The organism is Actinoplanes italicus (assembly GCF_003001815.1).
In the GTDB taxonomy this organism is placed as follows: Bacteria; Actinomycetota; Actinomycetes; order Mycobacteriales; family Micromonosporaceae; genus Actinoplanes; species Actinoplanes italicus.
On record NZ_PVMZ01000037.1, the window covers coordinates 1 to 57,671 of the forward strand.

Genomic DNA, 57,671 nt, shown 5'->3' on the forward strand with positions numbered 1-57,671 from the left:
ACCCTGCTCCCGCACCTGCGCACTCATCGCCGCCCGCACCCGAAACCGCGTCCGCAACACCTCCCGCTGCGACTGATGCCCCAACATCAACAACAGCGCCCGATGATCAGCACTGTCCAGATCGACCGGACCCTCCGCCTCCGGCAGCCACACCTGCACCCCACGCGCCTGCAGCTGTTCAATCACCCGGCGGGCCTCACCACCGCCGGCGAACGCCCGCTCGAACTCCGCCACCACCACCGCATCAAACCCGCGATCCGACGCCGCTACCGCAGCCAGCAGAGCAGCGGCCGCAGGCCGCTTGTGCCAGGGCAGGCTCCGCGACGCGCCCGAATCGAAGAACTCCACCACGATCCGACCCCGACCCGCGACCACCCGCTGCGCCGACTCCACCTGCCACGCCCGCGACGACACCGCATCCTGATACTCCGCCGTCGAAATCCGCCCGTAGAACGCGAACCGCAACCCGCCATGAGCCAGCGGTCGCACGCGACCTCGCGCCCGTGGTTTCGACGGGTCGGCCTGTAGCCAAGCGTCGAACGAACCAGCCGATGGAGTCGAAGACAGGGAAGACGGCATCACAGATCACCTCATGCAGAGACGAACCAGCCACTAACTCATCGATACCCGACTCCACCGACCACCGTCGCCGCCCGATCGAGCAACCTCACCCCCACCACGCTCACCACAAACCACGACACCACTCCCCCGAGCCAGCCAACCGCCTCGGGGCACCACCATGAGCCGAATCACGCCAACATGTCCGCCAACCAACCTCGGTCGGGCGGAATGCGGCAAAAGAGGGAGCTTGTATGGGCGGTCCCGATGACGCGAAAGGTGAGCGTATACCCGGGTAAAGTTCGCCAGTCGGAAGCGAACGCCAGCCTCCCGGAAAGACCTTAGTAGCTCGTCGACCCGAGCGAGTGCCCTAGCTCGTGGGTCATCGTCATCCTGGTACAGCGTCCACGCGTTCGGCCCTACCCGGACCTGTCCCCCATGACCTGACCGCTCCCCGCAGTCCTGGCATCATCGACGCTCTGACCAGCGCAGACGTCACGACTTTCGCCGATAAGGGCTACCAAGGCGCCTGCGGCAGCGTGCGCACCCCGTTCAAGCGGCGCCGCTTCCGGCCGACGCTGTCACGCGGGCAGAAGGCGATCAACCGGACGCACGCCAAGATCCGCGCTCGCTGTGAGCGGGCGATCGCAACGCTCAAGACCTGGAGGATCCTGGCCAGGCTGCGTTGCTGCCCCGCCGCGCGACCGCGATCGTGCGGGACATCCTCGTGCTGCACCATGTCGAGACCCAGGGCTGTTGCGTTCTCGGGGGCGGACGCTCTGAGCTGGGATGATGTCGAGTGATCGGCCTATATGGAGGCGGATGGAGCGGGTGAAGCCCTCAAGGTGATCATGGAGTTCTTCACGCTGCACGACCACCGAGGACTCCACCCGCCGATGGCATCATCTCTGATCTGCGTACTGACCGTGACAACCCCTGGCATCGACACGCCACCCCCGTCGGTCACCGACGGTGAACGCGGCGGGCTCCTGGCCGCCGTGAGCCTGGTCCCGGACCCGCGTAACCCTCGCGGGGTGCGATATCCGCTGGCAGCGTTGCTGGCCGTCGCGGTCTGCGCGGTCCTGGCCGGCGCCACCTCCTTCACGGCGATCGCCGACTGGTTGTACGACCTGGACAAGCCGGATCAGCAACGGCTCGGGTTCGACCGGGGCGTGCCGGCCGGCACCACGGTGTGGCGGCTACTGACCCGCCTTGACGACGTCCTGGTCAGCAGGGTGCTGGCCGGCTGGCTCCGGGCCCGCACACCGTCACTCGCCGTTCCTCGGCCGTGCCGCTACCGGACCGTGATCGCCGTCGACGGTAAAACGCTGCGGGGTGCCCGGCTGGCCGACGGCCGTCAGGTGCCCCTGCTGTCCGCGCTGGACACCAGCACCGGCATCGTCCTCGCCCAGGTCACGGTGGACACCAAGAGCAATGAGATCCCGTCGTTCACCCCATTGCTCGACGCCGTGGAGAACCTGCTGGGCGGCCTTGCTGGGGTGCTGTTCGTCGCCGACGCCCTGCACACCCAGACCGGCCATGCCGAGCAGATCACCCGCCGCGGAGCGCACCTGTTGCTGCAGGCCAAAGGTAACCAGCCCACCCTTCACGCCCAGCTCAAGGCCGTTCCCTGGGCGCAGATCCCGGTCGGTGACCGCACCCGCGACCGTGGTCACGGCCGCAAGGAGACCCGCACGGTCAAGGCCGTCACCCTGCACACCCCGGGCGGGATCGCGTTCCCGCACGCCCGGCAAGCCGTCCGGATCACCCGGACCCGCACCGTCGAGGGCAAGACCAGCCGGGAGACCGCCTACCTGGTCACGTCCCTGCCCGCTGCCGACGCTCAGCCCGCTGACCTGCAGAAATGGGCCAGATCGGAGTGGCTGATCGAGAACCAGATCCACCATGTCAGAGATGTCACATTCCGTGAGGATCTTCATCAGGCCCGGACCGGCACCGGACCCGCCGTCATGGCAACCCTACGTAACACCGCGATCGGCTGGCACCGCATCAACGGCGAAACCAACATCGCCCGCGCCAACCGACGCGCCGACCGCCGTTCAAACGACCTCATCACGGCCGTGACCAGCAACTACCCGAACACGCAATAGCCCTGTGTCGAGACCACCCGCTAGGCAGGATGAAAAAGGCTCAGTAAGCGAGGCCCTATTGCGGTCCTAAAACACGGATAGGCTGCTGCAGCGCAAGCAATAGCACCTTGCAACTGAAACGCATGAGCCCATTCTCCGGGTCACCAAGCCGCTGCGCCAAGGCGTTGGCGTCGTTGCTGGACAATAGGTGATGATTGCCGGGAAGTAACGCCCAACGCCGGAGGCGGCCAATCCGGCCGTCGCGCAGTAGTGCCCCGAACGCCACACCAGCAGCCCTCCGATCGATGGCATCAAGCTGGGTAATCGCTTCCATACGGGTGGATGCTTCCGCTGCACTCGTCGCAATCGGTTCGAGGACGGACCGGGCGTCGTCGGCGGGCAGCACCGGTGCGGTCGTGATACGCAGTGCCTCCGGCGTGTTTTTCGCTCGTGCCAGCCCGGCGAGGTCTGCTTGCAGATCCGTTGACATCCACTCGGCCTCCCCGAAATACAAGCCCATCTGGAGGTTAACGAGAGTGCGGCTTGCCTCGACCCTTACCTCAGTAGGCGCCTGTTTGTCTGCCATGAGCTCGCTGAGCAGATCCGTGTTGTTAAGTAGCCTCAGCGCCTCGGTTGCGGCCTCCAACCGCACCCCCGGCGACGTGTCGGCTCGGGCAAGCCGGTAAAGTACCTGGCGCCCTATCGGCGACTCGACGGTGATAAGACCGGACGCGGCTCGAACTCGATGTGACGGATCACATTGTGGGTCATCTGCGATGTGCTGTAGCCATGTCACGCCGCGGGTGTCGGCCATCAGCCCTAGCGCGACCGCCGCATAGATGGATTCGATTGAAGACTTCGCTCGCAGCATGCGCCTATATAGCCATCTCCGGGAAGAGTCGTCCCCGTTAGCGGCAAGCAGGTACCGGTACTCCATTCGCTGACCGAACGACCAACGGCTTCGTCTGATCAAGACGGACAGCCGCTGCATCGCTTCAACTTGTCCAGTGCGGAGCAGGCCGGCTAATGCTTCTGCCTCCAAGACCGGGTCGAGGTGGCCGTCGAGCAGCCAGGTCAGCGCCTCTGGGCGGCCGAGCGCGGCAAGGCGCCGGGCCGCAGCGAGCCGGACATGGGCCTGGCCGGGCTGACGGGACAGGCGGGTAAGTGGCGCCAAGTCGCCGAGGTCGGCACAACGTGCCGCAGCGGTATACGCCATAGGGTACGAGGGGTAGGTGTCAACGATCGCAGTGAGGGCGGTGGCCGCCGCCGGATCGCGTCGGTCGAACAGGGCGACCGCGGCGGCGTATGTCGCCGCTGCGGTACCGGCGCCCGCGGTTCCGAGTTCGCGGAGTCGGCCTGGATCACCCACATCGGCGAGTGCGCTGGCAAGACGTACCCGATGATGAGGATTTACGTCTGTCGCTTCTGCCATCGCGCGCAGCGCGCCGAGATCCCCACCCTCGGCGAGTTGGACGGCCGCTGCCGTCCGATCTGCCTCGCTGGCGCGGGCGTCAGCGAGGCGCTGAATCAGTGCCTGCCGGGCCAGCACGCCTAACGGCTGTCGCGGAATGGAAAGATGAATGTCGAGCAAGTCGGGGGCCTTCAGCCCGGCGCGATCCCGCAACGCGTCGGCGATCCAGGCATGGACAACCTCATCGGAACTCCCCGCAATGGTACGTAGCAGTTCGTGGCCGGTTGTTGGATCGACATCGGCGACTCGGTCGGCGACCAGCGCACGCGCCCAGGCGGACACTGCCGGGTCTGAGGCAAGTCGGCACATCCCTTGAAGCACGTCGGCGTCGAGACTGAGTTCACCGAGGATGCGCAGGGCCTCTGGGGCCTGCTCGGACTCTCGCTCGACGTGTCGAAGCAAGCGCCGGACGATGTGGTCGCGAGTCCGTGAGGAGACAACAACACCGTCGGCGAGTAGGTCGCCGGCGGCGACCGGTTCGTCACGACCGAGCAGATCGTTGACCAAGGCATCGGCGTCAGACCGGCGGGCCAAAGTGAAAGCAGCTCGAGCTCGGGTGACCGGGTTGATCGCCTCATTCATCCACGCTTCCTCATCGAACTCAATGCCCGCAGCGTCATTGTTCTCGGTCGAGAGAAACTCGGCGAAGCTTCGGTGGACGAAGACCACCCGGTCTCGACGCAGTGTGCACACACCCGTCGCCAGGAGCAGGTCCCGCAGCAGGCGGTCGCCGTCCGGGGCGATCCGGGTCAGGTCGTTCGGGCCGTTCGCCCGGATCCAGCCAGCGGCGATCTCGGTCAGGCGTACATTAGGGTCCGCGAGCCAGGCGACGCCGCAGGCGCTCAGCAGGCCACCGACATGTCGGTGAATATCGGAACAGAGCCAGTCGGCCGCCTCCTTGCCCGAGGTTCCTCGCGACAGTAGGTCCGGTTCGATTGCCTCCCGGAAGCGTTCCAGCGACTGCCGTCCGTCAAGGAGATGATCGACAAACCTGCGATACAGGGATGCCCGGCTCGAGGGCAGCTTTCGATCATCGGTGTGCTCATAGACGATGGCTGCGATTGTGGCCAGCAACGGCACACGTACCACCGGGCCAAGCCTGGCTCCAGCCAGGCGAGCGAGGAAGCGGTCCGCAGTTTCATCTGCGCGGCGCCGGTCGTCAGGAAACCGGGCTGTGAACCATCGGTGGGCGAACTCGTCAAGTTCTCGACGATCGAAGTTGCGCAGGTCGTAGGCGCCAACGGTCGACCCGCTGAGCTCGGCAAGCTCTGGCCCAGCTAACGGACGCGAGGTAACCAGAATCCGGTAAGGACCTACGCCGACAAGGAGATCACGAATACGCCAAAGTGCATCGGAGCGTTCTCGTGCGGAGACGACCTCGTCCAGCCCATCAATCAGGACTCGCCAGTAGTGGCCTCGTCGTGGTGGCCGTTCGAAGATCTCGGCAGGAACGTCGACGCCAAGATCACGATACACCACCTCGGAAAGAGCCTTGGACAGCGGGCGCCCGGCCAGGTCTGCTGCGGGAAGTATGACAGCGATGTCACCGTCAGCACGGCTGGCCAGGTCACCAGCTACAGCTGCAAGAAAGGTGGACTTGCCCGCACCCGCGTCACCGAGCAGCACGGCATGCCTGTGCGCGCTGAGAATCTGGCCCGCCTGGATAGTCCGGGTCTTCTCCCGCTCCTCCGGGACTCCACCGGCGGTGGCGCGGGGTCGCACATAGAGGTCGGTCAGCGCGGGCACGTGCTCGCCGAAAAAGCGGTAACGATGCCGACCCGAGTCAGCACGCTGGGCATCCAACAGAGCAACAAGCCGGGGATCACGACGGCGGCGGCGCGCGCCGGTGCGGACGGCGATCCAGAGAGTAAGCAGCGCACAGACGGCACCCACGATGGACGCAATCTTGTCCCCTGTGTCGAGGAAAGAGCCAAGCTGCGCCATCGGCATCGATGTTAGTTTCAGACCGCTGGAGGGTCGAGGTGGTACAGGCGGAACTCTACGCATCAATGTCGGCACTCTGTCCGGCGTCGCCCTGGACACCAACGCCCTATTCGCACGCTTTGATGTCCCGGAGGCATACTCGAGCCGATTCCCCGAGACGAAACGGCACACATTCTGCGCGAAGCCGGACTACAGGCCGCCGCTGATGCCCTGGCCGGCAGCAACGATCTCGGGACGTGGCATCGGCCCGCACTCGGGACGCCGCCGAAAATCGCGTCCAACCTTCTTCGCGCTTCGTGGATGCTGTATCAATACGCGGACCTCCTGCGGCGCCGACATCTCGGGCCCTGGCCAGTGGCGACAGGGCCGTCGGGGGGGGCGGCTGATCAGCTGTTGACCTCCGCGTGTCGCCACTGCGCCATGACGACCAGCACGGACAGCCCCCACTCGGCCTCGTCGAAGCCGTAGTCGACGATCAGGGTCTGCATGACCAGGTCCTCGTGGTCCTCATCGCTTGCCGGTGCGGAGTCGGCTGTCTGCTCGATGACGTCCCAGATCGTCGCATAGTCGTCCGGGTGAACTGTGATGCGTGCGCGACGCGCCTCTTGCAGGATCTGCTCGTCGCGATCACTAATTGCGGCGAACGGTGGAATCCCGAAATCGCTGTCATTGCCCAACGTCGAGCCTCACTTTCATGCTCATCCTGGTCAACGCTAGGACGGCTTCGGCGTGACAAACCATGACGGCGTCGCGGGACTCTCCGACAGCTTGTGGCAGTGTTCTGCCTGGCATCCGCGGGCCGAGATGACCATGTCCTCTTACGCTCATCGCCATGTTGCTCGCGGTCGTCGATCCACTACCGATGTACTGCCGCGGGATCGCCACGGTGCTGTCCGCCGCCGGCCACATCGTGGAGCAGCCAGGTGAGCCGCTGGCCTGGGGCCGGCAGGACGACAGGATGATGCTGCTGACGCTGGACGCGGTACCGAGCTGGGATCTGCTTCACCAGCTGGGTTCGGCAGGCGGCGGATGTCCGGTCATCGCGGTTCTGACCGACGACTCGGTGGCCGCCGGCCTGACGGCGGTGCGCGCCGGCGCGCAGTCCGTGGCCGCCCGGCAGATGGATGAGGCAACGCTGGTCGCCACCGTCGACGCCACACGCGCCGGGCAGGCCGTGGTGCCAGCTGAGGTGCTGGCTGCTCTGATCGGCGGCGCCGATCCGGAGACCCGCCAGCTGACCGCTGACCAGCAACGCTGGTTGCGTCAGCTGGCCGCCGGGATGACGGTGGCGCAGCTCGCGGACCGGGCTGGCTACTCGGAGAGAGCGATGTTCCGGTTGCTGCAGGCGTTGTACCGCCAGCTCGGCGTCCGCACTCGCATCGAGGCGGTCATCCGTGCCCAGCAACAAGGCTGGCTGCTGCCGACCAGTAGGTAACCGGGTCTCACCTGACCGGGGGCAGTACCGAGTCCGGGATCAGCGAGCTGAGTACTGGCTGCAGCCGGGCGCGGTCGGTCCGGGGCCCGGCCATCGTCGCGACCAGAAAGGCGAGGTAGCGGGCATGGCCTTCGGCCGGGACTTGGCCGTTCTGCCGCAGGGCCCCGAACGCTTCCACCGCGGCGTCGATGGACGGGCCGCCGGGCTGCAGCGACAGCCCGCACAGCGCGAGGCCGGCGAGTTCCCAGGCGGCGGCATCGTTGGGATCCTGCTCGATGCGCAGTTTCGCGCTGAAGAAGACTCGGTCGAACGCTTGACGGGCTTCAGTACGCCGTTTCATTCGGTGCAAGGCGACCGCGCGCAGCGCGGTCGCCATCAGTGACCGTTCCGTGTCGCGGTAGCGTTCGGCCAGGGTCGCTTCGCGCCGCGCGCGGTGCCACTGCTGCTTGCGCAGCCGTACGGTGCAGATCGTCAAGCGAGCCTGCAGCGCGGTGAACGCGTCGTGATTGCGCAGCGCCAGCTCCAGGGCCTGCCGGGCGCAGGAGAGCGCGTCGTCGTCACGCCCCTGGGCGAAGCGGACATCGGCGAGAGCGTCGAGGCTGATCGCCCGCAGGGCGTCGTCGCGATGCCGTTCGGCGAGCGCACGGGCCTCGTCGACGACACGCTGAGCGGCGTCGGTCTGCTGCGTGTCGAGGTACAGGCGGGCAAGCCGGCCTGCCACCGAAACCCGTTGCGGAGACAGTTCCTCCGTGGCGTCGTAGGCCATCTGCATCGCGGTGACCGCATCGCCGAATCTGGCCCGCCGGCGGGCGCATCGTGCGAGGCCCTGCCACGCGCTGGCCTGCACGACCGGATCCTCCGGCGCTAGGTCGCGGGCTTGCGTGAACGCCTCACCTGCGCTGTCCGCTGCGCCCCGGGACCAGGAGATCCAGCCGAGGTGCAGCCGGGCCTTGGCCTCGATCGAGGCGATGCCACCGCCCAGTTCCAGGACACTGCGAAAGTGTGTCTCGGCGCGGGAGAGGTCACCGGCTCGGTGGCTCAGATAGCCGAGGACGAGGTAGTTACGGGGCCGCAGGTCGAGGCGGATCCGCTCAGCGACCTGCTCCCGGCGTTCGTGCAGCCGCTGGTCGGGCCGACCAGTGTCGGCGCCACGGTCGATGGCGCGGATGGTGCGATACGCCGTCCCGTACGAGCCGGCACGCAGGTGTGCGTCCACCTCCGGGAAGAAGGCCACCGGGTCGATGTGCGGGGCTTGGCGAAGCCGCTGGCGCCGGTTCTTGAGCTGGTCGGCGGCGTAGAGCAGCAGCCACCTGATCCGGGCGGCCTCGTCCGGGGCGGTGTCGTCACCGCAGCGCAGGGCGCGTAGCGCCTCCTCGTGTGGCAGAAAGTACCGTCCGTCGACGCAGCGCACCACGTGACGGCTCAGCCGGTCGAGCTCGTCCTGGATGTCACCCGGATCGACCTTCTCGGCCTTTACGTTGTTGACCACGGCCGTGATCTCGTCGGCGTCCGCGGGGCAGGCGAAAGCGGCGAGAGCCTCGTACACGCGCTTGCCCGCCGGGTTGAGCGCCGTCAGGAGCTGATCGAGCAAGCGTTCCCGGATGTGCGTGACGGTGTCGTCGTCCTGCACCCAGGCGTGCACCTTCTGCTCAAGCTCCGATGCTGGTACCCCTTTCGCGGGGTCGGCGATCGCGTCGAAGACCTCTGCCAGCCGCAGCTGCCTGCCCAGGTTGCGCCACAACCGGCGCAACTGGTCGTCGCCGAGTGATGCAGCCATCCGGTGCGCGTTGCCCGGCCGTTCCAGCGCGATCGCCTTGAAAAAGTCGAACGGCAGCCCGAGTACCTTGATCGGTTTGCGGGGCAACCACTTCTCGTGCGTGCCGGCACTGCGGGGCTGGACCTTGGTCACCAGAATGATCTTCACGCGATGGCAGCGGGCTGTGGCTACCGCCTGGAACGCCTCGTCCAGCGCGAGATCCACCACATGACAATCCTGGTCGAGCAATTGCTCCGCGTTGTCCAGGACGATGATCGCCCGTTGTCTGCGGTAGCGGGTCAGGGTCTTCTCCAGCCGGCCCAGCGTAGACTCGTCGAAGGGCGGGCCCCAGCTTCCTGAGTCATCGCCACCGGCATCGAGGTCGCGCAGCAGAGTATGCACTGAAGGGTGGTACGTCGTGGTCACCTCGTGTGGGTGAACGGTGAGCCTGAGCTTCGACTCCCACAGCACGCGGTTGACCAGCTGGGTCTTACCGACTCCTTCGTCACCGCTGACCACGATCACCCGGGTCCGCTGGCTGCGCAGAGCCCGGTGCAGCTGGGCGCGATTGTCGGCGCGATCCACCAGGTGCGGGCCGGAATCGGTCGTCGCCCGCACCGAGGTGCCGAGTGCCGGTATGGCGGCGCGAACGGGTTTCACCACGGTGGACACGGCGACCAGCGCTGCCACGATGCTGCCGAGTTTGTCGCCGACGTCCAGAAAGGCGTCCAGGGCGCTCCCGATGGTCTCTGGCAGCAGCTGCGCAACCTTCGACAACACGCCCATCCACAGTGCCATCGCGATGATCAGACAGACGCCGCCGACGGCAAGCCGTATCTTGTATCGCCTGGCCCAACCCACTCCGTCATCATGAGGTCACGGCGAGTCGCGCGGAATGGGCTTACCGGATGATGGCATCGATGGATGCGGTTCGAGCTTGGTGCCCCACCTCGGCCGCATCCCGGCGTTCCCACTGCCCGTCGACACCGACTTGGGACACCGCCGGAGGTCGCGCCCGAGATTCTCCGTGCTTCGTGGCTGCTGTGTCAGCACGGACCTCCTGCGGCGCGCCGCAGTCTCTGAGAGGGCGGTTCGAGATCCTTCGGGTTGATCTATGTGTTGGGTCCGTTTGGAGAGTGTTCCGCGGGTTCGCTGTAGATAGTGATCACTCGATGGCGCGAAGGATGAACCGTGGTCACGACTGGTCGTGGAGCTGCGCCGTTGGCTGGTCATGGAGGATCGCAAGCGGTATCCCAGCGACGTCACCGATGAGCAGTGGGCGTTGATCGGCCCGTTCCTGGACGCCTGGAGATCCCGGCGGATCTCGGTCGCGGGACGCCAGGGCGAACAGGATCTGCGGGAGGTCGTGAACGCGATCCTGTATCAGAACCGGACCGGTTGCCAGTGGGCCTATCTGCCGCACGACCTTCCGCAGAAAGCGGTGACCTACTACTACTTCGCCCTGTGGCGTGACGACGGCACCGACCAGACGATCCATGACCTGCTGCGCTGCCAAGCACGGGAGAAGGCCGGCCGCACCGAGGATCCGACCGCGGTCATCCTGGACACCCAGTCGATCCGGGCCGCGAACCACGTGCCCGCGGCCACCACCGGCAAAGACGCCGGCAAGAAGGTGCCCGGCCGCAAACGCGGCCTGGCCGTGGACGCTCTCGGCCTGATCATCGCCGTGATCGTGACCGCCGCGTCCGTCAGCGACAACCAGATCGGGATCCGCCTGCTGGACGAGGTCGCCGAACACACCCCGACGGTGACCCGCGCCTTCGTCGATGCCGGGTTCAAACAGGACTTCGCCCTGCACGGCGCGGTGCTGGGCATCGACGTCGAGGTCGTCACACGATCCGACATCCGGCCCGGGTTCGTGCCGGTGAAGAAGCGGTGGCTGGTCGAGCAGGTCAACGGCACCCTGATGCTGCACCGCCGGCTGACCCGCGAATACGAAAGCCGACCCGAATCCAGTGTGTCGCGCACGCTCTGGGCCTCGACGGCCAACATCGTGCGCAGGCTGACCGGCGCCGTCACCGCGACCTGGCGGTGAACCGCCGATGCACCTGGCCGCGATCCTCGACCTGATCGCCGAACGAGAGACCACCACAGCTCAGACCGCCGACCGGCTCCGCGAACAGATCACCACGCTCACCACGCAACTCGCCCGCCTCGACAGCGAACTGGCCGATCTGGCAACCACCCGGACCACCCTGCGGGGCCTTGCCGCCGACCAGTTCACCGACGAGGACCCGACCATCGCCAGCGCCCCCTACCAGCAGATCCTCGCCGTCCTCGTCGCGAACCCGGCTGGCATGCGGGCCAGAGACATCTGCCTCGCCGTCGGCGTCGACCCCGCCCCGAAACACGTCGAAGGCGCCCGAGCACGACTCAAACGCATGGTCAGCCGCAAGATCCTGACCGAGAACGAACCCGGAATCTTCGCACTCACCCCGAAACGGACCTAACCTTCCCTACCACCCTCTGACCTAACCAGTGGCGGCAGTCGTACTCGATGTGGCACTCCCTGTTCGACGGCACCCTCACGCCCGACTCCGAACAGTCGCTGCATGTGCTGTGGCACACCTGCGTGACCCGCGGCCATGCCGCGTTGGCACAGCTCGGCGGGCCACGTTCTCATCGGGCCTGCCCTCGACGACGCATCCGCTGTCGGCGACCTCGTTCTCGGGGGAACCCTGGTCGAAGTCAAGGCAACCGGCTGTGGTTCGCATACCGGTAGGGATTGAAGAGCCCTACTCAGTGATCCGGTCGGCGCGTGGGCTCCTGAGCAGCGAAAACGAGTGACCGTGCCCGGAAGGGCGACGATCAGCTGGTCTACACGGTTATACGCACGCTGGTGGTGACGACATCGTCGTTGCGGCGGGTCGCCACCACATACGTCTGGTCGTACTCTTCGGGTCAGATCCGCCGTGACGTCGACTACCTGTAACCCTCGTCCATGGTCACGCACGCGTTCGGCATCAAGGCGCCTTTGCAGTACTAAGCTCTCCCGGTTCGGGCAAGGCGAAGTGGCAGGGGGAGCAAAGGATGCGGGGACGTTTCGGATCTAGAGTCCCACCAAAAGTGACCTCTGCCGGCGGCGGAGTAGCCGGTAAGCTCGGCGACCGCTACGAGGCTTGGTGGACCATCTTCCGAGGTGTGCTTCCGGTCTTGGACGGTGAGTTCACGGCTCTTCGAGTCGAGGAACCAGGTTATGACGCTATCGAGTTCCGGTTGCTCGGTGGCCAGGACGACGCTCGCGATGAAGCGCACCAGTGCAAGAACTCCGACAGTGGCAGTTGGACGGTAGCCCGGTTGAAGACCGCCGGGTTCCTCGATGAGGTTGCGCGACTCACCGACCGTGACACCCTCGTCAAATTTGTCTCACCGTCCTCGTCCCTTCTTTCGCCGATGGCCAAGAAGGCGATCCGGCTGCCGTTTTCGGCATGGCAAGAGGACCTCAGCAAGTCGGAAGAGACCGCACGCGACGACCTCGAGCGGGAATGGGGTGTCACCGCAGACGTCGTTCACCGCCGGTTGCGGCTGCTGGAGTTTCACACGATCGACGAGACCACACTGCGCGACGCTGTTCTCGCCCAGGTCGCCAAGACGATGGAGGGCGATCCCGTTAAGGCGGTGGCGTTCCTCCGCACTGTGGTCGAGGACAACTTGGGTGGGGCGCCTCTCACTGCCCAACTGCTCTGGGCGAAGCTTTGGCAGAAGGGCCACCCGCCACGGCTGGGCACCGACACTGCCATCTCCGAGAAGTTGCGTGGGGTAGTCCGCCACTATTTGGAACAGGTGGATTTCGCCCGGCCGCCCGGAATGCCTTTGATCCCGCGCGCCGAGACCGATCGCATCGTTCAACGGTTGCAGGCCGGCGACGGGCCGACTGTGGTCGCGCTTGTCGGCCGTCCCGGGACCGGGAAGACTTCGGTGCTGGCCGAGGTCTGCCGAAGGCTAGCTCCAGAGGTCCTGGTAGGTGTGCTCCGTTTGGACCTGGCCGAGCCTGTGCCGACCGCGGCCGCGTTGGGCCGACAGGCTGCTATCGGCTTCGGCGAGGCGCCAGCGGTTGCCATGGGTCGGGCGGGGACCGACCGCGGCGCCGTACTAGTCATCGATCAGGTCGACTCGGTCTCCAGCCTTTCGGGACGCGACCCCGCGCTGCTTTCTGCGCTGCGTGAAGTGATGGCTCAGGCGTGGGCATCAGAAGATCTCAAGGTGCTCCTCGCTTGCCGCTCGGAGGACCTGCGGCACGACAGTGCATTACGCCGAGCGTTGCGGCTGTCGCCCTCGGAGTCTCGGGTCGGCGGCGACGAGGCCGACATCGAAACTATCGATCTAGGGGATCTGACCCCCGACCAAGTGCAATCGGTGCTGGACCGATCAGGTTTGAGTTACGGCGAAGCACCACGTGCGCTGCGTGAACTCCTCAGGAACGCCTTCAACCTGGCATTGTTCGCCCGCCTCTACGAACAGGCGGACGAACTGGAGCGGGAACGGCTGTCGGCGTTCCGCACGAAGCTCGACCTCGTGGCGGAGTATCACAATGACCTTGCGCGTCGGCTGGGCAGGTCCCCCGGCGGTGGCGACTATGCTGCCACCGCTGTGCGGCTCGCGCGCTACTTGAGCAACCGAGGAGTGCTGTCCGCCCCGGAGTCGGTCTTGGCCGACGTTCCTATGGCGGTCGACCTGATGGTTCACCACGGTGTCCTCATCAGGGAGGGACGTCGCCTCCGCTTCATTCACGAGACGCTCCTGGAATTCCTGATCGCTCTCGGGCTGCGCCAGTTGGGCACGTCGGTCGCGCAACTACTTGCCGACGGGCCCCAAGAACTTCTGCGGTCAGGTCAGGTCCGCGCGCTGCTGGCACTCGGCAAGGCCGAAGACACGCCCGCCAACCACCTCGCAGACCTGAGGAACGCACTCAACCGTGAAGGTCCTCGCTCGCATATACGTGCAGCCGTCTTCTCGATGCTGGGCGAGTACCGCTCGGTGACCGACAGCGAGTTCGATCTCGTATTCGACAGAGCGTTCGATCCGGTCGACCCGCTCCGCTACCAGGCACGCAGAACGTTAGCGTCTCCTCCCTTCGCCCCGGGCATGGGGAGCAGAGAAGTACCGGACTTCCTTGCATCCCGAATGTCCGGCCAGGCACGGGTACCAGCAAATCGCTACCAGCGAGCGTTGGCGGATCTGCAGGAGAGCGAGATCATCAACCTCCTGCGGCAGTTGACCAGAACCAGTCCCGACACGACCGCCCGAGCGGTCTGGTCTCTGGCCGATGAGCCGGCTGCCCTCGGCAGAACAGTCAGCGTGCTACTCGACATCGTCTTCCTGGCTGGGCCGTCGGACGACGGCAGCAGTGTCCTCGAACTCTTCCGGCGGACGCTCGGCTCGGTCGGCGCGCTAGCCACCTCGGCCCCGCAGGACCAATTGGCCGATCAGGTCATTCCGTTCGTCTTCCACGACCACGGCGTGCACGCACTATCGACGATCGTGCAGCAGTACCCGAATCACGGCGCCGCCGCGATCGCCGCCTGGCTCGAGACGGCCGAACGCATCTGCCTACACCGAGGAACTCGCGGTCTCTTCCAAGATCTGGATGACAAAGCCATCCTCGATCGCCGGCAGACCGGCCTGAACATATTCGCCATGAGTGCCCACCAAGGGCCTGTTTCGTTCGTGAAGGCGGTCCTGCCCATCTTGATTCGGGACTGGCAGCGGACCGCGAAGCCGTCATACGGATGGCGCCCGGCAGCAGCCGCAGCCGACGTCCCAGGCCTGTGGTCGCCGTATATTGGCCTCATACCCACCGCTCATTCGCTTCACGGTGAGATCCGTGAAGCCTTGCACCAGGCCATGCAGCTGGGGGCCCAGACCAATGCCGGCGAACTCGCCCCAGCCATTCGACCGCTGCAAACCAGCGATCTTCTTCCTGTCCACGAAGCACTCAGCCACGCCTACGAGCACGCCACAGGCCCCTTGGTCCAGGATGCGGTGGCCTGGTTGTCAGACCCTCGGCTGACAGGTCTGAATCGCTACCTGACCGCAGGCTGGGCATGGGGAGCGGTCCTTGCACGAGTCGCTGAGCAAGGCGATCCCAACACGGCGATCGACATCTACGAAACGGCATTTCCACCAGCCGCAACACCGGCCGATGCCTTCGAGCGCATGGTGGCGCTCGTACTTATGAAGCGAAGCAACGCCGTGCCCCTGCCAGCCTCACTCAACCATGACGTGGAGGCCTGGGAAAGAGAGATGGGCCCAGTACCAGCCTCACCTGTCCGCGATCTCACCTTTTCGCCACGGGAACGACGGACAACCAGTCTCTTGGACGCCGAAGCCACGGACGAACAGTGGTTGGACTTCATCGGCTCAGCTACCCACTCGGGCGACGAAGAGGGCACCATGGTTCTGCTCGACCAGGCCAGCAAAAGGCCCGAACGCTTCGCGCAGTTGCTAATCAACGCGCCGACGGTTGCACCACAAAGTGGTGGCGTCGTCCTGCGCGGCATCAGCGAAGGCATCGACCGACTTGATGCCTCAGGACGGGAAACGGTCGTCCGGCTCTTGGAGACACCCGGCGTCCGCGGTCTTGCGGACACCCACGGCATGGACGTCCTTCGGCTTATTCAGCACTGTGCATTCTGGCCGTTGCCGCCGAACGTCATCTCCCTAGTCCCCCAGATCTTCGCCGCTGGTGAGAGCACCGAACTCGGCGTGAGCTTTGACGGCAACGCCGGCGACCGACTCCTCTTCCAAGGCTTGAACAGTATCCGGGGCGCTGCCGTAAATACGGCCGGCGCCCTCCTGCACTTCAGCGAGGATCGGACTCAGCGGCTCTCGCTACTCCAAGGCATGATCACCGCTGCCACAGTCGACATTGACGAGTCAGTACGGATCTTCGGTCCGTACCTGCTCCCCGTTCTTCTAGCAGAGGAGCCCATTGAGTACGTCGTGAAGGCCCAAGACTGGTTGGCCAGAGCCACCGACGCGGTTCTGCACAGCCCGAACCTCGGCCGACTGATCTGGGCCACAAGCAAGGACCAGCCAGCGCTCGCGCACGACTTCCTCGTCCGGATGCTCACCTCAGCCGATCCTGCCGTACGCCAACGGGCCGGGAACCTCACCGCACTTCTCGCGGTAAGAACGACTCCACTCGCCGCCGGCAACGACCCGTACTGCCTAGATGCGGCGCTGGCCGATACTGCGGCACGCAGAGGAGTCGCGGATTACCTGGCCCAGCTGATCGACGATCTAACCGACATCGACCTGCTCTGCCGCCTGGCCGACGACGAAGACGACGAAGTCCGCGAGAAGGCGGTCGACTTCCTGCGGTTCACAGGCCTTCCCCTCACTGAACACGCCGCCACGCTGCAACGGATGGCCCAGACGCGGGCCTTCGCCGAACATCCGAGCAGCCTCCTGTACGCCATCAACCAACGTCAGGACGAAATTCCAGAGTCGGTGCTGAAACTGTGCGAGACGTGGGCACAGCACTGGGTCATCTCAGCAGGCGACATCTCCACACAAGCGGCCGCAAGCGGCTACTACGTAGCCGACATCGTATTCTCGATCTATGCACGCGAACTACCCGGGAGTGACGCCCGGCGGCGTTGCCTAAACCTCATCGATACCTTCGTCGAGCTCGGCGTAGGCGACGCCGAAGCCAAGAGCGAGAACATCGCCTACCAGGTCGTAACCGACTCATGAGGTTAGGCAGACACCGATCTGCCCTGCTACACCTGCCCATGCTGGCTGACCTGCTGCGATCTTCAATAAAAAGGAACCCGTCCGGGTTAATTTCTCCCGGACGGGTTCCTCGTGAACTATGTGAGTGGAATAGTGCTAGATAGCAGTATGTTATTGTGGGCATTGGTGCGTGTCGATCCTCGGACACAACCTGATACCCAACAGTGCGCGGCAAGACTTACATCTGCCCGCACCGTTTTTGTTCCGCCAGATAGGTCAGCCGCAGCCTGAGGTTGCGGTACACCTCGAACTTCTCCTCCGGTGTTGCCTTCCTGAGCACGCCCACCATGCCGCCGACCTCGTCGAACAGCTCAGCGATCTCATCGGCAGACAGTTAAGCCGGGCCCTCCGCCCTATCTTGCAGAGGGCCGGTCTGAAGTTGAGCGAGAATCAGCTTCCGCTCGTGCTGAGTCTCGGCGATCCATGTCGTCACCACTGCGGGGTCCGCACCCGCGTCCAATGCCGCCCGGTAGCGGGCGAGCTTCGCATCACAGCCAGCCAATGTCGGTCGTCCAAGGCCGGAACCAGAAGGTCTTCCCGCAGCAATACGGACCGGGGGTGCTCCACTCGGCTGGCGAGGGCGTACTCGAGGGGGTACCGGCAGCGGAAGTAGGCGATGCCGTTGGAGTGCTGGCCTGCATCTTCCGCCCGCAGACACCGCAGCGAACCAGGCTCTTGAACACGTACGGGTGCCGAGACCGGTACGTACGCCTGGGGCTGGTGTTGGTCCGCGCTCGTGTCGTCATCATCTGCTGCGTCTGGTCGAAGGTTCCTGCGAGACGAGGGGCTCGTGGACGATCTTCTCGGGCTTGACCCACTGATCTTTCTCGTTCCACTTCGTGACGGCGGCGTACCCGAGGGCAACGTCATTGACGTCCGGCAGCCACTCCTGTGTGCGCTGTTTGTTCCAGATCTGCCCTCCGGTGTAGCGGACGTTGGTGAGGATCACGCGCACCGCGCTCTTGGCCGAGGCCAGCCCGTCACGATGCTTGTTCCGCGCGCGGTCGTACGCCGAAGGGCACGGGATGTCGTCACGGGTCAGACTCTCGGCGATGGCGAACATCCCGTACCCGCCCAGGTCCATCGCGAAGATCCGCTGCACGATCGGCACGGTCTGGGGACCGGGTCGAGTCCGTGCAAGCGCCTGCCGTCGGCGGCCTCGGCAGGGTAGGGATGCGGGCCCAGGTCCTTGAGCTTGTAGCCGTACGGCGGGCCCGCCGCCTTCCACCCGTTCTGTCGGATCGTCTCTGACCACCGCGCGGGGCCGGTTGCACCTGTGGAAGGCCGTAACCCGCTGAGAAATCTCGGCTCGGCCGGAAACATGGTCGCCGTTATCGACATGCTGTGGTGTGACAGAGATCCGGGACCGGCAACGCTATGAGGCGGTATACGCTCGCACCTACACCGACCTCGTGCGGTTCGTGGTCCGGCGAGGGTGTCCGTCCGACCAGGCGGAGGACGTCGTGGCCGAGGCCTTCGCGGTGGCGTGGCGGCGGCTAGCGGATCTGCCCGGGGACTCCGGCGAGGCCCGCGCCTGGCTCTTCGGCATCGCCCGGCGGCTGCTTGTGGCCAAACAGCGGGCCGACACCCGGGGGCACGAGCTCTCGGTCCGGATCGCCGGACAGGTCGCCGTCGAGGGGCCGGCGCTGGCCCACGACGATCTCGTCGCTACCTCGGTCGATCTGGTGCAAGCCTGGAATCGGCTCACCCCGGCGCATCAGGAGGCGCTCAGCCTGTCGGTCTGGGAAGGGCTGACCGGGGCGCAGGCTGCGCAGGTGCTGGGTATCTCGCCGCTGGCCTTCCGGATACGCCTCAGCCGGGCCCGGCGGGTCCTGATGCGCAACCTCGTGGCAGCCGACAGTGGGCGGCTGCCCATGACCAGTAAAGGAGGTTCGGTGCGATGACTCTTGACGATCAGCTTCGGCGCCACGATTCTGCCCGTGACGTCCCGGAAGACCTGGGCCGGGCGCCTCGCGCAGCGGCCACGCTGGCCCGGGTGACCGCGACGGCGCCCGGGAACGGACCGCGCCCGGTTCACCGCAAGCGGGCTGCCCGGTTCGCGCTGGCCGCGGTCGTGGTGGTGGCGGGTCTCGTCGTCGCCCCGGTCCTGGGCACCGATGAAGCGGCCCTCGGGTCCTGGGAGCCCGACCCGCGCCCGGCCACGGGACGGGAGGGGGCTCACTACGCCGCGGAATGCGCCGAGTGGACCGGGGCGGCCGCCGACTACGAGCCGAAGGTGATCGAGGTGCGCGGCACCTGGGTGATGACCTACCTGGTGTCCGCAAACGGTGAGGCGCAATGCCTGCGGTCGACGGAGCCTGCGTCCGGCTTCGTCGATGGGGCCAACCAGTCGATGTCCGGTCCGCTCCTGCAGACGCCGGCAGCGAACGGACTGGCCACGACCGGTGTGCTGGAGACGTCCGCCGGGCTCTCCAGCACCACCTACTTCATGGTCGCGGGCAAGGTCGGTACGAGAGTCACCGAGGTCGTCTTCGCGTCACAGGGCATGCAGGTGCGGGCGACCGTCCGCAATGGCTATTTCACGGCCTGGTGGCCGCGGCGGAAGCCAGCCAGTATCGCCGGGCGGCTACTCGACAACACCGGCTACAACGGCTCACCCAATCCCGACGTGACCCTTACTCTCAGCGACGGCGAAATCATCACCCGGCCCATCAAGGAGTACGACGCCAACCGCTGACCCACTTGCAGGCTTTCGAGGGTCGGGACGAAGGCCAGCATCCCGAGTCTCTGCTGGAAATCAAGCCGGTGAGCTGGACTCCGAGTCGCCGGTAGACCCCGGCTCTGTCCGTGGGGTCTTCAAGTCGGTTGGCTTTAGGGCCCACCCGGTCGGTGAGTTCCGGTTCCCGGCGCAGGAAGTCGACCGCCACGATGTGCCGCTGCATTGCTGGCGGTCCGGGATTCCTCTGCCGGAAGGGTTCGAAAAGGTGGACGTGACCGGCTCAGGAGCCCGAGCCTCAGAGAGCCGCCTGGTACCAGCCGTTGCGGTGCCTATCCGTCGCGGTACTTCCAGTACAGCAGGAGACATCGATAACCCGTCTAGACACCTTTTACGGTCAGGGTCTGAGGCTGGGTGGGGATAGCCATGTCCCGGACCGCCTGATCTGATCGCCCAGCCGTGGCCGGTGAACCCTTCCCCAGGCCGCCTGATCGCCCAGCCGTGCCCGGCTAACCCTTCCCCGGGTTGTTGATCGCCCAGCCGTGGCCGGTGAACCCTTCCCCAGGCCGCCTGATCGCCCAGCCGTGCCCGGCGAATCCTTTACCGGGCCGGAGGCAGCGATATCCCGGAGCCCGGCTCCGAAAACGGCCCTAGTTGATCGTCCAGCACCGGGTCGCGGCGGTAACCGACCCCGCGAGCCCGGAGACCACGACGGTGACGCCAGGCCATCAGCCGGCCGAGCGCCATCACGGCTCAGACGGATGCGGCTGACGGGCCGGGAACCTCGACCGCGAAAGCTCTTTAGCCACGACGCCGAGTCCCCGCGCCGCTGGCCGATGTACTTGTCGGCAGCATGGTTGGCGAGGGGCCTCGCCGCCATAGGCGAACACCGCGCCGAGTCGCTCCAGGCTCAGGGCAAAGTCAGCGCAGGTGGGGAAGCCATCGGCAAGGCGTCGTCCGGATGAGGGCGTACGTGTTCGCCCCCCTGGGCCGCCGCATCGACGAAGTCGCTCGTGAGGTTGTCCCGTTTCAAGTCGGCGTCAAACGGTGGCCCGCGACGACCGCACGACGGCTACAGGGCAGTTGGCGTGGTGGAGCACGGTCTGGGTGACGGATCCGAGGAGCAGTCCGGCGAAGCTGCCACGCCCCCGGTCGCCGGTCACCAGGAGTTGAGCGTGCTGTGATTGTTCGATCAGCACCGCTGCGGGCCGGCCGCGAACTGCTTCGTGCTGAAAAGGCACCTCAGGATATTGCTGCCCCCAGCCTGCCAGCGATTCGCTCAGGACGCGGTGTTCCTCAGCCTCTAGGTCGCCCGGATCGGATAGTGGCCTTCGACGACATGGGCGAGCACCGTGACGGGGTGCGTCATCTGAGCGGTGACCTCCGCGATGCGGTGGCGGATCATCGCACGATGGCGACGGGGCAAGCGGCGTGATGCAGGACGGTGTGACTGACCGATCCGAGGCGCCGGCCGGGCAGCTGAGCATGTCCGCGGGCGCCGAGGACGACGAGTCGGGCGGGCCGGCCGGCGTCGACGATGGCGTCGGAGGGGCGGCCCGTGGCCAGTTCCCGGTGCATCGTGACGTTGGGGTACTTGCGGGACCAGTCCTGCACGGCGTCGGCCAGAAGTTGGGCGTGTGCGGCGTTTTCAGGCCCGGTGTCGTACTGCAGCAGCAACGCGGGGTTGCTCAGATGGAGCCGGTCCCACGCGTGAAGTGCCCGCAGGGTGGCGCCGCGCAGGGCTGCCTCGTGGAAGGCGAAGCCGATTGGGGCATCGTCGGAGGCGGAACCGTCCACACCGACGAGGATCGGTGGGCCGACCATGGCTGCCTCCTGTGTTCTGTTCACGAAACACGGCCGGGTCGGCCGTGTTTCGTGGTCATGGTGCGGGTGCCGGGCGTTCGGTGGTGTGCAGGCGGCGGTCGAGGCGGATCGCGGCGTAGCCGAGGCTCGCGACGGCGGTGACGATGAGCAGGTCGGTGATGGCCAGCGACTGGGTGCCGAGCAGGGATTGCAGGGGCGGCAGGTAGATACCGGCGAGTTGCAGGGCAAGCGCGGCGGCGACGGCGGCGAGCAGCATCGGGTTCGCCCGAGTGCCGGGCCAGGCCCGCGAGCCCAGTGCGACGGCCAGTTGGGTGACGCCGAGTGCGAGAAAGACGAGGGTCTGCCACGGGCGGTCGGTGGCGTGCGCCCAGACGCCGACACCGACGGTGACTGCGGCGATGACCACGCCGACACGCAGGATGCGCTGCCACAGACCAGCGCCGAGGATCGTCTCGGACGGCGGCCGCGGAGGCTTGTCCATGACATCCCGGTCGACGGGTTCGCTGCCCAGAGCCAGGCCTGGCAGGCCGTGGGTGATCAAGTTGATCCAGAGGATCTGCGCGGGCAGCAGCGGCAGTGCCAAGCCGACGAACGGGCCGGTGAGCATCACAGCGATCTCGGCAGCGCCGCCGGACAGGGCGTAGAGCAGGAAGCGGCGGATGTTGGCATAGACGCGGCGACCTTCCTCGGCGGCGGCGACAACAGTGGCAAGTTCGTCGTCGGCCAGTACCAAGTCGGCGGCCTGCCGGGCGACTTCGGTGCCGCGTCTGCCCATGGCGACGCCGATGTCGGCGCGGTGCAGGGCGGGTCCGTCGTTGACGCCGTCGCCGGTCATCGCGACGACTTGCCCGGCCGTACGCAGGGCGTCGATGATGGCGACCTTCTGCTGCGGGGTCGCCCGGGCGAAAACCCGCGCGCCATCTCCGGCACGTGCGCCGGGTTCGGCGGTACGGCAGTCGACCACCTCGTCACCGGCGCCGATGATGCCGAGCTCGACGGCGATCGCACCGGCGGTGGCCGGGTGATCGCCGGTGATCAGCACCGGGGTGATACCCGCGCGCTGACATGCGGCGATGGTTGCGGCGGCTGACTCCCGGGGTGGGTCGAGGATCGCGACGAGGCCGAGCAGGCTCAGACCCTGCTCCGGGACGCTGGAATCAATGGACGGCGGGTGGTCGGCCTGGGCCACGGCTAGGACCCGGTAACCGTCGCTGGCCAGGGCGTCCGCGCGAGCCGCAGCCATTTCGATCAGCTCTGGCGGGTCTGCGAGAACCGCCGGTTGCAGGACGGCTTCGGGTGCGCCCTTGCAGACGATCCGTGTCGCGCCACCGGGAAGCTGGTGGATGGTCGACATCCGCTTGCGGACGCTGTCGAACGGTTCCTCACCGATGCGGGGGATCTGGGCTTGCAGGGTCTCGCGTTCGATGCCGAGCTTCGCGGCGGCGGTGAGCAGGGCGACCTCAGTGGGGTCACCGACCGGCAGCCAGTCCGGGTTGTCGCCATCAGGCGCACGCAGGGACCCGTCATTGCACAGCACCGCCGCGCGCAGCAGCTGCGACAGGTCGGGGACGTCACCGTCGGTTACCACGGTGTCGCCGCGGCGGATGTCGCCGTGTGGTGCGTAGCCGGATCCTTCGACTTCGGCATCGCCGGTGGGGGTCCATAGGTGTCTCAGGACCATCTGGCCTTCGGTGAGGGTGCCGGTCTTGTCGGTGGCCAGGACGGTGACCGAGCCGAGGGTCTCCACGGCGGGCAGGCGCCGGATGACGGCGTTGCGGGCGGTCATGCGGCGGGCGCCGAGCGCGAGGCTGAGCGTGACGACAGCGGGCAGTGACTCGGGGACGGCGGCGACGACGAGGGTGATCGCGGTGACGATCATCAGCTGTAGCGGCTGGCCGCGGAACACGCCGAGGGCCAGGACGACGGCGCACAGCACGAGGGCGGCAGCGGCGAGGAGCCGGCCGACCCCGGCCAGGCGGCGTTGCAGGGGGGTCATGGCAGGGGCGGTCGTCATCATCGCGGCGATGCGGCCCATGGCGCTGGCCGCGCCGGTGGCGGTGATGATGGCCTGCCCGCGCCCGCGAACGACCACCGTTCCCGCGGACACGTCTGCTGTCGACCCGTCCGGGCCGGCTGACTTGTCGACCGGCGCCGACTCGCCGGTCAGCGCCGCTTCGTCGATCAGCAGGGCGCTGGCCTCGACGACGTGGCCGTCGGCGGGAACGATGTCGCCTTCGGCAAGAACAAGTAGATCGCCGACGACCAGGTCGGCGGCGGGTACTTCACGTTGCCCGCCGTCGCGTACCACCCGGGCGGCGGGTGCGGTCAGCGCGGACAGTGCGGAGATCGCCCGTTCGGCTTTGACCTCTTGGATCACCCCGACCGTGGTGTTGACGACGATGACGAACAGGATGACCGACGCGTCGGTGTAGTCGGCGGTGGCGAGCGTGAAGCCAGCGGCGGCGAGAAGGACCAGGACGAGCGGGTCGCGCAGTTGGGACGCGATGCGGCGCCACAGCGGCGGCGGGCGCCTGGCCGGCAGCACGTTGCCGCCGTCACGGGCCAGCCGGTCCGCAGCCTCAGCCGAGGAGAGTCCGTCGACGGTTCCCGCCGATAGCGGCGGTTCGTCGATGGCGGTGCTGTTCCCGCCCGACCGGCGGGGGCGTACGGGGTCGGTGATCGGAGTCATCCCGCGTTCGCCGCCCGCCTGTACCGGTCGGCGGGCCGGGACGGTCCTTGCGGTGTCACGGCTGCACGGCGATCTGCTCGGCCGGCAGGCGAGGTGTGCGTGACGGGTCTGAGGCAGTGGCGTCGAGTACCCCGAACCTCAGGACGAGGTAAGGATGGCCGGGTCCGGGCAGCAGGTGTTTGACGATCTCACGGGTGGCACCGACCTCGATGGTGGAGCTGAGCGGCTGTACGGAGAGGCCGGATTCGGTGGCCTTTAGACACACCGCGGACAGTGCCTCGCCTGCGCGTAACCAGTCGAGGTCGCTGTCGCCGGGGCCGTAGAGGATCGCGAAGGCCGCGGTCCGGTCTTGAGTGTCCGCGACAGCCATGTCGCCGCAGCGGCCGGAGTTGCGTCCGGGCACCGTGGCGGTCGACGCCTCGGGGAGGACGGCCGTATCGGGGGTGCCGGTCCGAGGGGAACCGGTGCCACCCCAGTCCCGCAGTTCTGCCTGCCACGCCTGGTTGCCGGATTCTATGCGCCGGGCATCGTCCGTTGCGGAGGCCAGGTCGAAGATTTGGCGGGGACGCAGTAGGTGCAGCAGCGTCTGCTGCGACTCGGCAGCGGCGGCGATCGGCCGCAGAGTGTCCGCGTCGACCGCGATGCCGCTCGGCCCCCGGCGGTCGGTGTGCCGTAATGCGATGGTCTGTAGGTGCCGGATCGCTGTCGGCTCGACAGTGACCCGGTCATTGACACGGACGGTCGCGAGGTGACCCGCCTTGGCCCGGTCGGGCAGGCGGGTCACGGTGGTGTGCCGGCCGTCCGCGGCCAGGCTGATCAGGGCGTGGTGCAGTGCGGCACCGCAGCTCAGGATCGCCAGGCGGCGATCCAGGTCGGTGCCGGCCGGGGTACGGCTGCCGTCGACGGACAGGTCGAGGCGATTGCCGTGCGCTCGCCACCGCCACGGTCGAGTGTCGTGGATCGACGGGGCGTGGCTCGCCGCTGTGGTGGCGTTCGTCAGCGCCCGGTTGACGGCCTCGGCGTCGACGGTCTGAGTGGAAGTCATGGTGGATCTCCTCGTGCGGTTCTGTGCGTCAAACTGGTGGTGCCGGGTTATGCCGTGGTCCAGGTCCAGTCGCGGATCTCGGGAAGGTCTTCGCCGGTGCGGCGTACGTAGGCGCGGTGCTCGGCGCGTCTGTCGACCATCTGCTGGCGCAGCACTGCGGCTTTGCGGCCGAGGCCGGGTACCCGGTCGATGACGTCCATGACGAGGTGGAACCGGTCCATGTCGTTGACGACGAGCATGTCGAACGGCGTCGTCGTGGTGCCTTCCTCCTTGTATCCGCGCACGTGCAGGTTGTGGTGGTTGGTGCGCCGGTAGGTCAGGCGGTGGATCAGCCACGGGTAGCCGTGGTACGCCATGACGATCGGCCGGTCGGTGGTGAAGATGGCGTCGAACTCGGGATCCGGCAGGCCATGCGGATGTTCGGAGACCGGTTGCAGGCGCATCAGGTCGACGACGTTGACCACCCGCACCTTGAGGCCGGGCAGGTGCCGGCGCAGCAGGTCGGTCGCGGCAAGAACCTCCATGGTCGGTACGTCACCGGCAGCGGCCAGCACGACGTCGGGGTCGCCGTCGTCGTTGCTCGCCCAGTCCCAGATGCCCAGGCCACGGGCGCAGTGCAGGACGGCGTCGTCCATGTCGAGCCACGTCGGTGCGGGTTGCTTGCCTGCGACGATGACGTTGACGTAGTCGCGGCTGCGCAGGCAGTGGTCGGCCACCGACAGCAGGGTGTTGGCGTCAGGCGGCAGGTAGACCCGGACGACCTCGGCCTTCTTGTTGACGACGTGGTCGATGAAACCGGGGTCCTGGTGGGAGGTGCCGTTGTGATCCTGGCGCCACACGTGCGAGGTGAGCAGGTAGTTCAGCGACGGAACGGGTTTACGCCAGCCAAGGTGCCGTGTCGTCTTCAACCACTTGGCGTGCTGGTTGAACATCGAGTCGACGATGTGGATGAACGCCTCGTAGCAGGAGAACAGGCCGTGCCGGCCGGTCAGCAGGTATCCCTCGAGCCAGCCCTGACAGGTGGTCTCGGACAGGATCTCCATGACCCGGCCGTGCCGGTCCAGGTGCTGATCCACCTCGTCGACGCGGGCCTGCCACGCCTTGCCGGTGGTGTCCAGGACCGCGCCGAGCCGGTTCGACTCGGTCTCGTCCGGACCGACCAGCCGGAAGTTGCGGTAGGCGACGTTCGCCGCCATCACGTCACGCAGCCAGCCACCCAGCACCCGCGTCGCCTCCGCGGTCTCGCCGGCCTTGACCGCGTAGTCACGGAAGGCGGGCAACTCCAGATCACGGGGATACCGGCCGCCGTTGGTGTGCGGGTTCGCCGACATGCGCAGGTCACCGCGCGGCAGCCAGTCGACGATCCAGGACTGCGGGGCACCGCCGTCGTCGAACAGCTCTTCGGGCCGGTACGAGGTCATCCAGGTATGCAGGGCGTCGAGATGTGCGGCGTCGTCGCGGGCAGCGGTCAGCGGCACCTGGTGGGCCCGCCAGGTCCCCTCCACCTGCAGACCGTCGACAACCTTCGGGCCGGTCCAGCCCTTCGGGGTACGCAGCACGATCATCGGCCAGCGCGGACGGTCGGTGACACCCTCCTCGCGGGCGGTCCGCTGGATCTCGGTGATCTCATCGAACACCGTGTCGAGGGTGGCGGCGAGCAGCTGGTGGACGGTGTCCGGGTCGTCGCCGGCAACCAGGTAGGGCCGGTGGCCGTACCCCTCCAGAAGTGCTTTGAGTTCGTCGTCGCCGATGCGCGCCAGGACCGTCGGGTTGGCGATCTTGTATCCGTTGAGGTGCAGGATCGGCAGGACCGCGCCGTCGCTGACAGGGTCGAGGAACTTGTTGGAGTGCCACGACGCGGCGAGGGGGCCGGTCTCGGCCTCGCCGTCGCCGATCACGCAGGCGACGACCAGGCCGGGGTTGTCCAGGGCAGCGCCGTAGGCGTGTGACAGAGAGTATCCGAGTTCGCCGCCCTCGTGGATCGACCCGGGGGTCTCCGGAGCGACGTGGGACGGGACGCCGCCGGGGAACGAGAACTGGGTGAAGAGCCGCTGCATGCCGGTGAGGTCCTGCGAGATCCGCGGGTAGATCTCGGAGTAGGTACCTTCCAGCCAGGTGTTCGCGACCAGACCGGGACCACCGTGGCCCGGTCCGGTCACGTAGATGACCTCGCGGCCGCGGGCCGCGATGATCCGCGACAGGTGGGCGTAGAGCAGGTTCAGGCCGGGAGTGGTGCCCCAGTGCCCGAGCAACCGCGGCTTGACCTGAGCCGGTTGCAGCGGTTCCCGTAACAACGGGTTGCCCATCAGATAGATCTGTCCGACGGACAGATAGTTCGCGGCCCGCCAGTACGCGTCGATCCGGCGGAGCTCATCAGCGCTCAGTGGCTCACCCACCGCAGTGGAGAGGGGGCGGGTGTCGTCCGAGAGTGTGGTGCGGGTCGTTGTCATCGGGAACCCGCCGCCTTCCTACTGGTGCCGGCATAGAACGGCACGGCCGGATTGTGTGCACGAATCTCAGGGGGTTGTCGGCGCCAGCGGGGTGCCGTTGACCATCGGTGCGGCGCCTCGGCCGGACGGGGACGGAGCGGCCGCGGACGCGGCGTTGTTCTCTCGGGCCAGGAAGGTGCCGAGTTCGCCGATGGTGCTCATCAGCGGGGCGGGGAACACGACGGTGCTGTTCTTGTCGACACCCAGCTCGACCAGGGTCTGCAGGTTGCGCAGCTGCAATGCGAGGGGGTGGGCCATCATGATGTCCGCGGCGGTGCCGAGCGCGTCGGCGGCCAGGGCCTCACCTTCGGCAGCGATGATCTTCGCGCGCTTCTCCCGCTCGGCCTCGGCCTGCCGCGCCATGGCCCGTTTCATACTCTCGGGCAGCTGGATGTCCTTGAGTTCGACCAGGGTGACCTGCACTCCCCAGTCCTCGGTGGCGACGTCCAGGATGGTCTTGATGTCAATGTTGATCCGGTCGGTCTCGGACAGGGTCTCGTCGAGGGTGTGCTGGCCGACGACCTTGCGCAGGGTGGTCTGGGCGATCTGGTTGATCGCGGCGCCGACGTTCTCGATCGCGACGACGGACTTCTCGGCGTCGACGATCCGGTAGTAGGCGACGGCCGACACGTCGACGCTGACGTTGTCGCGAGTGATGATGCCCTGCGACTGGATCGGCATGGTGACGATCCGCAGGCTCACCCGGTTCAGGACGTCGACGAACGGGATGATCACGGTGAGGCCGGCCTTGCGGACGGCGATGACCTTGCCGAGCCGGAACAGGACTCCCTGCTCGTACTGCTTGACGACCTTCACGGCGAGGAACGCCAGAGCGAGCAGCACCAGGACGATGAGAGCGATCCACAGGGACCACATGAGGAGATCCTGACTTCGGCCGCAGCCGGATATTCGTACCCGAGAACAGTTGGCGTAGCGAGCGCACCTGATCGCTGCGGCGGGCGAAGAAACCCAGGACACCCACAGCGGTTCAAATACCAGTCCGCCGGGGTCCGGGGCGACGCCTTGACCCTACCCCTGATCGCGCCATCCGGCAGCGGCCACCAGTCGGCTCGCGCTGCAGGCTCGGCGAAATGCGCGTACGGTCGAACTGTCGCCCGGGACCCCGGTGGCCGTTGAGCCTGCCGTCGCCGTCGACAATCTCCCGCCCTTGGCGGATCTTGCTGTGGTTGACGCGTCCTCGACCGGTCTCGAAATCTGCAAATAGCACGGTCTCCCACCGCGAGCAGGTGCTGCCGCTGTCCGATCGATCCGTGGCGCGCTGAACGCTTTGCGGAACATGCGTCATGAACAACGTGAAGGAATGTGAGTGCGATGGTCCACATCGCCAACGATCACGAATCCTCCCCCGTGACCGCCTCCGAACCGCCGAAACAGCGCACACGTCACCATTCCGGTGACGCCGCCGTCGCAGGCACGGCGCCTTCGGTGAACGGGCGTACGGGCACTGCTGTCCCGTACCTGCTGGCCGGCATCAGACTCACGCTGGGCTGGGTCTTCCTGTGGGCTTTCCTGGACAAGCTGTTCGGTCTCGGCCGCGGCACTCCCGCCGCCAACGCCTGGCTGGACGGCGGCAGCCCCACCGCGGGGTTCCTCGGCAAAGCCGCCACCGGTCCGTTCGCAGGCCTCTACCACTCGATGGCCGGCAACGCCGTCGTCGACGTGTTGTTCATGATGGCGCTTCTCGGCATCGGCACCGCGCTGATCCTCGGCATCGGCATGCGTATCGCCGCAGCCGCGGGCGCACTGCTGACCGTCCTGATGTGGACCGCCGTACTGCCGCCGGCCACCAACCCGTTCATGGACGACCACCTCATCTACGCCGCCGTCCTCATTCTGCTGGCCCTGCTCGGCGCCGGAAACACCTGGGGCCTCGGCCGCCGGTGGACGGCGACCCCGCTCGTGCGACGCAACACCTGGCTCACGTAGAACCACGAGGCGTGCGCGATCCGGCCACCGGACCGCGCCGTCACCTCAGCGGTCCCGTCCTCACACCCGCCGGTTCGAAGCGGGTTCCTCACCTCAGGAGATCGCCATGATCGACCAGGAACAGGTACCGGACCGTCGCATCATTGTGGGTGTCGACAATTCCGCCGGCTCAGCCGAAGCGCTGCGCTGGGCACTCGCCTACGCCCGGCTGACCGGTGCCACTGTCGAGGCCGTCTCCGCCTGGCAGGTGCCTCCCATGTACGTCTACGCCTACGGCTGGACACCCATAGGCATCGACGACGCCGGCATCGTCAGGTACGCCGAGAAGACTCTGGCGGAGACCGTGGCACAGGTGCAGGGTGAGGACGAGCACCCTGTGCCCGTCACCACCTGGGTCATGGAGGGCCCTGCAGCGCAGGTTCTGCTGAACGCAGGCAAGGGCGCGGAACTGATGGTCCTCGGCAGTCGTGGCCACGGCGCCTTCTCCGGGATGTTGCTCGGCTCGGTCAGCCAGCACTGCGTCCAGCACGCCACCTGCCCCACGGTCGTCATCCCGAAATAGATCCGCTCATACCGGCGAGATGTGGAACTCCAACTCACTGACCGCCTGGCTCCTCGCCAGCAGGGGCAACCGGATGGAAACCATCGGCCCACCCGCCCACGGCCGCGCACCCGGATGGCACGCCGGCCTGACCATGGCAGCCCGACGCCGCAGTCAGCCCGTATCGCGGGAGGCGGCCGTAGACTCTCCCGAGCTGTGAAGATCGTGAGGGGCGTCCATGCTGCATGTTCGGGTCATCGCGCCGCCATCGGTGAGCGCACGCGTGCAGCAACTACTGGCGGACGACGGCGCCGTCACCCACCTCGTCGTGCTCCCCGGTGCGGCGACGTCCCCGGCAGGTGACGTGGTGGAGTGCGATGTCGTCCGGGAGGGCGCCAGTCACGTGCTCGACTGCCTGCGTGGTCTGGGCGTCGACCGCGACGGTGCCATCATCGTCGAGAACGTCGACGCCACGATGTCCGCCTCCGCCGACCGGGCCGCCCGCCACACTCCTGGGCTCGGTGTCGATGCGGTGGTGTGGAACGAGATCGAGCAGCAGACCGGCGAGGAGACGGCCCTGTCGGCCTCGTTCCTGACCTTCATGAGCGTGGCCACGGTCATCGCGGCTGTCGGGGTCCTGCTGGACCAGCCCATCCTCATCGTCGGGTCGATGGTTGTCGGCCCCGAGTTCGGGCCTCTCGCCGCACTCTGTATCGGTCTGGTGCAACGCAAGTTCGCGCTGGTCCGCCGGTCCGCGGTGGCGCTGGTGGTCGGCTTTCCGATCGGCATGCTCGTCACCGTCATCGCGGTGTGGCTGCTCACCGCAGCCGGGCTGGTGGACAAGTCGATGCTGCTGGCCGACCGGCCGCTGACCGAATTCATCTGGCGACCCGACGCCCTGTCCTGGGTGATCGGGTTCCTCGGCGGCATCGCCGGCATCCTGTCGCTGACCTCTGCCAAGGCCGGCACCCTGGTCGGTGTGCTGATCTCGGTCACCACGGTGCCCGCCGCGGCCAACGCCGCCGTCGCCCTGGCCTACGGGGTGAGTAACGAGGCGTACGGGTCAGCGGTGCAACTGGCCGTCAACCTCGCCTCGATCGTCATCGGGGGTGTGCTGACCCTGCTGGTCCAGCATCTGGCCTGGAAACGGCCGCGCCGCACCGCGAATCACGCCGGAGCTCAAGGCCGATAAAGCCCATCGATGTCAGAGTGGGGCATCGGGCCGGGAACTGACGGCGCAGAGGTGCGTCATGCCGTACCAGCATGCCGGGACGACATTGCCGCGCCGATCTACCCCACCCTCGTCACATAGGCAGCACAGGGCACATGGTGTCGGCCAGCGTGCCGCCCCACCGGCGGGCCCGATCGAACTCGCCGTCGACAAGGGGTCCAGTGATTCCCACCAGATGGAAGGACTGCGCGGCAGCCACCATGCTGCAACCCAGCACCCGTAACCGCCGGTCCGCCATCCGGGCGGCGGACCCGGGCAAGGAGGGCTTGTCCAAGTTTGTGTCGAACGCCGCGGCACGCACCTGCGGCAGCCAGGGTGAGCAGCCGAGATACTCGCGGAGCCCGACCTCGCGAACACGTAACTCGGCCATGCCGTGCCAAGTCGCGACCGCGCGGGTCCGGTAGGGGCCCACGCTGAATGCGTGCGCCGGAGCGCCGACCACGAGCAGATCCGTGTCGCCGACCACCGGCATGGCGCGTACGTCGGCGACGGTCACCTCGAAGCCGATTGCCAGACCTTCGGCGACGGCGCGGGCGATCGCCTCCGTGTTGCCGTGCATCGATTCGTACACGACGAATGCTTTCATGGCAGTCTCCTCACGGCGTCGGACACTTCTCGAAGACCTGCCGCAGGTAAAAGACGAACCGCAGCGACTCGCCGCGCACGTTACGGCCGAAGATCAGCCCGGTCGCGCCGACCGGCATGGATTCCGGTGCCTTCTCGAGCATACGCTCGTCGCTGGTTTGGGCACCGTCGCAGAACGGCACCATGGCGCCGTTCATGGCACGGAACACCACTCTGATGTGTCCGACTGGGCCTGCGCCCAGCCGTACCGCCACCTCACCGAGTACGACGGGCCGGACCTTCGTTTTTCGGGGCCCTTCCCCATGTTGATAGACCCGCGCCCGGCTCACCCCGTAGGGCCGAACGTCCCTGCCCACCCCGGTGGTCGGAGGACCGTTCGCCGATCTGTCCATCTACAAACCGTCGTCGTGGTCGGCGCCGGCCCGATCGGGCTCGCCGCCGTCGTCAGCGCACGGCTCGACTCACCCGCACACCTCGTCGTGATCGACAAGGCCGACAGCCGGCTGCAGGCGGCGAAGATGTTCGGCGCCGACACACCCGTGCTGGCCGGCGGTTTCCGGCTGCGGCTCCATCCCGCGCCCTCAGCGGCAGCGCCGGGCATCGTGGTGGTCGTCATGTCCGGCGCCCACGGTGTGCCGCCGGTAGGGTTGGCGGTAGGTGCGCCGGGAAGTCTGGTCGGCAACGTCCGACCCGACCCCAGAACCGGAGCAGCCATGACGGCGACATCCCCACGAAGCCCGAGCCTGTTCGACCGCGGGTCGTGGCCAGAGGCCCGCCGAATCGGCGACATCCTCCGTAAAGAGACCATCGGTGGCATCCTGCTGCTGGCCGGCACGGTCATCGCACTGATCTGGGCGAACTCGCCATGGGCCGGCAGTTACGAGGCGCTGCGGGAGTTCACGGTCGGCCCTGCGTCGCTGCATCTGAACCTGTCCCTGGGAACGTGGGCCGCCGACGGCCTGCTCGCCATCTTCTTCTTCGTCGCCGGCCTCGAACTGAAACGCGAGTTCGTTGCAGGCGATCTTCGTGATCCACGCCGGGCGGCGGTTCCGATCGCTGCGGCGATCGGAGGCGTGCTCGTACCCGCCGTGCTGTATCTGGCGATCAACGTCACCGCCGACGGCGGGGCGGCCAAGGGCTGGGCGATCCCGACCGCCACCGACATCGCGTTCGCCTTGGCGGTGCTCGCGGTGATCGGCCGGTTCCTGCCGCACGCCATGCGCACGTTCCTGCTGACCCTGGCCGTGGTCGACGACCTCCTCGCGATTGCCATCATCGCGGTCTTCTACACCTCCGACCTGTCGGTGCCGCCGTTGCTGGCCGCATTGGTGCCGCTGGCGGTGTTCGCGGTGCTGGTTCAGCGCCGGATCCGGTCGTGGTGGCTGCTGTTGCCGCTGGCCTTCGCCGCGTGGACGCTGATGCACGCCTCCGGCGTCCACGCCACCGTCGCCGGTGTCCTGCTGGGCTTCGCCGTACCGGTGTTGCGCAGCCGCAAGGCGGGCGGCCCCGAGGCCGGCCCGGGGCTGGCGGAGCATTTCGAGCACCGGTTCCGGCCGATCTCTGCGGGTGTTGCGGTGCCGGTGTTCGCGTTCATGTCGGCCGGGGTGGCCGTCGGCGGCGTGGACGGGTTGGCTTCGGCGCTGACGGATCCGGTGGCGATCGGCATCATGGTCGGGTTGATCGTCGGCAAGCCGATCGGCATCACCGCCGCGACGTGGCTGGTCACTCGCTTCACCCGGGCGAAGATGGACACCGGTTTCGCCTGGATCGACGTGTTCGGGCTGGCGGTGCTCGCCGGTATCGGGTTCACGGTGTCGTTGCTGATTGGGGAGCTGGCGTTCGGGATCGGCAGTGACCGCGACGACCATGTGAAGGTCGCCGTACTGACCGGCTCACTGGGTGCCGCGCTGCTCGCGGCGGTGGTCCTGCGGCTGCGTAACCGTACCTACCGGCGTATCCACGACGTCGAGAACACCGACGCCGACCGTGACGACATTCCGGACGTCTACCAGCAGCCCACCGTGCCTCGGCCGGAGAACAGGTGAGCATCGCCGAGCCGGGCAGCCTGAAGGTCACGCCGGTGGCCAGCCGTTTCCGCAGAGGCCACAACCGGCGCCGAACGGTGGCGGCTGACGTCAGCGGCATCCGGGACTTCCGGGAGGACGACATCGAGCGGTGCTGACAGCCGTGGGGTCTTTTGCCGCTGGCCAGGATCTTGCCCCACGGGTCGCACCTCACCGAGCCGGTCAACGTGGTGCCGGTGGCCCCGAACTCGCCGACCACGGCGCGGCGTGTACCGGTAGACGGTTACGGACGAGTCGTCAACGAGCTGGTTACGCTCGTCGTACGTGAACGTCTTGGTTCCACCGCCGAGAACGACGAGCGCCACCGTCGACACCGGCGCTGATCTCCCGTCCCACGCACCGGGATCAGGAAACGGCGACCGGCGACCGTCCGTCCTGAGGAAGTCATCCCAGGTGGTGCCCTAGATCAACTGATTACCGTTGTTTCGGTCTGGAAACTACGTCTCAAGGGCCGGGCCGGGTAAGGGCTGACAGGCGGGCGGCGGCCGACGGCGTACCGGCGTGCATCTCGGCGCGCAGCGCCTCGAGTTCGCGGTGCCGGGCCAGCCCGTCGACCAGATGACGGGCCGCGCCGGGAAACCCGGCGTCGGAACGTTCCCGCAGCTCAGCCCAATGGCCGAGGGCTGCCAGCGTGGCATTGACCTGTTCGTCGGCGCCGCCCTGGCCGTCCCGGACCATCGCGGCGGCCAGGGCACGTTGACATTCCTGGTTCAGGTAGACCCGCAGCCGCTCCGCGGGTGGAAGCCGGGCGTGCAGCTGCCGCGCCGTCTCCGGGCGGCCCCGGCGGGTGGCGCTGTCGGCCAGGTCGAGCGTGTCGCCCGGATGGTGCTCGATCAGGGCCTGCCACACCGCGTCCGGCAGCGGCTCGGCCCGCCGTAACCGGCGGGCGTGCTGGTGCAGGTAGTCGGCGGTCAGGAAGCCGGCCGTGACGCCCATCCCGGCACCCATCGGGGTGAGACAGGCGGAGGCGCCGCGCAGAGGGGTGGTGGCGTAGCCGAGAGCGCCGTCCAGCCAATCAGGTGCGGCCGCCGCCTGCTGCACCGGTGTCAGGTAGGCCGGTGCGGCGGCGGCCAGGAAGTCCAGGGTCAGCGGCGTGCGCGCGCCGACCCGCCGGGCGTCCAGCGCGGCTGTGACGATCGCCCGGCCGGCACACTGCCGTGGATCGGCGAGGTCCGGATGCGTCCACCGCCGGATCAGTTCGGGTCCGGCCGCGAGCACCTGGGTGACGCCGGCGTCGGTGCTGTTCAACGCGATCCGCAGCCGCTGGTCGTCGGCGGCCAGCTCCTCCGCCCGGCGGCGTTCGGCGGGGCTGAAGACGGCCGGCACGTCGATGACATGGGCCAGACCCAGAAGTTCCCGCTGCTCGGCGTACGGGTCGGGCTGCCCCGGGATGCGCGGCGCGATCCGGCAGTCGTACTCATCCGGCCACAGTGTCCCGACCGCGATCGCCCCGGCCGCCAGGGCCGAGCGCATCCGCCCGGCCGGCACCGGGCATCGCTGGAGCTCGTCGAGCCACAGCACGGTCCGCGGCCCCGGCGTGCCGTCGCCGTCGCCGTGCGACAGCCACCAGTCCGGCAGGGTCTCCCGTACCGCCTCGAACAGCGCCCGCGTCTTCCCGGTCGACGAGCCCCCGCGCAACAGGACGAATCCGCCCGGCCTCAACATCTCCCGAAGACCGAGATCAAAGTCTCTCTCGATGTACGCCGGAAGCTCGTTCCCGCTCTCCGCGGTCTGGATCGAGGGGTGCACACCGAACCGCCGGGCCACCGCCGTCCGTACCCGGACCGCTCCCACCGGACGATGCAGATGCGCCGCGGCGGCCCGGTCCTGCGCCGCGAGCCACGGCAGTTGCGCCACCTCGTCGAGCCCGCAGGCAGTCAGGAACGCCACGACCGTCGCCCGGACCGGCACGGTCCTACCGGTGAGCAGATCGCCGATGGTGCTCTTCGGCAACGCCCGATGCGCCTTGTTCAGCGCTTTGTACGAGAGGCCGCCGCGCAACGCGTTCAACGCCGTCACCAGCTGTTCGGGAGAGTGCACGTGGTCGGGGTCCGGAGCGGGCACCGGACCACGGTAGGGGTGCCCGCACTCCGCCCGGAATCCCCAGGCCACCGAATTCACCCGGTCCGGGCCGGTCCGGACCGGTGGCCGGACCGGGCAGCCGGCTGCAAACCTCGTGCCATCGACCTCCCGGAAGGACCCGGAATGCACGACTACCTCGAGATCTGCACCGACCTCGTCTCGCTGGCGGCCGGCCTGTTGTCCCTGGCCATAATCCGCCGCCCGGACAAACGGTCCCGGCCACGACGTCCCGCCCGGCGGCCTCGACGCGGGCCGAGGACCTGAGCCCGGATCGTCCTTGGCCCGGCCACCGGCGAAACTGTCAGGACCCGGCCGCCTGGCGGGCGTGAAACGGCGCCGGGGCGGACGCCCTCCAGTGGCCGTGATCAACGCCGTTGGCGGCTGGTGACACTACATCGACGATCGCGCAGGGGCGCGGTCCGCCGGTTTCCTTCAGGTTGGCATCCGGTTGCCGATGCGGTGGCCCGTGACCGAACCACCCAAGTTCTCCCTGCCCCGATGGTTGCCGCTCGTTGCTGCCACCGCCGTGGGCGTCGCTGGGATCGCCGCGGCCGCCGCTGTCGCCTGCCGCAGGCAGCCCGCCACCGTCGTCGAGGACGTGCCCGAACTGCCACCACCGGTTCCGGTGCCGCCCGTGGAGAGCAACAGACCGCCGCGGTCCCGTGGGATCGGGTTCATGATCGTGGCCGTCGTCGCCGCGGTGTGGGCGCTGGTGGTCATCTGCGATGACCTGAACGAGGTGGAGTGCGCGAGGGCCCGCAGCTCCTCCTACAGCGTGGGGTCCGGCCGGCCTCTCGGCGAAGTCCACAGTGTTTCCGGCGACTGTGCCGAGCGTTGATCACCGGCCGGATGCCGGGGATGGTTTCCTTCAGGTTGGCGTCCGGTTGCCGATGCGGTGGCCCGTGACCGAACCGTCCAAGTTCCGCCTGGCCCGATGGGTGCCGTTGGCCGCGGCGGCCGCTGTGGGGGCCGCCGGCCTCGCGGCCGTGGCCGTGGCCCGCCGCCGCGAGCCGGCCGTTGCCGAGGCGCCGCTGACACCGTCACCGCCGCCACCGCGGCCGGGCACGGAGACACCAAGTCCCTTCCGTTTCCGGGCGATCGTCGTGGCGATGGCGCTCGGGGTACTCGCGGTGTGGACGTTCGCGATCCACACCAATGCCATGGCCGAGGTGGCCTGCGTGGAGGCCCGCGAGCACGCCGACTCCTGGGACAACGGCTGGCAGACGGCCTATCGTTACGGCGGTGGCCTCAGCTCCACCATCGAGGCCACCGGCTCCTACGAGGCCGCCACCGCCTGCCCCTACCGTCGCTGAGTGGGGTCTCCCGAAGTGGTTTCCTTCAGGTTGGCGTTCGGTTGCCGATGCGGTGGCCCGTGACCGAACCGTCCAAGCCCTCCCTGCCCCCATGGTTGCCGTTGGCTGCCGCCACCGCCGTGGGGGTCGCCGGTCTCGCGGCGGTGGCCGCCGTCGCCTGCCGCCGCAAGGTCGTCGAGGAGCCCGCACTCCCGCCGCCACCACCGGCGCCGGATTGTCCGCGTCTTATCGAGAGTCTCGTGGGCGTTCTGTCGGCCGAGAAGCCCGCCGCCTCGCGGCAGCCGCCGCCTCGAGTGGCGTCGCCGCTCGCGCCGGTGGACCCGAGTGCCCGGCGGACCTACGTGATCCTGCTGGTGATCGCCGCCGTCGTCGTCTGGGCATGGGTGGTCGGGTACATCGTCCACGCGTCGGCCGGCCCCGCCTACGATCCCCGTCCCGCGTCGACCACCGACTTCGACCCCGGGTACTTAGGCGATCTTCGGGGCATCCCTGTGGACCGTAAGTGAGCCAGGTTCGCGGTAGCCGTGACGGAAGCCTTCCATCATTCACCAGTGGGCAGACGGGCGGGATCGACTCCGTCCACGCCGGTCCAGAACCGCACAGGGTACGCCCATTCCTTCTTGTAGAACTGGCTGGGCATTCGCGTGTTTGCGTCGTCGAACGATACGAACTCTGTCGCATAGCTCGGGTATCCGCCCGCGGGCAGGGCGCCGGCGTAGCCAAGAGCTTCGAGCAGAACTGTCCGCTCCAGCTTGTTCGACTTGAGTTTGCCGATCAGGGCTGCGTTCAGCTCCGTCAACTGTGCGGACTCGGGCAGCGACCGGATCGCGTCAACGATATCTTCCAGCACTGCGCGGCCCCGGTGGACATCGTGGTCATCGTCTGCTCCGTCGAACCGCTCCACCGCGGCGCTGGCCCACGGAAGATTTATCGGCCGCAACCAGAAGGCATCGCTGGCGAGGCACTCGGATGTGACAGCGTCTTCGCTCTCGCGCATACCGCACACCCCACAATTCGTGGGGTGGAAATGCTGCGACGGCACGAAGCCATGCTGGGGCAAGTGCCGCAGGAACGTTAGCCGCGGCCAAACACTCCGCCGACTCTGGTCCCTCGTAACCAGGCTCGCAAGCCACGCCTGCTCGATCGCGCGCCGGTCAGCGGCAGCGGCCACCGCGACCGCTGTTCGGACAAGGTCATCATGATCCACGCTCGCCAATCTAGGCTACTCGGCTCAACGCGCGGGGCCTCATAGTCACGGGAGCCGCTACGGCCGTATCCGGCCAGAATTGCAGTAACCATTGAGAGCGGAACCCGGGGTGTTCCCCGAGGTCTTCTCGTCGGCAGCCGATCCGATCCCGCCGGCTGGGCTGGCCCTGCTCGAGGGTGGCGCCGATCTGATGATCGTCGTGATCGTGGCGTACTCGGTCGTCAACTTCGTCATCCAGTCGATCATCCAGCCGAAGCTCGTGGCCGACGCCGTCAACATCTCCTTGTCGGTCACGTTCCTCTCCCTGGTCTTCTGGACGTTCGTCATCGGCCCCGTCGGCGCGATCCTCGCCGTTCCCCTGACTCTGCTGGGGAAGTCGCTGCTGTTCGACGTCGACCAGGACACGCGCTGGATGTCCGGCCTGCTCGAGGGCGGTTCCGCGCCGCCGGAGGTCGAACCCGAGACATCCCCCGGCGATGCCCCGGCTGCCGCGGGCTGACGGGTGATTGCGTGCTGCGGACCGCAACGGTCCTGGCCGTTGCGCTCGTGCCCGCTGGTGGTCATCCGGGCCGGAGGATGCCGAACCGGCCCGCGACGCCCAGGCTGTGCCGCAGAACCGAAGGGAAGGAAGGTGGCTGGTGATGTCGCTGAAACGGCGAGAGATCGAGATGGAAGTGGCCGCGCGCCGGGCGCTCGCAGCGCTGCTGGAGGCGGGACGGCACTCCCGTGACGGCCTGAACACGGCGGGCACACGGTTGAACCGGCGCGCTGTCGTGGTCGGAGCGGAGGGGCGCCGCCGGGGCGGTGCTGTGTGGCTGGCGCTTCGGGGCAGGACGTCACCACCGCGGCGGCCGGCCGGGATCGTCATCGCCGCTGTGGCAGGGGGTGTCGCAGCCTTGGGTGCACGTAGAGCGATCGTGGCCTGGCGTGCCGCTCACCCGGAGAGCGACGTGGCCGGAAGCGTGCGTCGCGTGCTGCACCTCGAGCAGCCGTCGCCGGCGCCCGATCCGGACGTCGCGACGGACACCATCGTGGCGGTGCCGTCCGGCCACGAGCCCGTCCGGCCGCCCGACAGTCAGTGAACGCGCACCCCGTACCCAATGATGATCTTGGATTGAATTGACGGCGGGCCGAGGTGGCCGCAGATCACGGAGGCACCGGTTGCCGATCGCGGTGATCGTGCGGAGGAGGCGCAGACATGGCTGAGCGGATACCGCCGACGTGGCGCGACGGCCCCAGCCGGCAGGCGATCATCGATTTCGTACGCGGGGCGTGCGGCGAGGACGGATCGGCGGCGGTTCCCGTCGAGGAACGGGTCGCCGTGTTCGACAACGACGCCACCCTGTGGGGCGAGAAACCGATGCCGATCCAGGTCGACTTCATTCTCCGGCGGCTGGCCGAGATGGTGGCGGCGCAACCCGAGCTGAGTGATCGGCAGCGCGACAAACCGACGTTGAGGCTGCTCATACTGCATGACGACGCCGGCCGCGAGTTCGCCTGCACGGCGGGTGCGGAAGAGGCGCTGAAACGCGCCGAGACCCATGGGTGGACCGTGGTCAGCGTCACCAACGACTGGACCACGGTCTTCTGACGGCGGCGATCCTCATCGCCCGACGGGAGGAAACATGGACGCCGCAGCCCTGGCCCTGGTGGCGCTGGTCGTATTCGGCTGGGGGCTGTTCTCGGTCCGGCTCGGCCGGGCGGATCTGAGCGCGCCCATCGTCTTCGTTTCGGTCGGGCTGTTTTTCGCTGAAGCCTCTCACGTCCTGGAGGTGGCGCCCTCACACGAGGCGGTCAAGGTTCTCGCCGAGCTCACCCTGGTGTGGGTGTTGTTCGCCGACGCTTCCCGGGTCGGCCTGCGGGAGCTTCGCGCCGACCTGGGCCTGTACACCCGGCTGCTCGCGATGGGGCTCCCACTCACCATCGTGGCGGGGACGCTGCTGGCCGCGTGGTTCTTCGACGGCCAGAGCGTATGGCTGGTCCTGCTGATCGGAGCCGCGCTGGCGCCGACCGATGCGGCCCTGGGCGCCGCCGTGATGACCGATCCGAAGGTTCCGGAACGTGTGCGGCGTGTCCTGAATGTGGAGAGTGGCCTCAACGACGGCATCGCCACCCCGGTCGTGATGGTCGCGATCGCGGGTGCCGCGGCCGCGGAGAGCTCCTACGGCGCGGGCCTGGGCCCGGCCCTGATCGACCTGGCGATCGGTGTGGCGGACGGGGTCGTGATCGGGCTGGCGGGCGGCGCGGCGATGCGTCAGGCCCGGCGCCGGGGCTGGGCGTCGGAGGACTTCGCCGGGCCGGGTGTGCTGGCGCTCGCGGTGGTCGCGTACACGGCCACACTGTGGCTCGACGGCAACGGATTCGTCGCCGCGTTCGTGGCCGGGCTCGCGTTCGGCCATGCGGCCGGCCGGGGCGGAGTCAGGGAGGTCTTCTACGTCGAGCAGACCGCCGGGCTGGTGTCGTTGCTGACGTGGCTGCTGTTCGGTGCGGTCGCCGTCCCGCTGGTATTGGCCAATGCCGACTGGCAGATCGTCGTCTACGCGGTGCTGAGCCTCACCGTGGTGCGCATGGCACCGGTGGCGCTGGTGCTGCTCGGAACGGGGTTGCCAATGCGGACCGTGGCGTTCATCGGCTGGTTCGGGCCCCGCGGCCTGGCTTCGATCATCTTCGCGTTGATCGCCCTGGAGGATCTGCACGAGGACGCCGATGCCGAGCGAGCGGTGGCGGTGATCGGCATGACCGTCCTGCTGAGCGTCTTCACTCACGGCCTGAGCGCGAAACCACTGGCGAACCGGTACGCCGCCACGCCCGCACCGGACGACCGGCCGCAACTCGAACTACCGGTCCGCGGCCTCCTGCACCGCCACCCGGCCGCTGCGAGGAAGCCTCCAGACGAGGAACACGACCGATGAGCGCACCCCTGGGGCGGGAGCACCCGTCTCGTCGCCCGCGCACCTCGACCGCCTCGCCCGGACCGTGCCGACCGTGGTCATCGGCCGGCACAGCCGCTCGTCGCGCTTCGACAGCGTCACCGACGACGACATCGCCGGAGCCGCCCTGGTCGTGGAGCACCTCGTCGAGCTGGGCCACCGCCGGATCGCGCACATCGAACACCACGAGACCGATCGGGTACGCCTCGCCGAGATGCCCAACGCGCAACGCGCCCACGGCTATCGCGAGGCGATGACCGCCCACGGACTCGAAGCCGAGATGGACATCGTGTCGACCACCTACACCCAGGACGGCGGATACCTGGGCGCCAAACAACTGCTCGACCGCCCCCGTCGGCCCACCGCGATCTTCGCCGGTGCCGACGTCGTCGCGCTCGGAGCGCTGGAGGCGATCGCCGAAGCGGGCTTGTCGGTGCCCGGCGACATCTCCGTGGCCGGCTACGACAACAGCGCCCTCGCCGCGTTCGGCCCGATCTCCCTGACCAGCGTCGACCAGGACGGCCGGCAGATGGGCGCCAACGCCGCCCGCCTCCTGATCGACCGCATCGGCCAGCGCGACCGCCGTACCGCCCAGGTCAAGCTGTCACCCACCCTGGTCGTCCGGCGCACCACCGCAGCCATATGAGCATCACGGTCGAGAACCGGTGGATCACGGTGGACTACCGGCTCGCGCCGATCATGGACTGGACGACCGGCGAACAGGCACCGGCCCAGCCCGGCGAGCGCTTGCACTACCCGGTCGCTTCTGAGGACCTCACCGCGGCTCTCTCCAAGGCAGCGGCGTGAGACATCCGCGTACCGGACTGGGCCATCGGTGGAGCCGGCGCCGGCGCCGAACTCGCCGCCGCGGGGCCGGACTCCTCATGATCCGCGAGGTCGGTGCCCGCCATGGCCACAACGCGATGGTCACCGCACCGGATGCGCTGACGGCCCTGCTCATCGAGGCGCTCGCTACCGGGTAGGCCGCCGACCGGGCGAGGCCATGACGTGCCGACCGTCCCGGAAGAGCCTCTCTGCCCGGTTCAGTCCTTCTTCACAGCGGACGCGTCGACGCAGACGGTTCCTTTGTTGCCGTCCTGGTCGGCGATCACGGTGAGTGAGGGCGCGTTGCTGTCATCGACGACGGTCCCACCCGCGGCGACGGCGGCGGCGATCCGCTGCCCGGCCACCTCAGGCGCCACATAGACCTCGAGGTGGAACCGCTGACCGGAGGCCTCGCCGGCGTCTGAGAACCATAGGTTCGGCACCCGGCCCGTGGCATCGCGGATCTCGTCACCGGGATTCCCGTGGCCCTGGGCCTCGGCGTTCCCGGTCAGCAGGGCGGCCCACACCGGGGCGATGGTGGCGGAGCGCGCCGTGTCGAGGCCGAGCTCGATCACGCTGACCGAGGCGGGGTCGGCGTCAACCCGGTGGTCGGCGGCGATCTCGGTGATCCGTCGTGCGAGGTCGATGTCCTGCCGGGTCACCCATTCGAGGATGTGCTCGGTGCCCTCACCGTCGCGGTAGACGGCATCGTCGGTGCTCAGCTTCAGGTCGACGTACCCCTTGCCGATCGACACGCGCGGGTGGTGCCCCAGCGCGTCGCCCGCCTCGCCCACCGCGGCGACGAATCGTACAGCGGCGCCGAATTCCCCGATCACGTAGCGGGCATGAAGTCCCTGAGCCAGCTTCCGCCAATCGGTGAGGTCGGCCTCGGCGATCTGCTCGCCCATCAGCATGTCCATGGATCGTCACCCTAACCCTGATCCAGCCCGCAGCCCCGGCACTGCGACCACCGGACCTGCCGCAGTCGAGATAAGCAGGCATAACCCATCCACGCGCGATGTCACGTGATCACACTGCTGGTCAGCTGCGGCGACTCGACGTCCGGGACCTCGACTTCGATGTAGCCACGGATGCGGCGGCGGCGCAACTGCCGGAAACGGTGCTCCAGCTCCGCCGGGTCGGACCGCACCGGTGCCGGGCGGAAACGGCGCGATCCCAGCTCCGTCGCGGACCAGACCACATCCATCACCGAAGTTTAGAGGCTGCGTCCCGGACATCGCCGGGGGCAGCTGCGGTCTGGGAATACCGTTCCGTCGCATCGACAGCTGGAAATATTTACGTAATAATGTTTACAGAACCGCAATCTCATGCCGCCCGTCGCAGCAGATCGAACCACTCCGTACGAGAGGACGTTCGCCGTGACAATGAATGCAGGTTTCGCGGACCGAGCGCTGTCACGCAGCTGCCGGCGCCTCATGGTCCTCCTCACCGTGGCTGTCACCGCACTCGTCGGCAGCGCGGTCGTCCAGCAGCAACCCGCGCACGCCGCGTGGAACCTCGTGTGGGCCGACGAGTTCAACGGGTCCGGCGCGCCCAGCAGCGCCAACTGGAACTACAACGTCGGCAACGGCCTCAACCCCGGCCTCAACGCTTTCGACGGCTGGGGCAACGGCGAGTGGGAGTGGTACCGCCCCGAGAACTGCACCCAGTCCGGCGGCAACCTCGTGATGCGTGCCAACTGGCTCACGACGCCCATCACGGTCAACGGCCGCAACTTCTATCAGACGTCGTGCCGGATGACGACGGACACGAAGAGGTCCTTCCAGTACGGCCGCATCGAGGCGCGCATGGCGCTCCCGACCGCCGCCGGCTCGTGGCCGGCTTTCTGGATGCTCGGTGACTCGTGCGACGAGACGTCCACGAGCGCCTACAACCCGGCACAGACCTACTACGACCGCCTGCCCACCAACTGGGCCAGTTGCGGCGAGGTCGACATCATGGAACACGCGAACGCGAACGCGACCGTGACGAACAACATCTTCTGGGATCTCCGGACCGGCGTGTTCCCGTGGACAGCGGGTCAGAACGCCAACTACGTCGCGAACCCCGCCGTCAACAACCCCGCGGCCTTCCACGTCTATGCGATCGAATGGACGGCCGCGCAGATCCGCTGGTACGTCGACGGTGTGCAAACGCACGTGATCGACACGACACCAGCGACCTTGGAGGAGTTCCGCAAACCGTTCCACATCATCTTCAACCTGGCGCTGGGCGGCACTTACCCCGGACAGAACCCCGTGCAGAGCCAGTTCCCGCTCACCGCATCGATCGACTACGTGCGCTACTACCAGGACGGCGGGGGCACGACACCGCCTCCCACGGGCGGACCCGCGACGCAGATCAACGGGCCGGGCGGCAAATGCGTGGACGTGACCGGAACCGACACGGGCGGCAATGGCGCGGCCGTGCAGCTGTGGACGTGCCAGGGGCCCTCCCTTTCGAAGGACCAGCAGTGGAGCTGGGACGGCCAGACCCTGCGGACGCTGGGCCGGTGCCTCGACGTCGCCGGCGCGGGTACGGCCAATGGCACGAAGGTACAGCTCTGGGACTGCAACGGCAGTGGCGCACAGAACTGGGTTCAGGAAGGTAACCGGTTGCGCAACCCGAACTCCAACAGGTGCCTGGACTCCCCGTCAGGCTCGACAGCGGACGGCGCGCGACTGCAGATCTGGGACTGCAACGGATCGGCCGCACAATACTTCGTGAAGGCCGCGTGACGGCCGGCCGAGGGACGCGCTGACGGTCAGGGCGCGGGCCGTGCGTCTGTATCGCCAGTCGGACCCGAAGCCGACGATGCGGCGGCTGGCCGAGCAGTTGAACGTGCATCACGAGGCGCTGCGCAACTGAATCCGGCGGGCGGAGGCCCGACGGTCATGAGGTTCGTCGACGAACACCGTGACCGCTCCGCGGTCGGGCTCCTGCTACGGGTCCTGAACATCGCCGAGTCGATCTACCACCAGTGGCTGAAACAGGTTGAGCAGCCCAGTGACCGGAAACCGGCCGGCCTCGGGCTGCCGTCGAACATTCACGAGATCCGGGAAGCGTCCGGCTTCACCTACGGCGCTGACCGCGTGCATCGGCAACTACGCCGCGACGGCATCCGCGTAGGCCGCGAACGAGTGGAACGGCTGATGAATACCTGCCTGTTCCCCCGCCGCGGCCGGCGGATCTGTCGGGCGCCGATGTCCGCCTGCGGTCCCGCGTAGGCCTTGACCAGGGCGGGCACGTTCGCCGCCGGGTCGAGGGTGTAGCTGTCGAAGCTGCTCGGTGTGAACGCCGAGCCCGATGCGGCGGCCTTGCCGGTGCAACTGACGAGGATGCTGCCGCTCTGTCTCAACTGGGCGGTGGCATCGGCGAGCACGGCCACGGTGCCGGCGCTGGTGGCCCACGCCAAGCGATCACGTCTCATTCGAAGTCGTCCTTGAGGTGTCGAACCTGTGGGCGAGGATCGGGCCGACTCACCGCAGACCGGTGGTGGCGATGCCTCTGACCAGGTATTTCTGTCCGGCGATGAAGAAGCCGATGACGGGGGCGAGGGAGACGAACGACATCGCGAACATCTCGCCCCACATGCTCTGGCCCTCGGAGTCCATGAACTGGCGTACGGCCAGCGGGACGGTGTAGAGCTGCGGGTCGGTGAGGTAGAGCAGCGGGCTGAAGAACTCGTTCCACACCGAGATGAAGGTGAAGATCGCGGTGGTGGCGAAGGCCGGCACGCACAGCGGCATGATGACCTTCCAGAACGTACGGAACGGTCCGCAGCCGTCGATGCGGGCGGCGTCGTCGAGCTCCTGCGGCAGGGATCGCATGAACTGGACCATCAGGAAGATGTAGAAGCCGTTGGTGGCCAGGAAGTGCGGCACGAGCAGCGGGTAGTACGTGTTGAGCCAGCCGATCTTGTCGAACATGACGTACTGCGGGACGACGAGCACGTGGCCGGGCAGCATCATGGTGCCGAGCATCATGGCGAAGAACAGTCTGCGGCCGGTGAACCTGAGCCGGGCGAAGGCGTAGGCGGCCAGGGAGCAGGACAGCAGGTTGCCGATGATGCTGAGGGTGACGATGACCAGCGAGTTGACCAGGTAGATCTCGAACGGCTCGGCGAGCGCGGTCCAGCCGCGGGCGTAGTTGCCGAAGTCGAACACGGCCGGCCACAGGCCTTCGTCGGTGAAGACGCTGTTGCTGGGCTTCACCGAGGCGGACACCATCCACAGCAGCGGATACATCATGATCACGCCGACCCCGGTGAGCAGGACGTGCCGCAGGTAGCGCGGGCGCCGTTTCCGGCCGGAGGGTGCCTGCTGCGGAGCGTCCGGTGGCGTGGAGACGCGCGTCAGGGTGAGCGACATGAGGGCCCCGTCAGTTGTCGTAGAAGACCCAGTAGCGGGCCGCGAGGAAGTTGATCGCGGTGAACCCCGCGATGATCATCAGCAGGAGCCAGGCCATCGAGGAGGCGTAGCCCATGTCGAACTCGGCGAAGCCCTTCTGGTACAGGTAGAGGTTGTAGAAGAGGGTGGAGCCGGCCGGGCCGCCGCTGCCGTTGCTGATCACGTAGCTCTGGGTGAAGGTCTGGAACGACGCGATCAGCGCCTGCACCAGGTTGAAGAAGATGATCGGGCTCAGCAGCGGCAGGGTGATCGAGCGGAACTGCCGCCACTTCGACGCGCCGTCCATCTGGGCGGCCTCGTAGTACATGGCGGGGATCTGCCGCAGCCCGGCCAGGAAGATCACCATCGGGGCGCCGAACGTCCACACGTGCAGCAGGATCAGGGTGCTCAGCGCGTAGTCGGGGTCGGTCGTCCAGGCCGGGCCGGTGATGCCGATCGTGGCGAGCAGGTCGTTGACGATGCCGTCGTAGCCGAACAGATAGCGCCACAGCATGACGATCGCGACACTGCCGCCGAGCAGCGACGGCAGGTAGTAGACGCTGCGGTAGATCGCGAGTCCGCGTACGCCCCGGTCCAGCACCATGGCGACGCCGAGCGCGACCGCCAGCGACAGCGGGACCGACACCAGGGTGTAGACGAAGGTGACCTTCAGCGACTGGTGCAGGGTGGCGTCGCCGAGCATCTCCCGGAAGTTCGCCAGCCCGGCCCAGCGTGGTGGGGTGAGCAGGTCGTAGTCGGTGAACGCCAGGTACAGCGAGGCGACGAACGGGACGATCATGAAGATCAGCCCGCCGAACCAGGGCAGCAGGAAGACGTAGCCGGCCCAGTCCTGCCGCTTGCGCCGGCGCACCCGCGGCAGAACCTCGGTCATGGCGCGATCGCCTTGCGGGCCTCGGTGATGAACTGGTTGCCGGCCTCGGTGGGGCTCATCCGGCCGAATTCGGCCTCGGTACTGATCGTCTTGAGGATGTTGGTGAGCTTGCTGGCGCCGACCGGGTACGGGTACGACGCGGGCAGCTTCTCGTTCTGCAGTTTGTTGAGGAACTCGGTGGAGCGCCGGTTGTCGGGCTCGAGCCCGGATCCGATCGCCTCGGCGATGGTCCGGTTGGCCGGGACGCCACGGGTGACTCCAGCCGCCTTGGCCGCCTCGGTGTCGTTGATCAGGAAGTTGAGCAGCTTGACGGTCTCGGCGGGGTGCTTGGAGCCCGCCGCGATCGACCACAGCGCGGGCGTGTCGACGGACTGGCCGCGGCGGGGGCCACGGGTCTCCCCCGGGATCCGCAGCAGTTGCAGGTTGCCGCCGCAGGCTTGGTTGAAGCCGAGCAGGCCGTTGGTGGGGATGATCTGCGACGCGATCGCCTTCTTGGCCAGGTAGGACTGAGCGGGCGAGGCGCCGTTGTTCTGGTCGATGAATCCGGCCGGCGGGATGCCGCCGGCTTTGCGCAGGTCCGCGACGAGTTGGTACCAGGCGGTGACGGTCGCCTCGGTGGCGCCGAGCCTGCCGTCAGGGGTGAAGAAGTCCTCGCCGCGCTGGCGGGCGAAGACGAGCAGGTTCGCGACCGTCCACGGCTCGAAGTTGGTGCCGTACACCTTGCCGCCGCTGGCCTTGGTGACCTGCTTCGCGAACGCGGCGAGGTCGTCCCAGCCCCAGGTGTCGCCGTCGGGGATGCTCACGCCGTACTTGTCGGTCAGGGTCTTGTCGACGATGTAGCCGATGGTGTTGAGCCCGGACGGGACGCCGAAGCTCCTGGCGCCGACCTGGCCGAGGGCGCGGGCGGAGTCGGTCAGGGCGGACTGGTCGAGTCCGGCGTGCTGGGACAGGTCGAGCAGGGTGCCGCGGTCGGCGTACTCGCGCAGGCTGTCGAAGCGCATCGCCATCAGGTCCGGGGGGTTGCCGGCCGCGAACCGGGCGGCGAGTTTGTCCTTGTACGGGCTGCTGTCCTGGTACTCGGTGCTGACCTTGATGCCGGGGTTGGCCTTCTGGAACAGGTCGAGGGCCTTGGCGGTTAGTTCGGCGCGCTGGGCGTCACCCCACCAGACCATGTTCAGCTCGATCTTGCCGTCGTCGCCGCCACCGCCGCCGAAGCCACGCCCGCAGGCGGGCAGGGTGGCGGCGAGCCCGGTCAGGCCGGCCAGCCCGAGCAGCCGGCGCCGGTCGAGCCGAGGGCCGTCATGAGGTGCGTTCACGAGCCTTCCTTCCAGCCGAAGATTTGTTTCAGTGTTTTATCTATCTAGGGGCATGTATGTCAACAGCGCTCCCACCTCGACATTCAGGAAGAGTCGTAATTTGTTACAGTGATTGACCTAAATGCGCGACGGGCGGTAGCTTGCCGCCCATGCCGACAGTCCAGGCGCATGACCTGTCCTGCTCCGGGAAGGTGGTGGCCCGGTACGTGTGGGACCCACACCTGCCCGCCACCGTCTCGCCCCGGCCCTACCTGCACCCCGTGACCACCCTGGGAGGCACCACCGTCACCGGGTTCATGCCCCCCGACCACGCCCACCACCTCGGCGCGAGCATCGCCGTCCCGGTGCTCAACGACGCCAACTTCTGGGGCGGCCGCACCTACCTGGCCGACCATGGCTCGATCCATCTCGACAACCACGGCAGACAGCGGCACGTCCGCTGGCTGCACCGCTCCGGCGACGGCGTGGTGCAGCAGCTCGATTGGCTGGACCGCGACGGCCGGGCACTGGCCCGGGAGCGGCGCGAGCTGTCCGTGCACCACATCGACAGCACCGCCTGGCTGCTGCGCGTCGCGTTCACTCTGAGCAGCGCCGACGGGGAGACTCTCACCATCGACAGCCCGGCGGCACGCGGCCGGGCCGGAGCCGGCTACGGCGGATTCTTCTGGCGCGCGCCCACCGGCGACTACCGGATCACCGCCGAGACCGGCAACGGCACCGAAGCCGTCCACGGCCGCGCGGCCCGCTGGCTCTCCCTCGAGGGCCGGGACTGGACACTGGTCTTCCTCACCGACACGGTCTCCTCCGACCCGTGGTTCGTACGGTGCGACGACTACGCCGGAGTCTGCTCCGCCATCGCCTGGGACCGGCTGATCGTCCCGGCCGGCGGCACCCTGACCCGCACCCTGTCGGTGCTGGTCGCCGACGGCTCCCCCACCGGCGAGTTGCTGGCCGCCGCCCAGGAGGCGCACCGATGACCGGTCCGTGGATCGCCGACACCGGCGACGGCCACTACCGCAACCCGATCCTGTTCGCCGACTGGTCGGATCCCGACGCGGTCCGCGTCGGCGACGACTTCTACCTCACCGCATCCAGCTTCAACCGGGTCCCCGGCCTGCCCCTGCTGCACTCCCCGGATCTGGTCAGCTGGCGCCTGATCGGCCACGCGCTGGACCGGCTCGTCCCCGAGGACGCCTACCGCGCTCCCCGCCACGGCTGCGGCGTCTGGGCGCCCGCGCTACGCCACCACGACGGCCGGTTCTGGATCGTCTACCCCGACCCGGACCACGGCATCTACGTCACCACCAGCGACGATCCGGCCGGCAAGTGGACCGAGCCGCACCTGATCGTGCCGGGCCAGGGGTTGATCGATCCTTGCCCGCTCTGGGACGACGACGGCAACGCCTACCTCGTGCACGGCTGGGCCAAGAGCCGCTGCGGCTTCAACAACCGGCTCACCGCCCACCGGATGACCGCCGACCTGGCCCGGCCGCTCGACGGCGGCACCGTGATCGTCGACGGGGACGCCATCGAAGGCTGCCGCACCCTCGAAGGTCCCAAGTGGTACCGGCGCGACGGCTGGTACTGGATCTTCGCGCCGGCCGGCGGCGTCACGAACGGCTGGCAGTACGCGATGCGCTCCCGGCACGTCCTCGGACCCTACGAGCCTCGCGTCGTGCTGGCCCAGGGCGACACCGCCGTCAACGGCCCGCATCAGGGCGCCTGGGTGCAGACGCCCGCCGGCGAGTCCTGGTTCCTGCATTTCCAGGACCTCTCGGCGTACGGCAGAGTCGTGCACCTGCAGCCGATGACATGGGACGCCGACGGCTGGCCGGTGATCGGCGACCACGGCACCCCGCTGGCCCGGCACCGCAAACCTGTCCCGGACCCGGCCCCGCCACGGGTGCACGACGAGATCCCGGAATGGACCCGGCCCGCCAACCCGGCACCCACCACGCCCGGCGCCGAGGCGCACCGACTGCTCTGCGAACCCGGCGACGACCTCCGGGCCTTCCCGGCCGTGCTGGGCCGGCGGCTGCCCGGGCCACGGTTCCGCGCCGAAACCGAGGTCCGCCTGGACGCACCCGCCGGGGCACGCGCCGGGATGACGGTACTCGGTCACACGTACAGCTGGATCGGTCTGGAACAGCAGCCCGACGGACCGCGACTCGTCCGCCGGACCGCCGAAGCCGGAGGCGAGGCGGAACGAGACGTCACCGAACCGCTGCCGGTCGGCGGCCCGGTCCGGCTGGCCGTCACGGTCACCGACGGCGCGGTCGCCCGCTTCGCCGCCGACACCGGAACGGGCTGGAAGGAACACGGGCCGCCGTTCACCGCCACGCCCGGCCTCTGGATCGGCGCGACCCTCGGACTGTTCGCCACCGGCTCCGACGGTCATGCCGACTTCGAACCACTGCTCATCACGGCTCTGGAGGAATCGTGAAACGCCCGATCGCCGCATTCGTCCTGGGAGCAGCCCTGCTCACCGCGCCCTCCGCACCCGCCGCCGCCACCGCCGACCCGTCCTGGACCGACCGGCCGACCGGTTTCGCCGCCGGCACCACCGGGGGCGCGGCCGGCCGGACCGTGCAGGCCGCCACCCTCGCCGACCTGCGCGCCTACGCCACCGCGGCGGAACCACTGACCGTGCAACTCGTCGGCAGCGTCCGCGTCGACCCGTTCGGCGACATGATCAGCGTCGGTTCCGACAAGACGATCATCGGTGCCGGGCCCGGCGCGGAGATCGTCGGCGGCGGCCTGTTCCTCGACGCCGCCCACAACGTGATCATCCGGAACCTGACCATCCGGGACTCGTACATCCCCGGCGATTTCGACGGCAAGAGCGCCGAGAACGACAACGACGGCATCCGCCTCGACACCGCCGACCACGTGTGGATCGACCACGTCAGGATCGAACGCGTCGGGGACGGCGGCATCGACATCCGCAAGGACAGCGACCACGTCACCCTCACCTGGAACGTGATCAGCGACATCAACAAGGCGCTCGGCGTCGGCTGGACCTCCAACGTGGTCACCCACCTGACCGCGCACCACAACTGGATCCGCAACACCGTCCAGCGCAACTGGAGCATCGACAACGCGGCCGCCGCGCACCTCTACAACAACTACCTGACCGACATCACCCAGTACGGCACCATGAGCCGCAACAACGCCCGCGTGGTCGTCGAGGACAGCGTGTTCGACCAGGTCAACGACCCACTCGTCGTACACGGCGCCACCGCGCAACTCGTCCAGCGGCGCAACCTGTTCACCGGCACCGACGGGCGCACCGACACCAGCGGTACCGCCTTCGAACCGTCGGCGTTCTACGCCTACTCCCCCGATCCGGCATCCCGCGTCAGAGACCTGGTCCGGAAGTACGCGGGACCACGTCACCAGCCGGAACGGACCCCGCGGACGGTGACCGTGGCCCTCGACGGCACCGGCGACTACGGCAGCCTGCTCGCCGCACTCGGCGCCACCCGCGACGCCCGCGGCCGCGTGGAGATCGTCGTCAAGGCCGGCCACTACCGCGAGCAGGTACGCATCTGGCCGAACCAGTCCGACGTCACCATCCGCGGCGACGGCGACGTGGTGATCTCCTACGACATCGCGGCGACCGCCACCAAGTTCTACGGTGGTGCCCAGGGCAACGCCGGAGCGGCCACCCTCGCCCTGCTCGGCAGCGGAACCGTGCTGCAGAACCTGACCGTGCAAGCCACCGGCGCCCCCGCGGTGCGGGCGGCCGGTGACCGTGTCCTGCTGGTCGGTGTGACGCTGGTCGGCGGGTATGACGCGGCCACCGGACGCGGACATCTGCGCGACAGCATCGTCCAGGGCACTGTCGACGGCCCCGGAATCACCGTCGTCGAAGCAACCGCGATCACCCCGGCAGCGTCGTGACACTATCCTGCTTCCGTGACCGGTGACGTCCCAGCGACCCTGCGTCTCGGCGACCGGCCCGTCGCCGAGTACGCATGGCGCCCCCATCTCCCGGCATCGCTGGCCCCGCGGCCGTACCTGCATCCGGTCCGCACCCTGGGCGGCACCGTGGTGACCGAGTTGATGCCCGCCTCCCATCGCCACCACCTCGGCGTCAGCGTCGCCGTCGCCGAGGTGGACAGCGCCAACTTCTGGGGCGGGCGCACCTTCATCCCCGGCCACGGGCCCACCTGGCTCGACAACCAGGGGCACCAGGAACACCTGCGCTGGTTACGGCGAAAGCCCGACGAGCTCATCCACACGCTGCGCTGGAAGACCATCGACGGCGCCCCGCTGCTGTACGAACGCCGTACGCTGTCCTGCCGGCCGGCCGGGCCGGACGCGTGGGCGCTCGAATTCGGCTTCCAGCTGACCAACATCGCCGAACGTGAGCTGCCGATCCGCAGCCCGGCCGCACACGGGCGGGCCGGGGCCGGCTACGGCGGTTTCTTCTGGCGCGCGCCGTCGGGTGACTGCCGGGTCACCGCCTCCGGCGACGGCGACGCCCACGGCCGGCCCGCCCGCTGGCTGTCGGTCGCCGGACCCGGCTGGACACTGGTCTTCCTCGGCGGCGACGAGGCCACCCGCGCCGACCCGTGGTTCGTCCGCACCCGTGACTACCTGGGCATCGGCTCTTCACTGGCGTGGGACCAGCCGCTCGTGCTGGCGCCGCACGCATCCCTGAGCCGCCGCATCGTCACCGTGATCGCCGACGGCGGCCTACCACCGGGACAGGCCGCCACCTACGCCGCCGATCTCGCCTCATGAGCCGACCGGTGCACCGGGTGGCGCCCAACACCGACACCCCGATCCGGCAGGACAGTCTCCGGGCCCACAACCTCGACCTGACGTTCCGGCAGATCGCCGGTGCCCGCGGCACGCCCGTCTCCCGCAGCGAGCTCGCCGCCACCACCGGCCTCACCCGCCCGACCATCTCCCGGATCATCGACGAACTCCTCGCCGCCGAACTGATCATCGAGGCCGAACCCACCCGCTCCGGCAACAGCGGCCGCCCTCGCGTCGGCCTGACCCTGGCCCGCACCGGCCCCGCCGGCCTCGGCCTGGACATCCGCGCCGACGTGCTCTCGGCCTGCGTCGTCGACCTCACCGGCACGGTCCGGCACCTCGACTTCCTGCCCCATGACGGGCTCGACCCCGACAAGGTCGTGCGCGGACTGAGCACGATGGCCAACCGTGCCGTCCAGGCGGCCGCCGCCGAACGTCTCACCGTGGTCGGTGCGACGCTCGCCGCGCCCGGACCTGTGCAGGACAGCTCCGTGGTGCGTTTCGCGCCCACCCTCGGCTGGCGCGACGTCGATGCCGGCGCTGCCCTGTCCGACGGGCTCGAACCGGCCGGACTGCCGGTGCTGGTCGACAACGACGCCCGGCTGGCCGCGCTCGCCGAGTGGTACGCGGCCGGCCAGGAGCTGAACAACTTCGTCTGCGTCAGCGGCGAGTTCGACATCGGCGCCGGCCTGGTCCTCGACGGCGTCCAGCTGCGCGGATGGGCCGGCGAACTCGGCCACGTGATGGTCGACAGCGACGGTGCGCCGTGCGCCTGCGGAGCCACCGGATGCCTGCAACGCTACGCCGGACTGCAGGCGATCCTCGGCACCGCCGCCGAGCCGGGAACCGCACCCGCCGTCGCCATCGACGCCCTGACATCCGCCGGGAATCCCCGGATCGCCACCGCTCTCGACGAGGCCGGCACCGCACTCGGCGTGGCCATCGCCGGCCTGATCAACCTGGTGCGGGTCGACACCGTCCTGCTCGGCGGCAGCTACTCGCTGCTGGCGTCCTGGCTCATCGACGGCATCAACCGCGAGCTGCACCGTCGCGTGCTCACCACGGCCTGGTCCCCGGTCGAGGTCCGTCCCGCCATCCTCGGCCCGGACGCCGCCGTCATCGGTGCCGCACTCAGCACGGTCGACCTGGTCCGCCGCGACCCCAACGGCTGGCTGGCCACCGCCCAGGGCTGACCGGCGCCCTGGGCTGCGCGTCGCCGTCGCAGCGGCAAGGGTCACGCCGGGCGGGCATGTGTCAGCGGACCAGGCGGCGCAGCGCCAGGCGGGCCACCGGAAGGTAGAGCAGGACCGCGGGCGCCGGGCCGTGCACGGTCAGCGCGGTGCGGGTTCCGGCAGGCGTCGCTTCCACGGTGTGCCGCAGGTGGAGCCGTATGCCGGCGGCCGTGACGGTCCACGACCAGGCGCGTACCGGGCCGGTCGCCTCGACGTCAAGGATGCGGAAGTGGACCCGCAGACCGCCGAGACCGTGGACGACTCCGGCGGTCTGCGGCCGCAGTCTCTCGGCGGGATAGGCCACCGACCGGATCTGCGGGGACCATTGCGGCCAGCGCTGTGGCCGGACGTAGCGGTCCCACACCTCGTCGGCCGGGCACGGCCCGCACACCGTGGTGACTCTGGTCAGCCGTGGCCGGTCGGGCATCACGCCGACCAGTCTTGCAGGCCGGGACCGGCGTTCGGCGCTCCTGTGGGATCACCAGCCGATAGCGGCACACGGCACCTCGGCGCCGTGGTGGTGGCACCGGATGCGGCGGCGGCCGTTCGGCTTCACGGTGAGCCATGCGGGCAGCGGCGCGATCAGCAGGTCGCGGGCGAGGGCGTACGGCAGGCCGTCGACGATCGAGCCGGGGCCCACCGGGTAGCCGCCGAGCCGCTGTCCGTCGTAGTCCTCCGCGAAGGGGTGCCTCGCCCACCTTCGTGGGCGAGGCGCCCGAACAGCGACCGACGCGTCACGCCACCGTCACACCAGGAAGCTGGTCTGGTACGAGCCTGGATGGAAGACGTCAACGCCTCCCCGGGCCGCGCGCGTGCCAGAGGGGCATGAAGAGTAGGAGCCTCGGCGGTCGCCGGCCGAGGGTGGGGCCGCTATTGATGTACCCGGGTTGTTCCCGCACCTGACCGTGCCCTGGTATGTCCGGTCCGGGCCGTCCCGTCGCACCAGCCGCCGGCGTACGTGCTGCGGGAGCCCTACCAGCCTGCCTCTGAGCGGCCACGACGCCTATGTGCTTCTTGCTGGCATCCCCGGTGTCGGCTTCTCGAGGGATGGATCGGCGACGGCGACCTTGCCAAGCGAGACGTAGCTCGAGCGGCTGGTAGCCGAGCCCGCTGGGTGCATTCCCGGCCTTGGTGCTGCCCAGCGAAGCGGCGTGTGCGGCTGGGTACCGGGGCCGGAGAAAGTTTCTGGTGGTCAGACCCATCCGGTGATGCTTCGGCTCCGAATCTTCGCGAAGGCATCGGGCGCGACGAGGGATGGTTTGTCGATGGCGGAACGCGGCATGAGCCGCCGGGCGGAGCACCTGACCCCGGTTCCTGGCCCGGGTTCAGATGTTCCGGTGGGTGCGAACGACCTGTTGCTGGCGGTCGGTCGTGGCGACGAGGAGGCGTTTGCCCGGCTCTACGATCTGGTGGCGCCTCGGGTGTACGGGCTGATCCGGCGGGTGTTGCGGGATCCTGCACAGGCTGAGGAGGTGGCCCAGGAGGTGCTGGTCGAGGTGTGGCGTACCGCGGCCCGGTTCGATCAGGCCAGTGGGTCGGCGACATCGTGGGTGTTCACGATCGCGCATCGGCGGGCGGTCGACCGGGTCCGTGCCGAGCAGGCGTCGGCGGAGCGGGCGGTTCGGGCCGGGGTGGCGGCCATCGAGACCCCGTATGACGAGGTCGCTGACGAGGTGGCCGGCCGGTTGGAGCGCCAGCAGGTGCGGCACTGCCTGGATGACCTGACCGATCTGCAGCGGCAGGTGGTCATCATGGCGTACTACCAGGGGCACTCGTATCCGCAGGTCGCGGAGCTGTTGAAGACGCCCCTGGGCACGGTGAAGACGCGGATGCGCGATGGTTTGATCCGGTTGCGTGACTGCCTGGGTGTGGAGGTGACGGCGTGACCGCGGACATTCACTCGCTGGTCGGCGCGTATGTGCTGGACGCGGTGGACGATCTGGAACGGGCTGCTGTTGATCGTCATCTGCGGGAGTGTGACGCCTGCCGGACGGATGCCGCCGAGTTGCGGGAGGCGGCGGCGCGGCTGGCCGACGGCGCCTGGTCGGTGCCGCCGCCACGGCTGCGTGACAACGTCCTGGCCGCGGTCGCGACGACCCGCCAGCTGCCGGTGGAGACCCTCCGCCGGTCACGGCGGCCGTATCGGGCGCGGTGGCTTGCCGCGGCCGCCGCGGTGGTCGCCGCGGTCGGGGCGGGTACGGCTGTCTTCACTGTTCAGGAGCAGCGGGTACGCGAGGAGCGTTCGGTGGCCGAGGCCGTGCGGACGCGTGAGTCCGAGGTCCGTGACATCCTGGCGGCGCCTGATGTGGTGCTGCGGGATCAGCCGTTGACCGGCGGCGGCAAGGTCACCGTGGCGTATTCCCGGTTGCGTGACTCCGGGGTGATCATGATGGCCGCGGATGCGGCGCCGGACGGCGGCCGGGTGTTCCAGCTGTGGACGGTCCGCTCCGGAACCCCGGTTTCGGAGGGTGTCCTCGCGGTCGGTCAGACCTCGATCGTGAAGGTTGTCGCGGGCATGTCGTCGGCGTCCGCGGTCGGTGTCTCGGTGGAGCCGCCCGGAGGGTCGCCGGCGCCGACGGTGACGGTGGCGGGTGT

At 68.2% G+C, this 57,671-nt stretch carries 50 protein-coding genes and 2 pseudogenes (1 of these 52 running past the window's edge); 31 read left to right on the forward strand and 21 right to left on the reverse strand.

The window, feature by feature from the left end; all coding sequences use genetic code 11:
- Positions 1 to 465, reverse strand: a 465-nt coding sequence (locus tag CLV67_RS47690; protein WP_211304174.1) for a recombinase family protein, incomplete at its 3' end; no start/stop codon positions are given.
- 509 nt (positions 466 to 974) lie between these two features.
- Here CLV67_RS47690 and CLV67_RS47695 point away from each other — a divergent pair.
- Both CLV67_RS47695 and CLV67_RS47700 read left to right on the forward strand, forming a co-directional pair.
- Positions 975 to 1,351: pseudogene (locus CLV67_RS47695) on the forward strand (transposase family protein); the annotation flags it as partial.
- Between the two features lie 103 nt (positions 1,352 to 1,454).
- A complete protein-coding gene (locus CLV67_RS47700) occupies positions 1,455 to 2,669 on the forward strand; it encodes an ISAs1 family transposase (protein WP_239166788.1) in 1,215 nt (404 codons plus the stop codon).
- A 55-nt stretch (positions 2,670 to 2,724) separates the two neighbouring features.
- Here CLV67_RS47700 and CLV67_RS47705 read toward each other — a convergent pair whose 3' ends face one another.
- Positions 2,725 to 6,069, reverse strand: coding sequence for an NACHT domain-containing protein (locus CLV67_RS47705; protein ID WP_170154275.1), 3,345 nt, complete (start codon positions 6,067 to 6,069; stop codon positions 2,725 to 2,727).
- 380 nt (positions 6,070 to 6,449) lie between these two features.
- Positions 6,450 to 6,740 carry a hypothetical protein gene (locus CLV67_RS47710; RefSeq protein WP_106330622.1) on the reverse strand — a complete coding sequence of 97 codons (291 nt, stop codon included), beginning with the start codon at positions 6,738 to 6,740 and terminating at the stop codon, positions 6,450 to 6,452.
- Positions 6,741 to 6,895: 155 nt separating this feature from the next.
- On the opposite strand from CLV67_RS47710, the gene CLV67_RS47715 reads away from it, so the two are divergent.
- Positions 6,896 to 7,498, forward strand: coding sequence for a response regulator transcription factor (locus CLV67_RS47715; RefSeq protein WP_106330623.1), 603 nt, complete (start codon positions 6,896 to 6,898; stop codon positions 7,496 to 7,498).
- Positions 7,499 to 7,505: 7 nt separating this feature from the next.
- On the opposite strand, the gene CLV67_RS47720 is transcribed toward CLV67_RS47715, so the two are convergent.
- Positions 7,506 to 10,052 carry a tetratricopeptide repeat protein gene (locus CLV67_RS47720; RefSeq protein WP_146169605.1) on the reverse strand — a complete coding sequence of 849 codons (2,547 nt, stop codon included), beginning with the start codon at positions 10,050 to 10,052 and terminating at the stop codon, positions 7,506 to 7,508.
- 433 nt (positions 10,053 to 10,485) lie between these two features.
- Here CLV67_RS47720 and CLV67_RS47725 point away from each other — a divergent pair, with 433 nt between their 5' ends.
- The 3 genes from CLV67_RS47725 (at position 10,486) to CLV67_RS47735 (ending at position 16,973) form a co-directional block, all read left to right on the forward strand.
- Positions 10,486 to 11,310: an IS5 family transposase gene (locus CLV67_RS47725; RefSeq protein ID WP_106330677.1), complete on the forward strand. Its 825-nt coding sequence runs from the start codon at positions 10,486 to 10,488 to the stop codon at positions 11,308 to 11,310.
- 7 nt (positions 11,311 to 11,317) lie between these two features.
- Positions 11,318 to 11,725, forward strand: a complete 408-nt coding sequence (locus CLV67_RS47730; RefSeq protein WP_106330625.1) for a hypothetical protein — start codon at positions 11,318 to 11,320, stop codon at positions 11,723 to 11,725.
- A 616-nt stretch (positions 11,726 to 12,341) separates the two neighbouring features.
- Complete coding sequence (locus CLV67_RS47735) at positions 12,342 to 16,973, forward strand: ATP-binding protein (RefSeq protein ID WP_170154276.1); 4,632 nt, start codon at positions 12,342 to 12,344, stop codon at positions 16,971 to 16,973.
- 784 nt (positions 16,974 to 17,757) lie between these two features.
- Here CLV67_RS47735 and CLV67_RS47740 read toward each other — a convergent pair.
- Positions 17,758 to 18,267, reverse strand: a complete 510-nt coding sequence (locus CLV67_RS47740; protein ID WP_346265178.1) for a recombinase family protein — start codon at positions 18,265 to 18,267, stop codon at positions 17,758 to 17,760.
- Between the two features lie 94 nt (positions 18,268 to 18,361).
- Here CLV67_RS47740 and CLV67_RS47745 point away from each other — a divergent pair, with 94 nt between their 5' ends.
- Positions 18,362 to 18,916 carry an RNA polymerase sigma factor gene (locus CLV67_RS47745; RefSeq protein WP_106330628.1) on the forward strand — a complete coding sequence of 185 codons (555 nt, stop codon included), beginning with the start codon at positions 18,362 to 18,364 and terminating at the stop codon, positions 18,914 to 18,916.
- Positions 18,913 to 19,710, forward strand: coding sequence for a hypothetical protein (locus CLV67_RS47750; protein ID WP_146169607.1), 798 nt, complete (start codon positions 18,913 to 18,915; stop codon positions 19,708 to 19,710). Before CLV67_RS47745 ends, CLV67_RS47750 begins: the two co-directional genes overlap by 4 nt.
- A gap of 1,019 nt (positions 19,711 to 20,729) precedes the next feature.
- On the opposite strand, the pseudogene CLV67_RS54920 reads toward CLV67_RS47750, so the two are convergent.
- The 6 genes and pseudogenes from CLV67_RS54920 to CLV67_RS47780 all read right to left on the reverse strand — a co-directional run.
- Positions 20,730 to 20,981, reverse strand: a pseudogene (locus tag CLV67_RS54920) (universal stress protein); the annotation flags it as partial.
- Between the two features lie 109 nt (positions 20,982 to 21,090).
- Positions 21,091 to 21,513 (reverse strand): universal stress protein, encoded by a 423-nt coding sequence (locus CLV67_RS47760; RefSeq protein ID WP_106330631.1) that lies wholly within the window; start codon positions 21,511 to 21,513, stop codon positions 21,091 to 21,093.
- A 55-nt stretch (positions 21,514 to 21,568) separates the two neighbouring features.
- Positions 21,569 to 24,202, reverse strand: a complete 2,634-nt coding sequence (locus tag CLV67_RS47765; RefSeq protein ID WP_106330632.1) for a cation-translocating P-type ATPase — start codon at positions 24,200 to 24,202, stop codon at positions 21,569 to 21,571.
- Between the two features lie 55 nt (positions 24,203 to 24,257).
- The gene (locus CLV67_RS47770) at positions 24,258 to 25,247 is read right to left on the reverse strand and encodes an Acg family FMN-binding oxidoreductase (RefSeq protein WP_106330633.1); all 990 of its coding nucleotides are present in this window, start codon (positions 25,245 to 25,247) and stop codon (positions 24,258 to 24,260) included.
- 47 nt (positions 25,248 to 25,294) lie between these two features.
- Positions 25,295 to 27,697, reverse strand: a complete 2,403-nt coding sequence (locus CLV67_RS47775) for a phosphoketolase family protein (protein ID WP_106330634.1) — start codon at positions 27,695 to 27,697, stop codon at positions 25,295 to 25,297.
- A gap of 66 nt (positions 27,698 to 27,763) precedes the next feature.
- A complete protein-coding gene (locus CLV67_RS47780; protein ID WP_106330635.1) occupies positions 27,764 to 28,612 on the reverse strand; it encodes a slipin family protein in 849 nt (282 codons plus the stop codon).
- Positions 28,613 to 29,182: 570 nt separating this feature from the next.
- Here CLV67_RS47780 and CLV67_RS47785 point away from each other — a divergent pair.
- The 3 genes from CLV67_RS47785 to CLV67_RS47795 all read left to right on the forward strand — a co-directional run bounded on the left by CLV67_RS47785 (position 29,183) and on the right by CLV67_RS47795 (position 31,416).
- Entirely contained in the window at positions 29,183 to 29,683 is a 501-nt protein-coding gene (locus tag CLV67_RS47785; protein ID WP_373873197.1) for a hypothetical protein, read from the forward strand.
- 106 nt (positions 29,684 to 29,789) lie between these two features.
- On the forward strand, positions 29,790 to 30,245 hold the full coding sequence (locus CLV67_RS47790; protein ID WP_106330637.1) for a universal stress protein: 456 nt from the start codon (positions 29,790 to 29,792) through the stop codon (positions 30,243 to 30,245).
- 217 nt (positions 30,246 to 30,462) lie between these two features.
- On the forward strand, positions 30,463 to 31,416 hold the full coding sequence (locus tag CLV67_RS47795) for a DUF389 domain-containing protein (protein WP_106330638.1): 954 nt from the start codon (positions 30,463 to 30,465) through the stop codon (positions 31,414 to 31,416).
- 112 nt (positions 31,417 to 31,528) lie between these two features.
- On the opposite strand, the gene CLV67_RS47800 is transcribed toward CLV67_RS47795, so the two are convergent.
- Positions 31,529 to 32,041 carry a flavodoxin family protein gene (locus tag CLV67_RS47800; RefSeq protein WP_106330639.1) on the reverse strand — a complete coding sequence of 171 codons (513 nt, stop codon included), beginning with the start codon at positions 32,039 to 32,041 and terminating at the stop codon, positions 31,529 to 31,531.
- A 712-nt stretch (positions 32,042 to 32,753) separates the two neighbouring features.
- Here CLV67_RS47800 and nhaA point away from each other — a divergent pair.
- On the forward strand, positions 32,754 to 34,085 hold the full coding sequence (gene nhaA / locus CLV67_RS47810; protein ID WP_106330678.1) for a Na+/H+ antiporter NhaA: 1,332 nt from the start codon (positions 32,754 to 32,756) through the stop codon (positions 34,083 to 34,085).
- A complete protein-coding gene (locus tag CLV67_RS52480; RefSeq protein ID WP_170154277.1) occupies positions 34,082 to 34,222 on the forward strand; it encodes a hypothetical protein in 141 nt (46 codons plus the stop codon). The genes nhaA and CLV67_RS52480 overlap by 4 nt, the downstream gene beginning before the upstream one ends.
- A gap of 346 nt (positions 34,223 to 34,568) precedes the next feature.
- On the opposite strand, the gene CLV67_RS47820 is transcribed toward CLV67_RS52480, so the two are convergent.
- Positions 34,569 to 36,188 (reverse strand): hypothetical protein, encoded by a 1,620-nt coding sequence (locus CLV67_RS47820; RefSeq protein WP_146169608.1) that lies wholly within the window; start codon positions 36,186 to 36,188, stop codon positions 34,569 to 34,571.
- Positions 36,189 to 36,672: 484 nt separating this feature from the next.
- On the opposite strand from CLV67_RS47820, the gene CLV67_RS47825 reads away from it, so the two are divergent.
- From CLV67_RS47825 to CLV67_RS51550, 3 genes are all read left to right on the forward strand, one after another.
- The gene (locus CLV67_RS47825; RefSeq protein WP_146169609.1) at positions 36,673 to 37,044 is read left to right on the forward strand and encodes a hypothetical protein; all 372 of its coding nucleotides are present in this window, start codon (positions 36,673 to 36,675) and stop codon (positions 37,042 to 37,044) included.
- A gap of 64 nt (positions 37,045 to 37,108) precedes the next feature.
- Positions 37,109 to 37,519, forward strand: a complete 411-nt coding sequence (locus tag CLV67_RS47830) for a hypothetical protein (RefSeq protein ID WP_146169610.1) — start codon at positions 37,109 to 37,111, stop codon at positions 37,517 to 37,519.
- A gap of 59 nt (positions 37,520 to 37,578) precedes the next feature.
- A complete protein-coding gene (locus CLV67_RS51550; protein ID WP_146169611.1) occupies positions 37,579 to 38,025 on the forward strand; it encodes a hypothetical protein in 447 nt (148 codons plus the stop codon).
- A 35-nt stretch (positions 38,026 to 38,060) separates the two neighbouring features.
- Here CLV67_RS51550 and CLV67_RS47840 read toward each other — a convergent pair whose 3' ends face one another.
- Entirely contained in the window at positions 38,061 to 38,516 is a 456-nt protein-coding gene (locus tag CLV67_RS47840) for a hypothetical protein (RefSeq protein WP_146169612.1), read from the reverse strand.
- A gap of 301 nt (positions 38,517 to 38,817) precedes the next feature.
- Between CLV67_RS47840 and CLV67_RS47845 the strand changes: the two genes are divergently transcribed.
- The 6 genes from CLV67_RS47845 to CLV67_RS52485 all read left to right on the forward strand — a co-directional run bounded on the left by CLV67_RS47845 (position 38,818) and on the right by CLV67_RS52485 (position 42,463).
- Entirely contained in the window at positions 38,818 to 39,225 is a 408-nt protein-coding gene (locus CLV67_RS47845; protein ID WP_239166786.1) for an AI-2E family transporter, read from the forward strand.
- A gap of 397 nt (positions 39,226 to 39,622) precedes the next feature.
- The gene (locus CLV67_RS51555; RefSeq protein ID WP_146169613.1) at positions 39,623 to 39,808 is read left to right on the forward strand and encodes a hypothetical protein; all 186 of its coding nucleotides are present in this window, start codon (positions 39,623 to 39,625) and stop codon (positions 39,806 to 39,808) included.
- A 116-nt stretch (positions 39,809 to 39,924) separates the two neighbouring features.
- Positions 39,925 to 40,317, forward strand: coding sequence for a hypothetical protein (locus tag CLV67_RS47855; protein WP_203737601.1), 393 nt, complete (start codon positions 39,925 to 39,927; stop codon positions 40,315 to 40,317).
- A gap of 34 nt (positions 40,318 to 40,351) precedes the next feature.
- A complete protein-coding gene (locus CLV67_RS47860; RefSeq protein ID WP_170154278.1) occupies positions 40,352 to 41,638 on the forward strand; it encodes a cation:proton antiporter in 1,287 nt (428 codons plus the stop codon).
- Positions 41,601 to 42,302 carry a substrate-binding domain-containing protein gene (locus CLV67_RS47865; RefSeq protein ID WP_275414950.1) on the forward strand — a complete coding sequence of 234 codons (702 nt, stop codon included), beginning with the start codon at positions 41,601 to 41,603 and terminating at the stop codon, positions 42,300 to 42,302. The genes CLV67_RS47860 and CLV67_RS47865 overlap by 38 nt, the downstream gene beginning before the upstream one ends.
- The gene (locus CLV67_RS52485; protein ID WP_170154279.1) at positions 42,299 to 42,463 is read left to right on the forward strand and encodes a hypothetical protein; all 165 of its coding nucleotides are present in this window, start codon (positions 42,299 to 42,301) and stop codon (positions 42,461 to 42,463) included. The genes CLV67_RS47865 and CLV67_RS52485 overlap by 4 nt, the downstream gene beginning before the upstream one ends.
- Positions 42,464 to 42,699: 236 nt before the next feature.
- Here the strand turns inward: CLV67_RS52485 and CLV67_RS47870 are convergent, their stop codons facing one another.
- Both CLV67_RS47870 and CLV67_RS47875 read right to left on the reverse strand, forming a co-directional pair.
- The gene (locus tag CLV67_RS47870; protein ID WP_106330649.1) at positions 42,700 to 43,401 is read right to left on the reverse strand and encodes a 4a-hydroxytetrahydrobiopterin dehydratase; all 702 of its coding nucleotides are present in this window, start codon (positions 43,399 to 43,401) and stop codon (positions 42,700 to 42,702) included.
- A gap of 101 nt (positions 43,402 to 43,502) precedes the next feature.
- A complete protein-coding gene (locus CLV67_RS47875; protein WP_146169614.1) occupies positions 43,503 to 43,688 on the reverse strand; it encodes a hypothetical protein in 186 nt (61 codons plus the stop codon).
- Positions 43,689 to 43,932: 244 nt separating this feature from the next.
- Here CLV67_RS47875 and CLV67_RS54075 point away from each other — a divergent pair, with 244 nt between their 5' ends.
- On the forward strand, positions 43,933 to 45,219 hold the full coding sequence (locus CLV67_RS54075; protein WP_170154280.1) for a ricin-type beta-trefoil lectin domain protein: 1,287 nt from the start codon (positions 43,933 to 43,935) through the stop codon (positions 45,217 to 45,219).
- A 156-nt stretch (positions 45,220 to 45,375) separates the two neighbouring features.
- On the forward strand, positions 45,376 to 45,708 hold the full coding sequence (locus tag CLV67_RS47885; RefSeq protein WP_106330652.1) for an IS3 family transposase: 333 nt from the start codon (positions 45,376 to 45,378) through the stop codon (positions 45,706 to 45,708).
- Between the two features lie 252 nt (positions 45,709 to 45,960).
- Here the strand turns inward: CLV67_RS47885 and CLV67_RS47890 are convergent, their stop codons facing one another.
- From CLV67_RS47890 to CLV67_RS47900, 3 genes are read right to left on the reverse strand one after another with little or no spacing between them, the layout of a single operon-like run.
- Positions 45,961 to 46,851, reverse strand: coding sequence for a carbohydrate ABC transporter permease (locus CLV67_RS47890; protein WP_106330653.1), 891 nt, complete (start codon positions 46,849 to 46,851; stop codon positions 45,961 to 45,963).
- A 10-nt stretch (positions 46,852 to 46,861) separates the two neighbouring features.
- Entirely contained in the window at positions 46,862 to 47,761 is a 900-nt protein-coding gene (locus tag CLV67_RS47895; RefSeq protein WP_106330654.1) for a carbohydrate ABC transporter permease, read from the reverse strand.
- Positions 47,758 to 49,077: an ABC transporter substrate-binding protein gene (locus tag CLV67_RS47900; protein WP_106330655.1), complete on the reverse strand. Its 1,320-nt coding sequence runs from the start codon at positions 49,075 to 49,077 to the stop codon at positions 47,758 to 47,760. Before CLV67_RS47900 ends, CLV67_RS47895 begins: the two co-directional genes overlap by 4 nt.
- A gap of 149 nt (positions 49,078 to 49,226) precedes the next feature.
- Here CLV67_RS47900 and CLV67_RS47905 point away from each other — a divergent pair, with 149 nt between their 5' ends.
- Genes CLV67_RS47905 through CLV67_RS47925 form a run of 5 tightly spaced genes read left to right on the forward strand, consistent with a single transcriptional unit; the run spans position 49,227 to position 55,037 of the window.
- Positions 49,227 to 50,054: a DUF6807 family protein gene (locus CLV67_RS47905; RefSeq protein WP_106330656.1), complete on the forward strand. Its 828-nt coding sequence runs from the start codon at positions 49,227 to 49,229 to the stop codon at positions 50,052 to 50,054.
- Complete coding sequence (locus CLV67_RS47910) at positions 50,051 to 51,520, forward strand: glycoside hydrolase family 43 protein (protein ID WP_106330657.1); 1,470 nt, start codon at positions 50,051 to 50,053, stop codon at positions 51,518 to 51,520. Before CLV67_RS47905 ends, CLV67_RS47910 begins: the two co-directional genes overlap by 4 nt.
- The gene (locus CLV67_RS47915; protein ID WP_106330658.1) at positions 51,517 to 52,980 is read left to right on the forward strand and encodes a pectinesterase family protein; all 1,464 of its coding nucleotides are present in this window, start codon (positions 51,517 to 51,519) and stop codon (positions 52,978 to 52,980) included. The genes CLV67_RS47910 and CLV67_RS47915 overlap by 4 nt, the downstream gene beginning before the upstream one ends.
- A gap of 15 nt (positions 52,981 to 52,995) precedes the next feature.
- Positions 52,996 to 53,826: a DUF6807 domain-containing protein gene (locus CLV67_RS47920; protein ID WP_106330659.1), complete on the forward strand. Its 831-nt coding sequence runs from the start codon at positions 52,996 to 52,998 to the stop codon at positions 53,824 to 53,826.
- Complete coding sequence (locus tag CLV67_RS47925; protein WP_106330660.1) at positions 53,823 to 55,037, forward strand: ROK family transcriptional regulator; 1,215 nt, start codon at positions 53,823 to 53,825, stop codon at positions 55,035 to 55,037. Before CLV67_RS47920 ends, CLV67_RS47925 begins: the two co-directional genes overlap by 4 nt.
- A 61-nt stretch (positions 55,038 to 55,098) precedes the next feature.
- On the opposite strand, the gene CLV67_RS47930 is transcribed toward CLV67_RS47925, so the two are convergent.
- Together CLV67_RS47930 and CLV67_RS52490 are read right to left on the reverse strand one after the other, a co-directional pair.
- Positions 55,099 to 55,503: an SRPBCC family protein gene (locus CLV67_RS47930; RefSeq protein WP_106330661.1), complete on the reverse strand. Its 405-nt coding sequence runs from the start codon at positions 55,501 to 55,503 to the stop codon at positions 55,099 to 55,101.
- A gap of 51 nt (positions 55,504 to 55,554) precedes the next feature.
- Positions 55,555 to 55,716 carry a hypothetical protein gene (locus CLV67_RS52490; RefSeq protein WP_170154281.1) on the reverse strand — a complete coding sequence of 54 codons (162 nt, stop codon included), beginning with the start codon at positions 55,714 to 55,716 and terminating at the stop codon, positions 55,555 to 55,557.
- A 625-nt stretch (positions 55,717 to 56,341) separates the two neighbouring features.
- Here CLV67_RS52490 and sigK point away from each other — a divergent pair.
- Positions 56,342 to 56,962 (forward strand): ECF RNA polymerase sigma factor SigK, encoded by a 621-nt coding sequence (gene sigK / locus CLV67_RS47935; RefSeq protein WP_106330662.1) that lies wholly within the window; start codon positions 56,342 to 56,344, stop codon positions 56,960 to 56,962.
- On the forward strand, positions 56,959 to 57,671 hold the 5' portion of the coding sequence (locus CLV67_RS47940; RefSeq protein ID WP_106330663.1) for an anti-sigma factor. It continues 13 nt past the right edge of the window; the window shows 713 of its 726 coding nt (coding positions 1-713); its start codon is at positions 56,959 to 56,961; the stop codon falls past the right edge of the window. Before sigK ends, CLV67_RS47940 begins: the two co-directional genes overlap by 4 nt.

What these genes read in the sequence shown, in the direction of transcription:
- CLV67_RS47700 (WP_239166788.1), top strand. Translation starts at nt 1,455, where the DNA reads ATGGCATCATCTCTGATCTGCGTACTGACCGTGACAACCCCTGGCATC.
- nhaA (WP_106330678.1), top strand. Translation starts at nt 32,754, where the DNA reads ATGACGGCGACATCCCCACGAAGCCCGAGCCTGTTCGACCGCGGGTCG.
- CLV67_RS47715 (WP_106330623.1), top strand. Translation starts at nt 6,896, where the DNA reads ATGTTGCTCGCGGTCGTCGATCCACTACCGATGTACTGCCGCGGGATC.
- CLV67_RS47720 (WP_146169605.1), bottom strand. Translation starts at nt 10,052, where the DNA reads ATGGCACTGTGGATGGGCGTGTTGTCGAAGGTTGCGCAGCTGCTGCCA.
- CLV67_RS52485 (WP_170154279.1), top strand. Translation starts at nt 42,299, where the DNA reads ATGAGCATCACGGTCGAGAACCGGTGGATCACGGTGGACTACCGGCTC.
- CLV67_RS47775 (WP_106330634.1), bottom strand. Translation starts at nt 27,697, where the DNA reads ATGACAACGACCCGCACCACACTCTCGGACGACACCCGCCCCCTCTCC.
- CLV67_RS47795 (WP_106330638.1), top strand. Translation starts at nt 30,463, where the DNA reads ATGCTGCATGTTCGGGTCATCGCGCCGCCATCGGTGAGCGCACGCGTG.
- CLV67_RS47730 (WP_106330625.1), top strand. Translation starts at nt 11,318, where the DNA reads ATGCACCTGGCCGCGATCCTCGACCTGATCGCCGAACGAGAGACCACC.
- CLV67_RS47750 (WP_146169607.1), top strand. Translation starts at nt 18,913, where the DNA reads ATGACTCTTGACGATCAGCTTCGGCGCCACGATTCTGCCCGTGACGTC.
- CLV67_RS47885 (WP_106330652.1), top strand. Translation starts at nt 45,376, where the DNA reads ATGAGGTTCGTCGACGAACACCGTGACCGCTCCGCGGTCGGGCTCCTG.
- CLV67_RS47765 (WP_106330632.1), bottom strand. Translation starts at nt 24,202, where the DNA reads ATGACTCCGATCACCGACCCCGTACGCCCCCGCCGGTCGGGCGGGAAC.
- CLV67_RS47855 (WP_203737601.1), top strand. Translation starts at nt 39,925, where the DNA reads ATGGCTGAGCGGATACCGCCGACGTGGCGCGACGGCCCCAGCCGGCAG.
- CLV67_RS47870 (WP_106330649.1), bottom strand. Translation starts at nt 43,401, where the DNA reads ATGGACATGCTGATGGGCGAGCAGATCGCCGAGGCCGACCTCACCGAT.
- CLV67_RS47705 (WP_170154275.1), bottom strand. Translation starts at nt 6,069, where the DNA reads ATGCCGATGGCGCAGCTTGGCTCTTTCCTCGACACAGGGGACAAGATT.
- CLV67_RS47860 (WP_170154278.1), top strand. Translation starts at nt 40,352, where the DNA reads ATGGACGCCGCAGCCCTGGCCCTGGTGGCGCTGGTCGTATTCGGCTGG.
- CLV67_RS47725 (WP_106330677.1), top strand. Translation starts at nt 10,486, where the DNA reads ATGGAGGATCGCAAGCGGTATCCCAGCGACGTCACCGATGAGCAGTGG.
- CLV67_RS47800 (WP_106330639.1), bottom strand. Translation starts at nt 32,041, where the DNA reads ATGAAAGCATTCGTCGTGTACGAATCGATGCACGGCAACACGGAGGCG.
- CLV67_RS47905 (WP_106330656.1), top strand. Translation starts at nt 49,227, where the DNA reads ATGCCGACAGTCCAGGCGCATGACCTGTCCTGCTCCGGGAAGGTGGTG.
- CLV67_RS47910 (WP_106330657.1), top strand. Translation starts at nt 50,051, where the DNA reads ATGACCGGTCCGTGGATCGCCGACACCGGCGACGGCCACTACCGCAAC.
- CLV67_RS47840 (WP_146169612.1), bottom strand. Translation starts at nt 38,516, where the DNA reads ATGCGCGAGAGCGAAGACGCTGTCACATCCGAGTGCCTCGCCAGCGAT.
- CLV67_RS47925 (WP_106330660.1), top strand. Translation starts at nt 53,823, where the DNA reads ATGAGCCGACCGGTGCACCGGGTGGCGCCCAACACCGACACCCCGATC.
- CLV67_RS47930 (WP_106330661.1), bottom strand. Translation starts at nt 55,503, where the DNA reads ATGCCCGACCGGCCACGGCTGACCAGAGTCACCACGGTGTGCGGGCCG.
- sigK (WP_106330662.1), top strand. Translation starts at nt 56,342, where the DNA reads ATGGCGGAACGCGGCATGAGCCGCCGGGCGGAGCACCTGACCCCGGTT.
- CLV67_RS47895 (WP_106330654.1), bottom strand. Translation starts at nt 47,761, where the DNA reads ATGACCGAGGTTCTGCCGCGGGTGCGCCGGCGCAAGCGGCAGGACTGG.
- CLV67_RS47890 (WP_106330653.1), bottom strand. Translation starts at nt 46,851, where the DNA reads ATGTCGCTCACCCTGACGCGCGTCTCCACGCCACCGGACGCTCCGCAG.
- CLV67_RS47760 (WP_106330631.1), bottom strand. Translation starts at nt 21,513, where the DNA reads ATGGTCGGCCCACCGATCCTCGTCGGTGTGGACGGTTCCGCCTCCGAC.
- CLV67_RS47780 (WP_106330635.1), bottom strand. Translation starts at nt 28,612, where the DNA reads ATGTGGTCCCTGTGGATCGCTCTCATCGTCCTGGTGCTGCTCGCTCTG.
- CLV67_RS47790 (WP_106330637.1), top strand. Translation starts at nt 29,790, where the DNA reads ATGATCGACCAGGAACAGGTACCGGACCGTCGCATCATTGTGGGTGTC.
- CLV67_RS47770 (WP_106330633.1), bottom strand. Translation starts at nt 25,247, where the DNA reads ATGACTTCCACTCAGACCGTCGACGCCGAGGCCGTCAACCGGGCGCTG.
- CLV67_RS47875 (WP_146169614.1), bottom strand. Translation starts at nt 43,688, where the DNA reads ATGGATGTGGTCTGGTCCGCGACGGAGCTGGGATCGCGCCGTTTCCGC.